Origin of the sequence: Pseudarthrobacter chlorophenolicus (assembly GCF_000962805.1) — a bacterium.
Taxonomy (GTDB): Bacteria; Actinomycetota; Actinomycetes; order Actinomycetales; family Micrococcaceae; genus Arthrobacter; species Arthrobacter chlorophenolicus_A.
In genome coordinates this window covers 56,835-114,119 of sequence record NZ_JZTW01000004.1, presented here as the reverse complement: position 1 = coordinate 114,119, position 57,285 = coordinate 56,835, and the positions used below count along the sequence as shown (strand labels likewise).

At 67.4% G+C, this 57,285-nt stretch carries 51 protein-coding genes and 1 pseudogene (1 of these 52 cut by a window edge); 31 read left to right on the top strand and 21 right to left on the bottom strand.

All coding sequences use genetic code 11. The features are described from left to right. On the top strand, positions 1-843 hold the 3' portion of the coding sequence (locus UC32_RS06210) for a benzoate/H(+) symporter BenE family transporter (protein WP_045730388.1). The gene continues 414 nt to the left of window position 1, outside the view; 843 of the gene's 1,257 nt are visible here — the last part of the coding sequence; the start codon falls outside the window, past its left edge; the stop codon is at positions 841-843. Positions 844-894: 51 nt separating this feature from the next. Here UC32_RS06210 and zapE read toward each other — a convergent pair whose 3' ends face one another. Then, positions 895-1,932 carry a cell division protein ZapE gene (zapE, locus tag UC32_RS06205; protein ID WP_045730483.1) on the bottom strand — a complete coding sequence of 346 codons (1,038 nt, stop codon included), beginning with the start codon at positions 1,930-1,932 and terminating at the stop codon, positions 895-897. 229 nt (positions 1,933-2,161) lie between these two features. Between zapE and UC32_RS06200 the strand changes: the two genes are divergently transcribed. Genes UC32_RS06200 through ybaK form a run of 3 tightly spaced genes read left to right on the top strand, consistent with a single transcriptional unit; the run spans position 2,162 to position 4,084 of the window. Continuing rightward, positions 2,162-3,085, top strand: a complete 924-nt coding sequence (locus UC32_RS06200) for a sulfurtransferase (protein ID WP_045730387.1) — start codon at positions 2,162-2,164, stop codon at positions 3,083-3,085. Positions 3,086-3,112: 27 nt separating this feature from the next. Continuing rightward, positions 3,113-3,577: a SufE family protein gene (locus UC32_RS06195; RefSeq protein ID WP_045730482.1), complete on the top strand. Its 465-nt coding sequence runs from the start codon at positions 3,113-3,115 to the stop codon at positions 3,575-3,577. Between the two features lie 12 nt (positions 3,578-3,589). Further along, positions 3,590-4,084 carry a Cys-tRNA(Pro) deacylase gene (ybaK, locus tag UC32_RS06190; protein WP_045730386.1) on the top strand — a complete coding sequence of 165 codons (495 nt, stop codon included), beginning with the start codon at positions 3,590-3,592 and terminating at the stop codon, positions 4,082-4,084. A 34-nt stretch (positions 4,085-4,118) separates the two neighbouring features. Here ybaK and UC32_RS06185 read toward each other — a convergent pair whose 3' ends face one another. Then, positions 4,119-5,396 carry an alpha/beta hydrolase family protein gene (locus UC32_RS06185; RefSeq protein ID WP_045730385.1) on the bottom strand — a complete coding sequence of 426 codons (1,278 nt, stop codon included), beginning with the start codon at positions 5,394-5,396 and terminating at the stop codon, positions 4,119-4,121. Positions 5,397-5,533: 137 nt separating this feature from the next. On the opposite strand from UC32_RS06185, the gene UC32_RS06180 reads away from it, so the two are divergent. The 9 genes from UC32_RS06180 to UC32_RS06140 all read left to right on the top strand — a co-directional run bounded on the left by UC32_RS06180 (position 5,534) and on the right by UC32_RS06140 (position 15,794). Further along, positions 5,534-6,025 (top strand): 3-phosphoshikimate 1-carboxyvinyltransferase, encoded by a 492-nt coding sequence (locus UC32_RS06180; protein ID WP_045730384.1) that lies wholly within the window; start codon positions 5,534-5,536, stop codon positions 6,023-6,025. A 14-nt stretch (positions 6,026-6,039) separates the two neighbouring features. Next, positions 6,040-6,576 (top strand): peptide-methionine (R)-S-oxide reductase MsrB, encoded by a 537-nt coding sequence (msrB, locus tag UC32_RS06175; protein ID WP_045730383.1) that lies wholly within the window; start codon positions 6,040-6,042, stop codon positions 6,574-6,576. A gap of 245 nt (positions 6,577-6,821) precedes the next feature. Beyond that, on the top strand, positions 6,822-8,186 hold the full coding sequence (locus tag UC32_RS06170; RefSeq protein ID WP_045730382.1) for a DUF6421 family protein: 1,365 nt from the start codon (positions 6,822-6,824) through the stop codon (positions 8,184-8,186). Continuing rightward, positions 8,183-8,917, top strand: coding sequence for an SDR family oxidoreductase (locus UC32_RS06165; protein WP_045730381.1), 735 nt, complete (start codon positions 8,183-8,185; stop codon positions 8,915-8,917). Before UC32_RS06170 ends, UC32_RS06165 begins: the two co-directional genes overlap by 4 nt. A 74-nt stretch (positions 8,918-8,991) precedes the next feature. Next, the gene (locus tag UC32_RS06160; protein ID WP_045730481.1) at positions 8,992-10,089 is read left to right on the top strand and encodes a threonine aldolase family protein; all 1,098 of its coding nucleotides are present in this window, start codon (positions 8,992-8,994) and stop codon (positions 10,087-10,089) included. Positions 10,090-10,144: 55 nt separating this feature from the next. Next, positions 10,145-10,795, top strand: a complete 651-nt coding sequence (locus UC32_RS06155; protein WP_045730380.1) for a DUF3000 domain-containing protein — start codon at positions 10,145-10,147, stop codon at positions 10,793-10,795. Positions 10,796-10,865: 70 nt separating this feature from the next. Then, a complete protein-coding gene (locus tag UC32_RS06150; RefSeq protein WP_045730379.1) occupies positions 10,866-12,197 on the top strand; it encodes an HRDC domain-containing protein in 1,332 nt (443 codons plus the stop codon). A gap of 127 nt (positions 12,198-12,324) precedes the next feature. Beyond that, positions 12,325-13,620, top strand: coding sequence for a thiolase family protein (locus UC32_RS06145; protein WP_045730378.1), 1,296 nt, complete (start codon positions 12,325-12,327; stop codon positions 13,618-13,620). After that, positions 13,617-15,794, top strand: coding sequence for a 3-hydroxyacyl-CoA dehydrogenase NAD-binding domain-containing protein (locus UC32_RS06140; protein ID WP_045730377.1), 2,178 nt, complete (start codon positions 13,617-13,619; stop codon positions 15,792-15,794). The genes UC32_RS06145 and UC32_RS06140 overlap by 4 nt, the downstream gene beginning before the upstream one ends. A gap of 22 nt (positions 15,795-15,816) precedes the next feature. Here the strand turns inward: UC32_RS06140 and UC32_RS06135 are convergent, their stop codons facing one another. From UC32_RS06135 to UC32_RS06125, 3 genes are read right to left on the bottom strand one after another with little or no spacing between them, the layout of a single operon-like run. Beyond that, on the bottom strand, positions 15,817-17,487 hold the full coding sequence (locus tag UC32_RS06135; protein ID WP_045730376.1) for an ABC transporter ATP-binding protein: 1,671 nt from the start codon (positions 17,485-17,487) through the stop codon (positions 15,817-15,819). 8 nt (positions 17,488-17,495) lie between these two features. Continuing rightward, on the bottom strand, positions 17,496-18,233 hold the full coding sequence (locus tag UC32_RS06130; protein WP_045730375.1) for an energy-coupling factor transporter transmembrane component T: 738 nt from the start codon (positions 18,231-18,233) through the stop codon (positions 17,496-17,498). 11 nt (positions 18,234-18,244) lie between these two features. Then, the gene (locus tag UC32_RS06125) at positions 18,245-19,087 is read right to left on the bottom strand and encodes a hypothetical protein (RefSeq protein ID WP_045730374.1); all 843 of its coding nucleotides are present in this window, start codon (positions 19,085-19,087) and stop codon (positions 18,245-18,247) included. Positions 19,088-19,329: 242 nt separating this feature from the next. Between UC32_RS06125 and UC32_RS06120 the strand changes: the two genes are divergently transcribed. After that, positions 19,330-20,754, top strand: coding sequence for a mycothione reductase (locus UC32_RS06120; protein WP_045730373.1), 1,425 nt, complete (start codon positions 19,330-19,332; stop codon positions 20,752-20,754). A gap of 15 nt (positions 20,755-20,769) precedes the next feature. Here UC32_RS06120 and UC32_RS06115 read toward each other — a convergent pair whose 3' ends face one another. From UC32_RS06115 to UC32_RS06080, 8 genes are all read right to left on the bottom strand, one after another. Then, a complete protein-coding gene (locus UC32_RS06115) occupies positions 20,770-21,795 on the bottom strand; it encodes a nucleoside hydrolase (protein WP_045730372.1) in 1,026 nt (341 codons plus the stop codon). A 56-nt stretch (positions 21,796-21,851) separates the two neighbouring features. Then, a complete protein-coding gene (locus tag UC32_RS06110; protein ID WP_045730371.1) occupies positions 21,852-22,829 on the bottom strand; it encodes an aldo/keto reductase in 978 nt (325 codons plus the stop codon). Between the two features lie 9 nt (positions 22,830-22,838). Further along, complete coding sequence (locus UC32_RS06105) at positions 22,839-23,399, bottom strand: hypothetical protein (RefSeq protein ID WP_045730370.1); 561 nt, start codon at positions 23,397-23,399, stop codon at positions 22,839-22,841. Next, a complete protein-coding gene (locus UC32_RS06100) occupies positions 23,396-23,980 on the bottom strand; it encodes a DUF402 domain-containing protein (protein WP_045730369.1) in 585 nt (194 codons plus the stop codon). The genes UC32_RS06105 and UC32_RS06100 overlap by 4 nt, the downstream gene beginning before the upstream one ends. 47 nt (positions 23,981-24,027) lie before the next feature. Then, on the bottom strand, positions 24,028-26,001 hold the full coding sequence (gene dxs / locus UC32_RS06095) for a 1-deoxy-D-xylulose-5-phosphate synthase (protein ID WP_045730368.1): 1,974 nt from the start codon (positions 25,999-26,001) through the stop codon (positions 24,028-24,030). Between the two features lie 142 nt (positions 26,002-26,143). Then, positions 26,144-28,969: an aconitate hydratase gene (locus UC32_RS06090; RefSeq protein WP_045730367.1), complete on the bottom strand. Its 2,826-nt coding sequence runs from the start codon at positions 28,967-28,969 to the stop codon at positions 26,144-26,146. A 180-nt stretch (positions 28,970-29,149) separates the two neighbouring features. Beyond that, positions 29,150-30,547: a class I SAM-dependent RNA methyltransferase gene (locus UC32_RS06085; RefSeq protein WP_045730366.1), complete on the bottom strand. Its 1,398-nt coding sequence runs from the start codon at positions 30,545-30,547 to the stop codon at positions 29,150-29,152. Further along, positions 30,544-32,520, bottom strand: a complete 1,977-nt coding sequence (locus UC32_RS06080) for an APC family permease (protein ID WP_045730365.1) — start codon at positions 32,518-32,520, stop codon at positions 30,544-30,546. The genes UC32_RS06085 and UC32_RS06080 overlap by 4 nt, the downstream gene beginning before the upstream one ends. 119 nt (positions 32,521-32,639) lie before the next feature. Here UC32_RS06080 and UC32_RS06075 point away from each other — a divergent pair, with 119 nt between their 5' ends. Both UC32_RS06075 and UC32_RS06070 read left to right on the top strand, forming a co-directional pair. Then, on the top strand, positions 32,640-33,314 hold the full coding sequence (locus tag UC32_RS06075; RefSeq protein WP_045730364.1) for a potassium channel family protein: 675 nt from the start codon (positions 32,640-32,642) through the stop codon (positions 33,312-33,314). Next, a pseudogene (locus tag UC32_RS06070) lies at positions 33,311-34,054 on the top strand (potassium channel family protein); the annotation flags it as partial. The gene UC32_RS06075 and the pseudogene UC32_RS06070, both read left to right, overlap by 4 nt. A gap of 239 nt (positions 34,055-34,293) precedes the next feature. Here the strand turns inward: UC32_RS06070 and UC32_RS06065 are convergent. From UC32_RS06065 to dut, 4 genes are all read right to left on the bottom strand, one after another. Then, complete coding sequence (locus UC32_RS06065) at positions 34,294-35,154, bottom strand: DUF3159 domain-containing protein (RefSeq protein WP_045730362.1); 861 nt, start codon at positions 35,152-35,154, stop codon at positions 34,294-34,296. Further along, complete coding sequence (locus tag UC32_RS06060) at positions 35,151-35,504, bottom strand: single stranded DNA-binding domain-containing protein (protein WP_045730480.1); 354 nt, start codon at positions 35,502-35,504, stop codon at positions 35,151-35,153. The genes UC32_RS06065 and UC32_RS06060 overlap by 4 nt, the downstream gene beginning before the upstream one ends. Before the next feature lie 4 nt (positions 35,505-35,508). Next, the gene (locus UC32_RS06055; protein ID WP_045730361.1) at positions 35,509-36,222 is read right to left on the bottom strand and encodes a DUF3710 domain-containing protein; all 714 of its coding nucleotides are present in this window, start codon (positions 36,220-36,222) and stop codon (positions 35,509-35,511) included. Positions 36,223-36,320: 98 nt separating this feature from the next. Continuing rightward, entirely contained in the window at positions 36,321-36,842 is a 522-nt protein-coding gene (dut, locus tag UC32_RS06050) for a dUTP diphosphatase (RefSeq protein WP_045730360.1), read from the bottom strand. 136 nt (positions 36,843-36,978) lie between these two features. Here dut and UC32_RS06045 point away from each other — a divergent pair, with 136 nt between their 5' ends. Continuing rightward, positions 36,979-37,464 (top strand): DUF3093 domain-containing protein, encoded by a 486-nt coding sequence (locus tag UC32_RS06045; RefSeq protein WP_045730359.1) that lies wholly within the window; start codon positions 36,979-36,981, stop codon positions 37,462-37,464. Between the two features lie 198 nt (positions 37,465-37,662). Continuing rightward, positions 37,663-39,054 (top strand): septation protein SepH, encoded by a 1,392-nt coding sequence (gene sepH, locus UC32_RS06040; RefSeq protein ID WP_045730358.1) that lies wholly within the window; start codon positions 37,663-37,665, stop codon positions 39,052-39,054. A gap of 116 nt (positions 39,055-39,170) precedes the next feature. On the opposite strand, the gene UC32_RS06035 is transcribed toward sepH, so the two are convergent. The 3 genes from UC32_RS06035 to moaA all read right to left on the bottom strand — a co-directional run bounded on the left by UC32_RS06035 (position 39,171) and on the right by moaA (position 42,664). Beyond that, positions 39,171-41,093, bottom strand: a complete 1,923-nt coding sequence (locus UC32_RS06035) for an HNH endonuclease signature motif containing protein (protein WP_045730479.1) — start codon at positions 41,091-41,093, stop codon at positions 39,171-39,173. Positions 41,094-41,249: 156 nt separating this feature from the next. Continuing rightward, a complete protein-coding gene (locus UC32_RS06030) occupies positions 41,250-41,516 on the bottom strand; it encodes a MoaD/ThiS family protein (RefSeq protein WP_045730357.1) in 267 nt (88 codons plus the stop codon). A 5-nt stretch (positions 41,517-41,521) separates the two neighbouring features. After that, positions 41,522-42,664 carry a GTP 3',8-cyclase MoaA gene (gene moaA, locus UC32_RS06025; RefSeq protein ID WP_200896329.1) on the bottom strand — a complete coding sequence of 381 codons (1,143 nt, stop codon included), beginning with the start codon at positions 42,662-42,664 and terminating at the stop codon, positions 41,522-41,524. Between the two features lie 119 nt (positions 42,665-42,783). Here moaA and UC32_RS06020 point away from each other — a divergent pair, with 119 nt between their 5' ends. From UC32_RS06020 to UC32_RS05990, 7 genes are all read left to right on the top strand, one after another. Then, positions 42,784-44,400 carry a molybdopterin-dependent oxidoreductase gene (locus UC32_RS06020; RefSeq protein WP_152642571.1) on the top strand — a complete coding sequence of 539 codons (1,617 nt, stop codon included), beginning with the start codon at positions 42,784-42,786 and terminating at the stop codon, positions 44,398-44,400. A gap of 23 nt (positions 44,401-44,423) precedes the next feature. Then, positions 44,424-45,671: a molybdopterin molybdotransferase MoeA gene (locus tag UC32_RS06015; RefSeq protein ID WP_045730355.1), complete on the top strand. Its 1,248-nt coding sequence runs from the start codon at positions 44,424-44,426 to the stop codon at positions 45,669-45,671. Beyond that, positions 45,659-46,153, top strand: a complete 495-nt coding sequence (gene moaC / locus UC32_RS06010) for a cyclic pyranopterin monophosphate synthase MoaC (RefSeq protein WP_045730354.1) — start codon at positions 45,659-45,661, stop codon at positions 46,151-46,153. The genes UC32_RS06015 and moaC overlap by 13 nt, the downstream gene beginning before the upstream one ends. After that, entirely contained in the window at positions 46,150-46,710 is a 561-nt protein-coding gene (locus UC32_RS06005) for a MogA/MoaB family molybdenum cofactor biosynthesis protein (RefSeq protein WP_045730353.1), read from the top strand. The genes moaC and UC32_RS06005 overlap by 4 nt, the downstream gene beginning before the upstream one ends. Beyond that, the gene (locus UC32_RS06000) at positions 46,700-47,170 is read left to right on the top strand and encodes a molybdenum cofactor biosynthesis protein MoaE (protein WP_045730352.1); all 471 of its coding nucleotides are present in this window, start codon (positions 46,700-46,702) and stop codon (positions 47,168-47,170) included. Before UC32_RS06005 ends, UC32_RS06000 begins: the two co-directional genes overlap by 11 nt. Positions 47,171-47,253: 83 nt before the next feature. Next, entirely contained in the window at positions 47,254-48,024 is a 771-nt protein-coding gene (gene dapB / locus UC32_RS05995) for a 4-hydroxy-tetrahydrodipicolinate reductase (protein WP_045730351.1), read from the top strand. Positions 48,025-48,027: 3 nt separating this feature from the next. Next, positions 48,028-48,507, top strand: coding sequence for a hypothetical protein (locus UC32_RS05990; protein WP_015936663.1), 480 nt, complete (start codon positions 48,028-48,030; stop codon positions 48,505-48,507). Between the two features lie 20 nt (positions 48,508-48,527). Here the strand turns inward: UC32_RS05990 and UC32_RS05985 are convergent, their stop codons facing one another. Continuing rightward, the gene (locus UC32_RS05985) at positions 48,528-49,763 is read right to left on the bottom strand and encodes a heparan-alpha-glucosaminide N-acetyltransferase domain-containing protein (protein WP_045730350.1); all 1,236 of its coding nucleotides are present in this window, start codon (positions 49,761-49,763) and stop codon (positions 48,528-48,530) included. A gap of 133 nt (positions 49,764-49,896) precedes the next feature. Here UC32_RS05985 and UC32_RS05980 point away from each other — a divergent pair, with 133 nt between their 5' ends. The 6 genes from UC32_RS05980 (at position 49,897) to UC32_RS05955 (ending at position 57,182) form a co-directional block, all read left to right on the top strand. Further along, a complete protein-coding gene (locus UC32_RS05980) occupies positions 49,897-50,274 on the top strand; it encodes a hypothetical protein (RefSeq protein ID WP_235423598.1) in 378 nt (125 codons plus the stop codon). Positions 50,275-50,353: 79 nt separating this feature from the next. Continuing rightward, positions 50,354-51,262: a 4-hydroxy-tetrahydrodipicolinate synthase gene (gene dapA, locus UC32_RS05975; RefSeq protein WP_045730349.1), complete on the top strand. Its 909-nt coding sequence runs from the start codon at positions 50,354-50,356 to the stop codon at positions 51,260-51,262. A gap of 41 nt (positions 51,263-51,303) precedes the next feature. Continuing rightward, on the top strand, positions 51,304-52,995 hold the full coding sequence (locus tag UC32_RS05970; protein WP_015936667.1) for a ribonuclease J: 1,692 nt from the start codon (positions 51,304-51,306) through the stop codon (positions 52,993-52,995). Between the two features lie 154 nt (positions 52,996-53,149). Then, a complete protein-coding gene (locus UC32_RS05965) occupies positions 53,150-56,038 on the top strand; it encodes an FtsK/SpoIIIE family DNA translocase (protein ID WP_045730348.1) in 2,889 nt (962 codons plus the stop codon). 23 nt (positions 56,039-56,061) lie between these two features. Then, positions 56,062-56,706, top strand: coding sequence for a CDP-diacylglycerol--glycerol-3-phosphate 3-phosphatidyltransferase (gene pgsA / locus UC32_RS05960; protein ID WP_045730347.1), 645 nt, complete (start codon positions 56,062-56,064; stop codon positions 56,704-56,706). Then, positions 56,703-57,182, top strand: a complete 480-nt coding sequence (locus tag UC32_RS05955; RefSeq protein ID WP_045730346.1) for a CinA family protein — start codon at positions 56,703-56,705, stop codon at positions 57,180-57,182. The genes pgsA and UC32_RS05955 overlap by 4 nt, the downstream gene beginning before the upstream one ends. Positions 57,183-57,285: the final 103 nt, after the last annotated feature.

Genomic DNA, 57,285 nt, shown 5'->3' with positions numbered 1-57,285 from the left:
GCCCAGGCAATGCTGGCCGGCGTCCTGCTGCAGTTATGCCTGGCACCGTTCACTGCACTGGGCACCGTTCCGCTCTTCGTGGCCCCCGTCATTGTTTGTTGGCTGCTCATGATGAAGTACGCCCCGCGCTGGGCTGTGCCTGCGGCACTGATCGTGGCGCTGGGAGTCATCGCCGTCTCTTTGGCTGCCACCGGCACGGGCCCCGGAACGGGCGGGGTGCTGCCGCACCTCGTGTGGACCACGCCGTCCTTCAGCCTGCAGGCCATGGTGGGCATCGCCCTGCCATTGTTCGTGGTGACCATGGCCTCCCAGAACGTTCCGGGTGTGGCAGTGCTGCGCTCGTTCGGCTTTGCCACGCCGTGGCGGGCATCGATGCTGGTGACCGGTGCAGGCACCGTACTGGGCGCGCCGTTTGGCGGCCATGCCATCAACCTTGCCGCGTTGAGCGCGGCGCTTGCTGCCGGTGAGGAAGCCGGTAGCAACCGCAGCAGGCGCTGGGTTGCAGGTCTTACCTCCGGAGCGGCCTACCTGGTCCTGGCTGCCTTCTCGGCCGCGCTGGTCACCCTGGTCAGTGCAGCACCGGCGGGCATGCTGGAAGCGGTGGCTGGGCTGGCGCTCCTGGGCACGCTGGCGGCGTCGGTCTCTTCGGCACTGGCAGATGCCGAGGACCGCATCGCCCCGGCAGTCACGTTCCTAACGGCCGCTTCGGGGCTTGCGTTTGCCGGGATAGGCTCGGCGTTCTGGGCACTCCTTGCCGGCCTGGTGGTCAGGACGCTGCTGGTCCCCCGGCGGGAGCGGGAACTGCTGGACGGTGGGCCCGCAGGCGCAGGGGACCGCGCTTAGGAGCCACCGGCGAGGGCCGCCGCGGGTGGCATTGAAGCCCCGCCGAACACACTAGGACGGTTCGTGGTTCTGGCCTTCGCGGGCCAGCGCGGTGAGCCTGGACACGGCGCGAAAGTACTTCTTCATGTAGCCGCCGGCCATCATTTCCTCTGTGAACAGCTTGTCGAACGGCACGCCGCTGGCAAGGATGGGGACGTCCTTGTCGTAGAGCCGGTCCGCCAGGACCACGAACCGCAGTGCCACTGACTGCTCGGTGATGGTTTCCACGTTGCGCCACACCACGCCGTCGATCCCGTCGATGAGCTGCCGGTACCGGCTGGGGTGTACGCCGGCGAGGTGGTGGATCAAGGTGCTGAACTCGTCCTGGGCTACCGTCTTGCCGTCGAACTCGGCCTTCATGTGGGAGGTCAGTTCGCTGTTCTTGAGCGGGGCCGGGGCCGCCGGCAAGCCGCGGTGGCGGAAGTCCTCGCCGTCGATGCGGATAACGTCGAACTGGTCCGCCAGGACCTGGATTTCGCGCTGGAAGTCCACAGCGGCGAAGCGGCCGTCCCCCAGAGAGCCGGGCAGGGTGTTGGAGGTGGCGGCCAGCTTCACGCCGGCGTCGGCCAGTTCCCGCATGAGCCGGGACATCAGGACGGTGTCGCCCGGGTCGTCGAGTTCGAATTCGTCGATGCACACCAGCTTGTAGCTGCTGAGTGCGTCAACCGTCTTGCGGAACGAGAGGGCGCCCACCAGGTTGGTGTATTCAACGAAGGTGCCGAAGGCCTTCGGTCCGGGGGCGGCGTGCCACAGCGAAGCGAGGAGGTGGGTCTTACCCACGCCGAATCCCCCGTCGAGATAGATGCCGGCACGCGAGCTGTCCTTCTTGCCGAACAGTTTCTTGAAGAGCCCGCCGCCGTCGGACGGTGCCACGTTGCCGGCAAACCCCTCCAGGGCCTGGACGGCAGCCGCCTGGCTGGGCTGCTTTGGGTCCGGACGGTAGCTGGCGAAGGACACCTGGCCAAACCGCGGCGACGGATAGAAACCCTTAAGGAGTTCGTTCACCGACACTGCAGGAGTGCGCGCCGCAAGCTGTTCGATCTGTACCAAGGTGGTCCGTTCTGCTGGTAGGTGGTCCCCAGAAAGGATACCGGCTTCGCGGTACCCGTCCGGGCGCAGCATCACCGGGACCACTAGGGGTGATGAAGCCAACATTTCGTCCTGTTAACGGAATACGGACAACGCATCTGCCGCTGGATAGTGTGGGGAAAGGTCCCCATGCAGGAGCCGCTTACCGCACTGCGCGGCCCTCCCGTGTCCTCGATGAAAGGCCAACACCATGCCCTACCCCGTTGAACAGAATGAAAAGTTCGCCGCCTACGCCCACCCGGAGCGGCTGGTTTCCACCGAGTGGCTTGCCGCCGCCCTGGAGAGCGGCGCCGTTGCCAACGGTGAACTGGTTGTCGTCGAATCGGACGAGGACGTGCTGCTGTACGAAACCGGCCACATCCCCGGCGCAGTGAAGATCGACTGGCACACCGACCTGAACGACGACGTCACCCGCGACTACGTCGACGGCGAAGCCTTCGCTGAACTGGCCGCCTCGAAGGGCATCTCCCGGGACAGCACCGTGGTGATCTACGGCGACAAGTCCAACTGGTGGGCCGCCTACGCATTGTGGGTCTTCACCCTGTTCGGCCACCAGGATGTGCGCCTGCTCGACGGCGGCCGGGACAAATGGGTCGCCGAAGGCCGGGACCTGACCAAGGACAAGCCCGCGCCCGCCCCGGGGAACTACCCCGTGGTGGAGCGCGACGACGCCCCCATCCGCGCCTTCAAGGACGACGTGCTGGCCCACCTGGGCAAGCCCCTGATCGACGTCCGCTCCGCCGAGGAGTACACCGGCCAGCGCACCCACATGCCGGCCTACCCGGAAGAGGGCGCACTGCGCGGCGGCCACATCCCCACTGCTGCCTCCGTGCCGTGGGCCCGTGCAGCGGCCGAAAACGGCACGTTCCGCAGCCGGGAAGACCTGGACGCCATCTACCTCGGCGAAGCCGGCCTTACGGCGGGCGACGATGTGGTGGCCTACTGCCGCATCGGCGAGCGATCCAGCCACACCTGGTTTGCACTGAAGTTCCTGCTGGGCTTCGAGTCCGTCCGTAACTATGACGGCTCCTGGACCGAATGGGGCAACGCCGTCCGCGTCCCCATCGTCAAGGGCGCCGAGCGCGGCTCCTTTCCCGTCGCCGTTGGAGTCTGACGAAAGCTCCCGCGTAAACTGGCCATGATGACTACTCAAGCCTTGCCTTCCGCCCTCGCGGCGATTGTGGACGACTTCCAGGCCCTGTCAGAGCCCGAGCGGCTGCAGCTGCTGCTCGAATTCTCGGAGGGGCTTCCGGAACTTCCCGAACGGCTCACCAACCACCCCGAGCTCCTGGAGCAGGTAGTGGAGTGCCAGTCGCCGCTGTTCCTGACCATCGAAACGGAAAAGGACGGCAGCACCGGTTCAGCCACCGCCTTCCGACTCTTCTTCAAGGCCCCCGCCGAAGCCCCCACCACGCGTGGCTTCGCCGGAGTGCTGCACGAAGGCTTGGATGGGCTTTCGGCGGAGGAAATCCTTTCCGTACCGGATGACATGCCCGAGCTGCTGGGCCTGACCAGGGCCATCACCCCTCTCCGGATGAGGGGCATGACGGCGATGCTGGGCAGGATCAAGCGCAAGGTAGCTGCAGCGTCCGGCGTCCGCGCCTGACCGCACAGACGCGTGGCACGCAAGAGCGCAGCACAGGGAACCCCGGCCACGGCGGCACTCGCCGCCGCCGGGGTTCCCTTCGTGCTGCACCCCTATTCCCATGATCCGGCCGCAGCCAGCTACGGGGCGGAAGCAGCCGCAGTCCTGGGAATCGATCCGGCACGGGTCTTCAAGACCCTGATGGTGGAGGTTGAAGGCAGGCTGGCCGTTGGCATCGTCCCCGTCAGCGGCACCCTGGACCTGAAAGCCTTCGCTGCGGCGATGGGGGCAAAGAAAGCCGCCATGGCAGATCCGGCCGCCGCGCAGCGCCGCACAGGCTACGTGCTGGGCGGCATCTCACCGCTGGGCCAACGGCTCCCCTCCCCCACAGTGCTCGATGCCTCTGCCCTGGAGCTGGACACCATGCTGGTGTCCGGCGGCCGGCGCGGCCTGGACATCGAACTGGCACCGCTGGACCTGGTCCGGCTGACCGACGCAGTCACCGCGCTGATCGGCAGCAACGCGTAGCTGGCTGATCAGACAGGCCAACCAGCCAGTCTGATTAGCCGGACTGCTCCCCCGGCCGGGCACCCGGGTTGAGGCGCGGGGCGAGCTGCTGCCGCAGCCACGCCTTCACCAGCCGCTCCCAGCGCTCCGGGTCCACGTTCCATTCCTTCGTGTGCCGCGCGTGGTTGAAGGCCTCGAAGGTCACCATTTCAGGGTTCCGCTCGGCCAGCAGCGCGGACGGCTTATAGGGCACGTATTCATCATCAACGCTGTGCAGGATCAGTGTGGGGGTCCGGAGCTCAACAGCGCGTGAGACCCAGTCCATGGCTTTGAGGTCCACAGGCGCGGACAAGCCCGTCAGCCTGCGTCCCAGCGGATGCCCCAGCATGAGCTGCCCGTACCGGCCCACCACCGAGGGAATCCGGTTCAGCTGCGCATGATGGGCCAGGACGTTGACCCAGTCGATCACCGGCGCGTCCAGGACCATGGCCCGGATCAGGTGGCGGTAGCGGGACAGGTCCGCTGCCTGCAGGCAGATGGCGCCGCCCATGGACCAACCGAAAAGCACAACTTCCTCGGCGCCGTTGTCCAGTGCATACCCGATGGCTGCCTCAATGTCCTGCCATTCCGTGGAGCCAAGGCCGTACCGCCCGTCATCCGCCGACGGCGCCAGGCCGTCATTGCGGTAGGACAGCAGCAGGCTGGTGAGCCCCAGCTCCAGCGCCGGACCCACCGCCCGCAGCGCCTCCTGCCGGCTGGCACCGCGGCCATGGACCATGAGCGCCCACGTCCGCGCCGTCCCCCCGGCGCGGACCAGCCAGGCAGGCGCCTCGCCCCGTTCCACGGGAATGGCCACTTCCTCGGCTGAATAGCCGACGGCGGCGGGGTCCGGGTAAAGGGCGCCGCTCCACCAGCCCCAGCGGGCGGCAGAGAGGTCTCCGGCGTAGACCGCTTCGACTTCGCGCAGTACCGTCCGCTCCGCCGGCGAATAGGAGATGATGCGGCCGATCCTGGCGTGCCCCTTGCCGCCGTCGAAATAGAATCCGTACCGGCCGTCCACCGTGGTGTCGTCCGTGGCGGCCAGGATCACCTGCTGGTTTTGCCCGTCGCGGATGACCGCAAGGACCTCCTGGTCCGACGTCCGCTGCCGTGCCGGCGTAATGACGCGGCGGGCGAAATACACGGCGAGCGCCGACGAACCAGCTGCCAGGAGCCCGGTCAGGGAACTGCCCGCGATGGCACCGGCGATGGCCCATCGGGTCCGCAGCGACATGCCCCCTGTTTCCGGGGTCTGGGCAGTGTGCTCCGGGCGCGTCCGCAGATAAGAAGCCATGCTTCTATTCTTACCGTCAGCGGAAGGATCACCGCATTCCGGGCCGGGCGGGTCCTGTGCGGACCGGTGCCCGCACACCGTGACAGGCCCGCGTACAGGTGAGTGCGGCGCCCCACGCACAGGGCTAGGCTAAGGCCATGAGTGAACCCATCGTCATCCTGACCGAAGAGCCATTGGGGGCGGACGACCGCCTGAACATCGAACGGCTGGTGGACGGAGCAGACTCCCGGCTGCTGGTCCTTGTGCCGGCCAATACCGAACGGCACCTGCTGGTGGATTTCCTCGAACACCTCTCCCTTCTGGAAATTGCCGCGGCCTTCCGTGAACTGACTTCCCGCGCACCGGACCCCGCCGAGGAACGCGCCCACGCCACGGAGACCCTGGCAGCCTCGCTTGCCGCCCTGGAAGGGCTGGGGGCCGGAGTCGACGGCGAGGTGGTGAACGGCGGTGCGGTTAACGGACTGGTGGCCAAGGTCCGGGATACCGGAGCCACTCAGGCAGTGGTCATCACGCGGCCGCATGCGGTGGCCGATACCTTCCACACCGACTGGGCGAACAAGGCCCAGGACCAGCTCGGTATCCCCGTTCTGCACCTGTATGCAGGATCGGGATTTATCGGCGACTCCTAGGCGTTGACCACTACATGAGTATCTTCGGAAACAACATTTTCGGAAACAAGGCCACCCACGCGGTGGCAGACCCGGCCGCGGAGGGCCGCAACGCCGGCGCTGAGGGGCAATCGGAGCAGCCCACCGTCAACAAGCCAGATGCCCAGTGGCGGGAGGAACTCACTCCGGAGGAGTACCGCGTCCTCCGGCAGGCCGGGACCGAGCGCCCCTACACCGGCGAGTACTGGGACACCCACACAGCCGGCGTATACCAGTGCCGGGCCTGCGGTACCGAGCTGTTCACCAGCAACGAGAAGTTCGATTCGCACTGCGGCTGGCCATCGTTCTGGGCCCCGCTGGCCGAGGGGACGGTCCGCTACATCCACGACCGGACCATGGGCATGGACCGCGTGGAGGTCCGCTGCGGCACCTGCGATTCACACCTGGGCCACGTGTTCGACGGCGAGGGCTACGGCACTCCCACGGACCAGCGCTACTGCATCAACTCCGTCTCGCTGCGGCTCGTCCCGAAGGACGGGGCAGAGGCGGCGGACGCCACAACGGCAGGCTGATCCAGCAGCCAGCTCCGGCGGCGGGCGCAACGGCAGGCTATACCGGGCCCGCCCGCCGGTACACCACATCCGGTGACTGGGCGGGTCCGGCACCGGCCATCCCCCAGCACCGGACGCGCTCAACAGGCTGGCCACCGAAGTAAGAAACAGTCTTTCTTAGCCTCAAACGCTTTTCAGATTAGTTCTGCTTGTTGCTTGCTACGCTCCAAAGAGAGAAGCAAGCAACGCCCAGAAAGGCAGCGACGATGACTGAAACCCTCACCGCCGTCCCCCGGATCTCCTCGGATAACCAGGACTGGATCCGCCTCCGTACCGCAGCGTCGGCCCTCCAGGGCCTGCAGGCTCCGGACGGCTCCGTGCCGGATGGAGCCAGCCACGCCACGGCAGCCCAGCACGTTGACAGCATCGTGGACGCCGTCCGGGCTTTGGCCCCCGCCTTCCCCCATGACGCCGCCTACCTGGACGCCGTCTGCGCAGACTTCGCGGCCTGGGTTGCCGGCGGATTCGCTGTTCCGGATTTCCTCTCCTCACTGTTGTCCTTCCAGCCCCAGGAACAGCGGCAGGACGGCCTCCAGCACCTGGTGGTCTTCCCCATGTACACCCAGAACGGCAGCAGCAGCAGGCTGGTGGAGGCCGTCCTGATCGAGGTCATCTGGCCCGAGTTCATCGCCGGCCTGGAGTCAGGCGACTACACCAATAAACTGTTTGTTCCCATCCGGTTCGTGGACTTCACCGCGGGCTACGACACCAACTCGGCAGTCCTTTTCCCCGAGACAGTGGCTGTCAGCACCACCCCCACTTTCACTTGGGGCGCCATCTTCGCGGACCGCGAGGCCGCACGCTTCCGGCGGGTGCTCAAAGCCGCTGCCGAAACCACCCGCCTGGAACTGCCCGCGGATGCAGCCGAGCTGCTCGCGGACCAGGAGCTCACCGAGGCCACGTTCGTCATGTGGGACCTGATCCACGACCGCACCCACATGCGCGGCGACCTGCCCTTTGATCCGTTCATGATCAAGCAGCGCATGCCCTTCTTCCTGTACTCGCTGGAAGAACTCCGCTGCGACCTCACAGCCTTCCGGGAATCCGTGCGCATCGAGAAGGACGACGACGCCGATCCAGAAGCCCGCCGGCACGCCAAACTGGTGCAGTACGCCGTGATCTTCGACCGGATCTTCCGCTTCGCCATCACCGGCAGCCGCGTCCGCAACTACGACGGCCTGGGCGGACAGCTGCTGTTCGCCTGGCTGCACCAGCAGCACGTGCTGCACTGGACCGATACCCGCCTCACCATCGACTGGGACGGGATTCCGGAGGCCGTCATGGCGCTTGGAGCCCGGATTGACGATCTCTACTGGCGCTCCATCGACCGCCCCAAGACCGCCCACTGGCTGGCAGCCTACGAGCTCATCTCGGGCACGGTTACGCCCAACCCCGCATCCGTGTGGGCAAAGGGTCCGGACGCCCTCCCTCTGTCCGGCGCCCCGCGCGGACTGACGGACCAGGTGCTGGACGACGAATTCCCGCTGTCCATGTTCTACGAGGCCTTGGAGAAGAAAATGCGCCCAGTCATCGAGTCCACCGCAGGCATCACCGGCAGCTCGGCACTGTGAGCGGAACCTCCGGGACACTTCCGGCGCTCACCGTCCTGGTCACGGGTGGGAGCGGAGCCTCCGGCGTCGCCGTCGCCGGCGCCCTCCGCGCGGCCGGGCACCGGGTCATTACGGTGGGTTCCGACCAGCAGCGGATCGAGTCAGCAGCACAGCAGGCGGGCGACGGCGTCACGCCCCGCGTGTGCGACCTCGCCGAACTCGACGGCGTCAGGCAGCTCCGCGACGACGTCGCGCGCCAGGCCGGTACCGTCGACGCCGTCATCCATCTGGTGGGCGGATGGCGGGGAGCGCAGGGCATCCCCGACCAGTCCGACGAGGACTGGGATTTCCTCGAGCGGGGTGCCGTCACGACGCTGCGCAACATCACCCGGGTATTTTTTGACGACATCGCCGCCTCCCCGCACGGCAGGTTCGCCATGGTTTCCTCCACCGCCGTGGAAAGCCCGGCGGCCGGAGTGGCCAGCTATGTTGCCGCCAAGGCTGCCGCCGAAGCGTGGACCCTCGCCGTAGCGGACGGTTTCCGCCGCGCGTCCGCAGCCGGCAGCGGCGGGCAGGCGGCCGCCGTCGTCCTCGTGGTGAAAGCCCTTATGGACGACGGGCTGCGCCGCAGCCACCCGGAGCGGACTTTCCCGGGAGCCACGGACGTGGCCGAACTCGCGGAAGCGGTGGTGGGGCTGTTCGACGTCCCGGCGGCCGATCTGAACGGTACCCGGGTCCGGCTGGCTCCGTGACCCTTCAGGACCCCGCCGTGCAGGGGCACCCCTCCACCGCAAGCCATACATAGACTGGGAATGTGAGCAAAGGCATGACAACCACAGCAGAGACCGGCGCGGCCCTTCGGTTGCACGACCCCAATGTGCGGGGCTTCGCCTCGGACAACTATTCCGGCGTCCATCCGGAAATCCTTGCGGCGCTTGCCGCAGCCAACGAAGGCCACCAGGTGTCCTACGGCGAGGACGATTACACCTCCCGGCTGCACGAGGTCATGGAGGAGCACTTCGGGCCCGGCATCGAATGCTTCCCCGTGTTCAACGGAACCGGGGCGAACGTCCTCTCGCTGCAGTCACTGCTGCCGCGCTGGGGAGCCGTGGTGTGCGCCTCGACCGCCCACATCAACATGGACGAGAACGGCGCCCCGGAGCGGATCGGCGGCATCAAGCTGCTGCAGGTCCCCACGCCGGACGGAAAGCTGACTCCGGAGCTGATCGACAGGGAGGCGTGGGGATGGGGCGACGAGCACCGCGCCCAGCCGCTGGCCGTCTCCATAACCCAGACCACCGAACTGGGCACCTGCTACACGCCCGATGAAGTCCGTGCCATCGCTGACCATGTCCATGCGAAGGGCATGAAACTGCACATGGACGGTGCCAGGCTGGCGAACGCCGCAGCCCACCTGCAGGTGCCGCTGCGGGCCTTCACCCGGGACGCCGGCGTCGACATCCTCTCCTTCGGCGGTACCAAGAACGGCCTACTGTTCGGCGAGGTGGTGGTGGCGCTGAACCCCGAAGCCGCCCACGGCCTGGTGTACCTGCGCAAGATGAACATGCAGCTGGCATCCAAAATGCGCTTCATGTCCGCCCAGTTCATCGCCCTCCTCGAAGGCGGCCTGTGGCTGCGCTCGGCCTCCCATGCCAACGCGATGGCTTCCAGGCTCCGCGCCGCGGTGGACTCCATCGACGGCGTGCGCCCCACCCAGAAGACGGAGTCCAACGGAGTCTTCGCCGTGCTGCCCGAAGGAGTGGCGGACCGGCTCCGGGCATCCTTCCGGTTCTACGACTGGGACGAAGCCGCCAGGGAAGTGCGCTGGATGTGTTCCTTCGACACCACCGAAGAGGACGTGGATGCGTTCATCGCCGCCATCCGCCACGAACTGCGGGACTACGACGGCGGGCAGGCCGGCTGAGGCGCACGCGACGGCGAGCCTCCCCGGACAGCCCTGAAGGGTTGCGTAATCTGCCATGGTGAACGCACTTGACCAGGTTCCCCCGGATTTCCTCCACGCCTTGGGAACCCTCAGGAAAGCCCGGTGCCGCAAGGAACTCCACCTCGCGGAAATCCCCGCGCCGGCCCGCCTGGCACCCTTCGCCGTCGCCCTGGGCGCGGAAGTCCTGGCCCAGGGCGCCGGAACCGCGGCGCCTCCCCTGCATGGACCGGCGGCAATGGCCCTGGCGGCCGCCGGGACCGGGGAAGACAGCGACACGGAGCTCGCCACCGGGCGCTTCATCCTGCTGCACGATCCCGAAGGCTCGGACGTGTGGGACGGGGAGTTCAGGATCGTCACCTATATCCGTGCGGAGCTTGAACCGGATATGGGCAACGACGAGATGCTCGGAACGGTGGCCTGGACCTGGCTGGTGGAGGCCCTGGAAAACCACAATGCGCCCTACCGGGCCGCGGGCGGTACCGCCACCCGGGTCCTGTCCGAAAGCTTCGGAACCCTCTCCGAACGGCCCGGGACCATCGACATTGAACTGCGGGCATCCTGGACCCCCGCAACGCCGGACGTCACCGCACACCTCGAAGCGTGGTCCGACATGGTGTGCACCTTCGCAGGCCTCCCGCCCCTGCCCGACGGCGTCACGCCCCTCCCGCAGCGGCGCCGGAACTGACGCCCGCCCAGCCCTGCCGGCATCCGGCCAGCGGACCGCCGGCGCGCCGGACCGGTAAACTGGGGGCATCATGACCCCTAACAACCCGGAAAACACCACGGCCGGCGCTCCGGCTGCTGATACCGCACCCCATATCACCGTGGAGGGCTTCGACAGCCCCATCCCCGAAATCATCGAACTCGACGCACCCCGTGAGGGCGTCCCCCTGGTCATCGAGACCCAGGCCGGACTCGAACGCTGCGCAGCCGCCATCGCCGCAGGAACCGGACCGGCAGGAGTGGATGCAGAGCGGGCCTCAGGATTCCGCTACGGCCAGCGCGCCTTCCTCGTCCAGATCCGCCGCGAAGGCGCCGGCACATGGCTGATCGATCCCGAGCCTTTTGACGACCTCGCCATCATTAACGATGCGCTCCGCGGCGTCGAGTGGATCCTGCACGCCGCAACCCAGGACCTTCCGTGCCTGTCGGAGCTGGGCATGTGGCCGGACAAGCTCTTCGACACCGAACTCGCTGCCCGGCTGGCAGGGCTTCCCCGCGTGGGCCTTGCGGCCGTCATCGAACAGCTTCTCGGTTTCGGCCTGGCCAAGGAGCACTCCGCCGCCGACTGGTCCACCCGGCCCCTCCCGGAACCGTGGCTGCGCTATGCAGCACTGGACGTCGAGGTCCTCAGTGAGCTGCGTGAAGAGCTGGTGGAACTGCTCCAGGCCGACGGCAAGCTGGAGTATGCCGAACAGGAGTTTGCCGCGATCCTGGCAGCGGGCATTGCTCCGCCGCGGCTGGACCCGTGGCGGAAGACCTCCGGCCTGCACCAGATCCGGGACCGGCGCCAACTGGCCGCCGTCAGGGAACTGTGGCTGGAACGCGACTCTTTGGCCCGCAAGCGCGACGTCGCACCGGGCCGGCTCATCCCGGACTCGGCATTGGTGTCCGCCGCCAAGGCCATGCCTGCCACCGTTCCCCAGCTCCTGGGGACCAAGGGCTTCCATGGCAGGGCGGCCCAGCGTGAAGCTCCCCGGTGGCTCCGTTGCATTGCCGCAGCCCAGGACCTGGACGATCTTCCGCCGCTGCACCTGGCCACCAACGCCCCGCCCCCGCCCAGGGTCTGGGCGGAACGCGACCCCGAGGCTGCCGCGAGGCTCGCCACCGCCAGGCCGCTGCTGCAGGAACGCGCCGACCAGCTGAACCTCCCGGTGGAAAACCTGCTGACGCCGGACTTCCTGCGCCGGGTTGCCTGGCGCCCGCCGGCGGCGATCAGCGAAGACTCGGTGGCCTCGGAGCTGCGCGGACTCGGTGCCCGCGAATGGCAGGTGGAGCTCACGGCCCCACTCATCACCCGCGCCTTCCTGGACCCGCAGCCGCTTCCGCCCAAGGAGCCGAAAGCCGCTGTCACCGCGGGCAGCTAGCCTTCCGACGCCCTATTACGCCGGCCTTGCAGCCTAAGTTACTCACGAGTAACATCGGACGTAATGCCGCACACCCTGCCGTCCTTCGGCATGTGCGCGGCGCCTACGTCTCGATGAGGAGTTATACGTGAGCCACACCGGAAGCGGCGCCTCCCGGCGCACTGTCCGCGACGTCGTCTTTGTTGACGGCCTCCGCACGCCCTTCGGCCGGGCCGGCGAGAAGGGGATCCATGCCGGTACCCGCGCCGACGACCTGATCGTTAAATGCATTCGCGAGCTGCTGCGCCGGAACCCCTCGCTGCCGCCCGGGCGGGTGGATGAGGTGGCCATTGCCGCCACCACCCAGACCGGCGACCAGGGCCTCACCCTGGGCAGGACCGCTGCGCTGCTGGCCGGACTGCCACGCACCGTTCCGGGCTTTGCCGTGGACCGCATGTGCGCCGGTGCCATGACCGCCGTAACGTCAACGGCCGGCGGCATCGGCTTCGGCGCGTACGACGTCGTCATCGCCGGCGGAGTGGAGCACATGGGCAACCACCCCATGGGCTCCGGCGCCGACCCGAACCCCCGGTTCATGTCCGAACGGCTGGTGGACCCCGCCGCCCTGAACATGGGCAACACCGCCGAGAACCTGCATGACCGCTTTCCCGCCATCACCAAGGAGCGCAGCGACGCCTACGCCGTCGCATCCCAGGACAAGCTGGCCGCAGCCTACCGCGAGGGCCGGATCCAGCCCGACCTGGTACCGGTGGCCGGCCGCAAACCGGGCCAGGGCTGGACCGTGCACAGCGTGGACGAACCGCCGCGTCCCGGGACCACAGTCACCGACCTCGCCGGACTCCGCACTCCTTTCCGCGCGCACGGCCGGGTTACCGCCGGCAACTCCGCGGGCCTCAATGACGGTGCCACCGCCGCCGTCCTGGCCTCGGGGGAAGCTGCGGCTGAGCTTGGCCTCCCGGTGAAGATGCGGCTGGTCAGCTACGCCTATGCCGGCGTGGAGCCGGACGTCATGGGCATCGGCCCGGTCCCGGCCACCGAGAAGGCGCTGCAGAACGCCGGCCTTACCATCGGCGACATCGGCCTCTTCGAGATCAACGAGGCGTTCGCCGTCCAGGTCCTGAGCTTCCTGGACCACTTCGGCATTCCCGACGACGACCCCCGCGTTAACCGCTATGGCGGCGCGATTGCCGTGGGCCACCCTCTCGCCTCCTCCGGCGTCCGGCTGATGACCCAGCTGGCGCGCCAGTTCGAAGAGGATCCGTCAGTGCGCTACGGCATCACCGCCATGTGCGTGGGTCTCGGCATGGGCGGAACCGTTATCTGGGAAAACCCGCACCACGCCGACTACAGTGGCGGCACCGGCACCACGGGAACAGCAACCACCGCCCCGGCAGCAGTCCAGACCGAAGGAGCCACAGCATGAGCGCCGCAGATTTCACCGACTTCGCCAGCCTGTTCCCCAATGAAACAGTCACCCATTCCTACGTGCAGGATATTCCGCTTCCCGCCGCCCCCGGCAAGGCAAGCCCCGGAACATTTGCCCTGGTCACGCTCGACAACGGACTGGACCACAGCAAACCCACCACACTGGGTCCCAATACGCTCGTGGAACTGGGCATGGTGCTGGAAGGCTTGCGGGACCGCGCCGCCCGCGGTGAGATCGCCGGCGTCGGGGTTACCGGTAAGCCGTACTACCTCGTGGCCGGAGCCGACCTCTCTGCCGTGAAATCTCTCGAAGAGCGCGAGCACGGCCTCCACATGGCCCAACTGGGCCACGATGTATATGCAACGCTGGCCAACCTGGGCGTACCCAGCTTCGCTTTCATTAACGGCACCGCCCTGGGCGGCGGACTGGAAATCGCACTGCAGTCCACCTACCGCACCGTGTCCGCCGGCGCCGGCGCCCTGGCCCTTCCCGAAGCCCTCCTGGGGCTGGTCCCGGGCTGGGGCGGCGTCTACCTGCTCCCCCGCCTGATAGGGCCGGAGAACGCCGTCAAGGTGATGATCGAGAACCCGCTCAGCAACAACCGGACCCTCAGCGGGCCGCAGGCCTTCGACCTTGGCGTCGCGGATGCCCTGTTCGAACCCGCAGACTTCCTGGAGCAGTCCGTGTCGTGGGCCGCGAAAGTCATCTCCGGCGAGCTGGTCCCGGAACGCGCCAACGCCGTCGACGCCTCCCACCCGGACGTCGCGGAACGCTGGGCGGCCGCGGTGGCGGCTGGCCGGAACTTCGTGGAGTCCAAAACCTCCAACGCGGCGCCTGCCCCGGGCAAGGTGCTGGACCTGATGGAAGCCAACCGCACCATGAGCCAGTCCGAATCGGCGGCGCTGGAATGCGAAACACTGGCCGGGCTGATGCAGACGGACGAGTTCCGGGCCACCGTGTACGCCTTCCTGGACCTCGTCCAGAAGCGGTCCAAACGTCCTGCCGGCGCACCCGACCGCAAACTTGCCCGCCCAGTCACCAAGGTCGGTGTGGTGGGAGCGGGCCTGATGGCGGGCCAACTGGCCCTGTTGTTTGCCCGCCAGCTCAAGGTGCCGGTGGTGCTGACCGACATTGACCAGGCCAGGGTGGACAAGGGCGTCAACTACGTCCACGGCGAGGTGGACAAACTGCTGGCGAAGAAGCGGATCAGCGCGGACGCCGCCAACCGCACCAAAGCCCTGGTGTCCGGTTCGGTGTCCAAGGACGCCTTCGCCGACGCTGACTTCGTGATCGAAGCGGTCTTCGAGGAACTCGGCGTCAAGAAGCAGGTGTTCGCCGAACTGGAGGCTGTCGTTTCGGCAGACTGCATCCTGGCCACCAACACGTCCTCGCTCTCGGTGACGGCCATGGCCGAGGACCTGCAGCACCCTGAACGGCTGGTGGGTTTCCACTTCTTCAACCCGGTGGCCGTGATGCCGCTGCTGGAGATCGTGCGCGCCCCGCGGACCGACGACGCCGTCTTGGCCACCGCCTTCGAACTCGCAAAGGCCCTGAAGAAGACCGGCGTGCTGGTCAAGGACGCTGCCGCCTTCGTGGTCAACCGAATCCTGCTGCGCCTGATGGGCGAGGTGACGGCCGCCTTCGATGAGGGCACCCCGGCCGACGTCGCGGACAGCGCCCTGAAGCCGATGGGCCTGCCGATGTCCCCCTTCACGCTGCTGGCCATGGTGGGCCTGCCCGTGGCCCAGCATGTCCAGGAATCGCTGAACGCTGCTTTCGGCGACCGGTTCCCGGTCTCCGCCAACCTCCACAAGCTGATCGACAACGGCGTGAAGGGCCTCTGGGAAACCGGGCCGGACGGTTCGGTGGCCATCCCGGACGCCACCCTGTCGCTGATGTCCTTTGGCACGAGCCCCTCCGCTGCCGATCAGGTGCTGCGGCGCACGCAGGACGCCTTGGCAGAAGAAATCGGCCTCATGCTGGACGAAGGTGTGGTGGCAGGACCGGAGGACATCGACCTCTGCATGATCCTGGGCGCCGGGTGGCCCATGTTCCTGGGCGGCATCACGCCGTACCTCGACCGGGTGGGCGCCTCGGAGCGGGTCAACGGCAAGCGGTTCCTCCCGCCGGGCGTGGCTTCTGGCGTGGCGCCGGGTCCCGGTTCCAACTAAGTCTGCCGCAGACGGCGGCCGGTCAGCAGTCCGTGAGCCGGCCGCCGTCGAACGCCACCAGGCGGTGGGCCGCCGTCTGTGCATAGTCCAGGTCGTGGGTGACCAGCACGACGGCGGCCCCTTCCGCGGCCGCGGAGCGGACCGCTGCGTCCAGCACGGCCAGGCCGTCGCCGTCCAGAGCCACTGTGGGCTCGTCCAGGGCAATGATCGAGGGTTTCCGGGCCAGGACGGTGGCCAGTGCCAGGAGCCGCTGGCCGGACGCTGACAGCTCGGCCGGGTGGCCGTGGGCGGCACCTTCGAGTCCTACCGCCGCCAGCGCGGCCGCAGCACGTTCGCCTGCCTGCGCGGGACCAACCATGCGGTCCAGGCCGAAGCGGACCTCGCGCAGGAGCGTCCGTTCGAACAGCTGGTCACGGGGATGCTGGAAGAGCAGGCCCACCCCGGCGGCGGTCTCCCCCACCGCACGCCCGGCGATGTCGCTGCCGTCCACCAGCACGGAGCCGGTTGCCGGCCGGAGCAGCCCGTTCAGGTGCCGCAGGAGGGTCGACTTGCCCGCTCCGTTGGGCCCCGTGACGGCGACAATCTCTCCAGGGTGTACCGCCAGGTTGATGCCCGCAAGGACCAGGGGTTGGCGGGGTGCCGCACCCGCCTTCCTGCTGCGGGCCAGCAACCGGCCTTTGTAGCGGGTCCGGCTGCCGTCCGAACTGTAGCTGAAGGAAACGTCACGCAGCTCCAGCGCAGCGCCAGCTCCCCCGCTGTCCCGTGAAGCGGCAGCGGTGTCCGTGGTGGCCGGAACTTCCGTATTGCCTGTGGAGGCTACCCGGGCGGCTGTGGCAGTTTGCCGGATGGCCAGGGCAGTTGGCTGGGCGGCCCGGGCTGCTTCGCCCACCCACCGGATGCCAGCAGGAACGAGGCCGGTATCCGGACCTAGGTCCGCGGGATCGCCGGCGGCCGCCACGGTCCCGGCATCGAGCACCAGCCATTGGTCCGCTGCCAGCAGGAGCCTGTCGATGACCTGGCTCAGGATTACGACGGCGGTTCCCGACGCCACGAGGTGCCGCACCAGGGCCGCGAGTTCCCTGGCCCCTGCCGCGTCCAGCGAGGCGAACGGCTCGTCCATGACCAGCACGGCGGGCCCGGAGATGACGGCGCAGCCAACGGCCAGGCGCCGCAGCTGCCCGCCGGAGAGCCGGGCAGGATGCCTGTCGAGCAGTCCCGTGAGCCCCAGGAGGTTTGCCGTGCGTTCCACCGCGGCAACCATGGCCGTGCGGGGTACTCCTGCGTTCTCCAGCCCGAAGGCCAGTTCCTCCGCCACCGTCGCCCGGACCGTTGAGAGGGCCGCTGCCGCGTCCTGGGGGACGAAGCCCACGCGCCGGCCCCACGCCGCGGGGTCGATGCGCGGTTCACCCCGGTGGTGAGCGGTTCCGTCGCCCTCGGCCCGTCCGCTTCCGAAGTCAAGGCGGATGCCGTCCAGCTCCAGGTAGCCATGCAGGGTCCCGCCGGCTCCCGGCGTCAGCCAACCTGCCAACAACCGTCCAAGGGTGGTTTTTCCGCTGCCGGACGCTCCCAGTACCGCGGTCAGGGTGCCGGGCGCGGCAGCGACCCCTATCCTCTCCAGGACCGGTCCGCCGCCGTCGTGGAACGTGAAGCTCTGGATGCCGGCCTTCAGGACCGGGCTGGACGGTAAGCGCATGCCTAACCTCACGCTGCCGCGGCCCACAGGCGCAGGACGACGGCCGCAGCCGCAGCGAGCAGCAACACGGCGCGCAGGAGGCGCTGGGCGGTGGAGTCCGGAACAGTGCGGTAGCTGGTCCGTGGCCCGCTGCTGCTGAACCCGCGTGCTTCCAGCGCGGCTGCGCGGGTACCGGCATCCTCCACCAGGGCAAGGACCAGCGGTACAGCCTGCAGGCGGAACGCGGCCGCCCGGTGGACCAGTCCCCTGCGAATCACGAGCCCCCTGGCTTCCTGTGCGGTGCGGATGCGCGCGGCCTGTGCCGCGATGGCGGGCAGGAGGGTGAGTGTGGAGGCGAGCACAAAGGCAAAGCGTCCGCGGACTCCCTTGGCATTCAGGGCAGCCACCAGGTCAGGGACGCTGACGCTGAAGGAGAAGGCCAGGAGCGCCAGGACGGCGGCCCACACCTGCACCCCCCGCTGCAGGGCGAAGCCCAGTCCTTCCGTTGTGACCCGGGCGGGGCCCCATTCGGCAAGGACAGCGCGGCCTTCTGGATACGCCAGCCCGTGCACCATCAGGAGGGACAGGCTCAGCGGGACCAGCACCGCCGCAGCCGCGGGCAGGAGCCGCCGGGCCGTGCCACCAACGGTGGACACGGCCAAGGCACCCGCAACGACGGCGAGGGACAGTGGCCAGCTGCCTGCCGCCGTCGTGATCACGGCTGTGCTGCCGGCAGCGGCGAGGCCGGTGAGCGGGTGGACGCGCATGGGAAGGGGATTCAGGACGCGGGCGTGGAGTCCTGTCCTGCGGCCTGTCCCGGAGCCTTACCGGCGAGGACGTGGTGCCGGCGGACAAACGGGAAGTGGTACCAGGTCCGGCGCGGCAGCGCGTACACCAGGATGGCTACAACTGTGAAGACGATGGCCTTGTCCATGGGGTCGGAGATGAGCGCCTGCTTGGTAATGGCAGCCAGCAGAGTGTCGCCCATGGACCGGAAGGCGCTGACGATGGCGCCGGTTGCCACGCCCGAGGTGCCGCCAAAGACGAAGGCGGCCACGGGTGCCGAGACAACGCCGCCGATGATGCCGGTGGCGAAGCCGGCAACGGGTGCCAGGTAGAACCGGCGGAACAGGCCGTACCGGGCAGCAAGGCCGGCCAGGCAGCCAATCAGGGCAGCGCCGGCGGCGAAGGGCAGGACCGTGGGATTGAAGAAGGACCAGACGATGCTGCTGAGTGCCCCCGTGGCCGCACCGGCCGCGGGACCGGCCAGGACGGCGATCAGGACAGTACCGATCGCGTCCAGGTAGAACGGCACCAGCGTGCTGCCGACGAACTGGCCCAGCACGATGTTCAGGACCAGGGCCACCGGAATCAGCACGACGGTAGACGCCGGCAGGCCGGGCAGCACGGCCACGATCAGCAGGATGGCACCCACCAGGAAACCGGACAGGGCAATCAGCGCCGACGCACTGCCCGGGCCGCCGGTGATGTCCGCGGGCTGGTTGAGGACCAGGTAGACGTAGGTGCCGGCAATGGCCAGGGCACCGAGGATTTCCAGGAGCCGGCGCCGGCGGGCAGCGGCGGGCGCCGGGGACGGCAGCGTCAGGGAGGGCGATGACATGAAGGTTTCCTTTGGGGTGCGGCACGGACGGCACGGAAAATCCGGGCCGTGCGGACGCCGCCTATGTCACCTCGGCGGCAGGCGCCGGAATGAACCGGCAAACGGGACCAGTCTACCGGTGCAACACCCGGCCGGCGGGTGTCCTCCCTTAGACTGCCGGGAGGGGCACCGGCAGTTGGGCTGCCGGTCCGCCCGAAAACACCGGACCTCCTGGCAGGGGTCCTCCACTGAAAGTCGGACCCATGCCCCACTACGAACTCGCCATCATTGGATCCGGATCAGGAAACTCGCTGATCACCCCGTACTGGGACGGCAAGCGCGTGGCCCTGATCGACGGCGGTGTGTTCGGCGGAACGTGCCTGAACGTTGGCTGCATCCCCACCAAGATGTTCGTCTATCCGGCCGGGCTGGCCGCTGCGCCGGCGGAGGCGCACCGGCTGGGCGTGGACCTGAGCCTGGACAAGGTGCACTGGAACGGGATCCGGGACCGGATCTTCGGCCGGATTGACGCCATCTCAGCGTCGGGCCGCCGGTACCGGGCGGACGAACTGGACAACGTTGACCTGTACGCGGAGCACGCGCGCTTCACCGGTCCGCGGTCCTTGCGGACGGACTCCGGGGTGGAGATCACGGCGGACCAGGTAGTGGTTGCCGCGGGTTCGCGGCCGGTGGTGCCGGACGTTGAGGGCATGGACCTGCCCCAGGTACACACCTCGGACACGGTGATGCGGGTGGACGGGCTGCCCCGGCGGGTAGTGGTGGTTGGCGGAGGCTACATCGCCGCAGAGTTCGCCGGCGTTTTTGCGGGCCTCGGCTCCGACGTGACGCAGGTGAACCGGTCCGGGCGCCTGCTCCGCGGCCATGATGCAGACATCGCGGAGCGATTCGCGGCCGCCGCCGCCGAACGCTGGACGCTCAGGACCGGTTACGCGCTCCAGTCCGTGGAGGACAACGGCGACGGCAGCGTCACAGCCGTCTTCACGGGGCCCGGCGGCGAGCAGCTGCGCGTTCCGGCGGACATCGTGCTGATGGCCACCGGCCGGGTCCCCAACACTGACAGGCTCGGCGCTGCGGCTGCGGGCTTTGACCTGCGCGACGACGGGATACTCGCCGTGGACTCCAAGCTCCGGATACTCTCCGGAGGCGAGCCCCTGCCGGGTGTGTACGCACTGGGTGACGCCGCCAACCCGTACCAGCTCAAGCACGTGGCCAACCGGGAAGCCCGCGTGGTGGCCCACAACCTTGAGCACGCGGACAGGCTCCGCAGCATCGACTACACCGCCGTCCCGTCCGCCGTATTCTCCAATCCGCAGATTGCTTCGGTGGGACTGACGGAAGAGGATGCACGGTCCCGCGCTGCGTCCGGATCCGATATTGTCACCGCCCTGCAGGAGTACGGCAGCACAGCGTACGGCTGGGCCATGGAGGATCAGGAAGGGGTGGTCAAGCTCATCGCCGAGCGCTCAACGGGACGCCTGCTGGGTGCCCACATCCTGGGCCACGAAGCGTCCAACCTGATCCAGCCGCTGGTGCAGGCCATGTACCAGGGAACACCCGTCCACGAGCTGGCCCGCGGACCGTACTGGATCCACCCGGCGCTGATGGAGGTGGTGGAGAACGCCTTGCTGGCCCTGGGCACCGACGTACCGGCGGACGCCCCGCTCTAGGAGTGCCGGCGGCCGTCAGCCCAGCCGGGCTGCCAGGCTCCCGACGGCCCTAATGAGTTCCCGGAACGCCTGCTCCGGGTTGTTGGCCGAAACGATCCGGGCGTTCGGTGCGCTCCCCCACAGTCCCCGGTAGTCCGCCACGGTTGTTCCCATCAGCAGCGGCGAGTCCGTCTCGACGTCGATGGTTGCCGGCCGCGCGCTGTATTCGAGGGTGCCCGCGGCAACCCCTGCGGCAAAGAAATCGTGGACGTGGGCCAGGTAGCCCTGGTCGTACAGCCGATGGAACTCGAAGTAGAACCGCAGCGCGTCCGAGAGGTGCCGGATGACGCGGTTGTCAGAGGTGCTGCGCCGGCCCTCAGGTTGGTCCGGAAGCACCAGTTCGGGAACGGCGGCACCGGCTGCCCCGGCGAGCTGCCGGACATGGCCAGGCCGCAGCTCCATCCGCTCGGTGGTGTCCAGGGAACAAACCACCGGCAGCTTCCCGGCGGGCCTGGCGCGGTAGGCGGCATACACCTCCTTGGCGGCGTGCGGATCCACGTGGGTGTTCCACTCGGCGGTGGGCGTGGTGTTTCCCTGGTGATAGAAACTTCCGCCCATGATCACGACGCCGGCCAGCAGCTCGGGCAGGTCCGGCTCTTCGCGGAGGGCCAGGGCGAAGTTGGTCAGCGGCGCAGTGATGAGCGCCGTGAGTTCGCCCGGCCGGGCGCGGGCATGCCCGATCCAGAGGTCGACGGCGTTCCGCGCCGAGACCTGCCCGTCCGGTTCGGGCAGGACGGCGTAGCCGATCCCCTGCGGCCCGTGCGTTTCCGGCGTGGTGACCAACGGGACGGACAGCGGTGCCCGGGCTCCGATGGCCACTTCCACGCCGGGTCGTCCGCACAGTTCCAGCAGCGCCAGGGTATTCCGTGCCACCTGGTCCGCGTCCACGTTTCCGGGGGTTGCCGTGACGGACACGAATTCGGTGTCCGGGAGGGCGGCCAGGTAGGCGAGGGCCAGGGCGTCGTCGATGCCGGTGTCGACGTCCAGGAGGAATGCGGTCATGGGTTCGGTGGTCTGGGTTTAGCTGCGGCCGTTGGTTGGTGCCGGTTTCCGGCCGCCTAGAAGAGGGCTACCTTGGGCACGGCCGGGAAGATGGTGTCCAATTCCGCGAGGTCGTCCGCCGAGGGCTGCCAGTGGGCCGCTGCCGCGTTCTGCCTGACCTGCTCCGGTTTGGTGGCACCGGCGATAACACTGGCCACGGACGGCTGGGCGGCGAGCCAGGAGAAGGCGACCTCAACTTCACCCAGGCCGCGTTCCTTGGCGAACAGGCTGAACTTGCCCAACTGGTCCCAGTCGGCGTCGTCCACCATGTTGGTGCGGGTGTGGCTGAGCCGGGAGCCGTCCGGCGCGTGGCCGGGCGCGTATTTGCCGGTGAGCAGGCCGTTGGCCAGGGGGAAGTACGGCAGGACGCCCAGGCCGAATTCCTCGGCTGCAGGGGTGACCTCCTGTTCAGCCCGGCGGTCCAGGAGGTTGTAGTGGTTTTGGGTGGAGACGAAGCGGGCACCGCCGAGTTCGCGCGCCACGTACTCGGCCTGGGCAATCTGCCAGCCGGCGCGGTTGGAGTGGCCGATGTACCGGACCTTTCCGCTGCGGACAAGGTCGTCCAGGGCCGAGAGGGTCTCGTCGATCGGAGTCTGCGGATCCGGGGTGTGGAACTGATAGAGGTCGATCCAGTCGGTGCCGAGGCGGCGGAGGGATGCTTCGACGGACTGGATGATGTACCGGCGGGAACCACGCGCGCCGAAGTCCGGGCCATTGATGCCCCGGGCATCCATTCCGAACTTCGTGGCCACCACGACGTCGTGCCGCCGGCTACCAAGCGCCTTGCCCAGCATGGTCTCGCTGAGTCCGGGCTCGCGGCCGTAGTTGTCCGCCACGTCGAACAGCGTGATGCCGGCGTCAAGGGCCGCGGAAACGACGGCGTCGGTGCCCTCCTGGGATTCGGTGGCGGTGTTGGCGCGGCCGAGGTTATTGCATCCGAGGCCTACCGTGGAGACGGTCAGGCCCGATTTTCCGACGCGGCGGTACGTTGTCACAGGGACCTCCTAGAGGCTGAAGCTGTTGGCGGGTTTGGCGGAGTGCTTGAGCTTGAAGTTTTCCGGGTCGGAGAACGGGGCAGCACCGATGCTGAGCTTGGTGAAATCCAGGTCCTCGCCGCGCGCGCATATCTTGATGGCGGCGACGGCCTTGTTCACGTCCGGGCAGAGGCAGAAGATGTTGAGCTTGAAGTCGGTGAACTCCGACCGTTCAACGGTGCCAAGTCCCCGCCACGCCAGGTGGCTGATGAGGGCGTCGGTAGCCTTGGCCTGCAGGCGCCTGTCGCGTTCGGTACCTTCCCTGGACTTGAGGGCGAACTGAGCCACCACCCAGGACTGATCCTCCTCGGGGACAGCGGCGTAGCCGTCCTCGGTGCACTGTGCGGCGAAGGCATCCATCAGCCCTTCTGCGGCGGCAGCATCCGAGACGTCTGTCTCCTGGGTCTTGCTCTGGTGCCCCACGGCGCCGAAGTTCATGACGAACTGGCCGTATTCCTCGTCGTACCAGGCCTCCCGGAACTGGAGGGCTCCCTCGTCGTCGCGTTTGTAGACCCGGATGTTGTCGCTCATATTCGTCCCTTGGTAAACCAGCCGACGTCCGTGCCGTCGAACGGTGCCTGCTGCGCCTTAACGGCCTGGAAAAGTTCTGCGGCTGAAGCCTCGAGGGACTCCGCCAGTGCTGTGGGGTAGTTCATGGCGGCGCGGTGGTCCTCGAACTCGTCCTCATCGTCGATGAAGACGCCACGGCCCGCTGTGCTCACCACGTCCAGGTCCATGTCTATGACGTGGAATTCGGTGACGTGCGGCCGGATGGGGTTCCATTCGTGGGCCACGGCGAGGTCGATGTAGATCCGGACGCCGCCGGGGTGGGCATCATCGTAGAACGTGGCCACCCAGTCGCCGTCCCGCGGAACCAGGAGGACGGCGTCGGACCTGGTGTAGAAGGCCGCGCCGGGACGGGAACAGAACTCGTTGGTGCCCTGGAAGATCCACCAGCCGTGCCTGTCCTCGCCGAGGTAGCGGCCCGGCACCACCCAGTGGGCCTTGCCGTTCCACTTGCGGTTGCGGGCCACCACCAGCTGCCCGGGTTCGAGTCCCTGCGGTGTCCGGGTTGCCCCGGGGTGGCCGGTTTCGTGCTGCTCCCCCAACATGCCGGGATACGTGGGCCCGGCCTGGTCCTCCAGCCTGTCTTCTCCCCTCACAGGATGGGAAGGCTGCCGGTGGTGGGGTGTTGCTGCCCCGGCAATGGACGCGCGAAGGGGACCTTGGTCCCCAAAACCTGGGCGACGACGTCGTGCGTGATCTGCTGGGCGGTGAGGCCAACGCGCTCCAGCACCTCGCTGCGGGTGCCGTGGTCCAGGAACTCGACCGGAAGGCCCACTTCGTTCAGGGCGGTGTCCACTCCTGCCGCCCGCATTTCCTGGCGGATGCGCGATCCCACTCCGCCGGCGCGGACGCCGTCCTCGATGCAGACCACCAACCGGTGGTGCGAGGCGAGGGCAATGATGGAACGGCGGACCGGAAGCACCCAGCGGGGGTCCACCACGGTGGTGCTGATCCCCTGGGCGCCAAGACGGTTGGCCACGTCCAGGGCGAGCTCGGACATGGCGCCGACACTGACGATGAGGACATCGTTGGCAGTGGAGCCCGCGGGCCGGCGGGCCAGGACGTCCACGCCGTCGCTGAGGCGTTCCAGCGCTTCGATTTCGGCGCCGACGGATCCCTTGGAGAAACGGACCACGGTGGGGGCGTCATCGATGGCCACGGCCTCGCGCAGTTCTTCGCGGAGGCGTGACGCGTCGCGGGGCGCCGCCAAGTGGAGGCCCGGGACGATCTGCACCATGGACATGTCCCACATGCCGTGGTGGCTGGCGCCGTCCGGGCCGGTGACGCCTGCCCTGTCCAGGACGATGGTGACGCCTGCCTTGTGCAGGGCCACATCCATGAGCAGCTGGTCGAAGGCACGGTTGAGGAAGGTGGCGTAGACGGCCACCACGGGGTGCAGTCCGCCGAACGCCATGCCGGCTGCGGACGTCAGGGCATGCTGTTCGGCAATTCCGACGTCGATGACCCGGTCCGGGTGCTTGGCGGCGAACTTATGCAGGCCCACCGGGATGAGCATGGCACCGGTGATGCCCACGACGTCCTTGCGCTCGTCCGCGATTGCGGCGATTTCGTCGGCAAAGACGGACGTCCAGGATTTGGCTCCGGCAGCGCCGGTGGGTTCGCCGGTTTCCGGATCAATGATGCCGACGGCATGGAACTGGTCTGCCTCATGGGCGCGGGCGGGCGCATAGCCGTGGCCCTTCTCGGTCATGGCGTGGACGATCACCGGTCCGTGGTAATTCCGTGCGGTGGCGAGGGCGTGCTCCAGGGCCTGGAGGTTGTGCCCGTCCACGGGGCCGATGTATTTCATGCCGAGGTCCTCGAACATGCCCTGCGGGGCCCACCAGTCCTTGACGCCCTTCTTCATGGCGTGGAGGCTCTTGTAGGTGAACTGGCCCGCCGGGCCGCCGTTCTGGAGCTTTTTCTTCCACCAGTCCAGCGCAACCTCGTAGGCGGGTGCTGCACGGAAGGAATCGATGGTGGGGCGCAGGGAGGCCAGGTAGTCGGCGAAACCACCCACGGTGGGTGCGTAGGAGCGGCCGTTGTCGTTGACGACGATGACCACGCGGCGTTTCTTGTCGGCTGCGATGTTGTTGATGGCCTCCCAGGCCATTCCGCCGGTCAGCGCGCCGTCCCCTACGACGGCAACGACGTGCCGGTCTCCTTCGCCGGTCAGTTGCCGGGCGCGGGAAATCCCGTCGGCCCAGGACAGCGACGAGGAAGCGTGCGAGCTTTCCACGATGTCGTGTTCCGACTCTGCCCGTGAGGGGTATCCGGAGAGGCCGCCCTGCTGGCGGAGGGTGCTGAAATCCTGCCGGCCGGTCAGCAGCTTGTGGACGTAGGACTGGTGTCCGGTGTCGAAGACGATGCTGTCACGCGGAGAGTCGAAGATGCGGTGCACGGCCAGCGTGAGTTCCACGACGCCGAGGTTGGGTCCGAGGTGGCCGCCCGTCTGGGAAACGTTAGTGATCAGGAATTCCCTGATTTCCGAGGCCAGCTGCTCCAGCTGCTCTTCGGATAAATCGTTTAGGTCCTGCGGATTCCGGATGGTGTCCAAGATTCCCAAATGACCCCTCCTTCGGGTGGTAGACGTGCCGTTTAACTCTAACGCCTTGCCCCGCGGACAAGGCTCAGCCGGACGGCCGAAGCCCCGGCTGGTCGGTGACCGGCCGGGGCTTCGGAGAGGTTCTGCCTGCTGGCAGGCTCCGCTAGTTCGCGGAGATCTGGCGCAGGACGTACTGCAGGATGCCGCCGTTGCGGTAGTAGTCCGCTTCACCCGGCGTATCGATGCGAAGCACGGCGTCGAAGGTCTTCGACGATCCGTCTTCGGCAGTTGCCGTGACCTTGAGGGTCTTGGGCGTGGTTCCTTCGTTCAGGGCGGTGACGCCCTCAACCGAGAAGGTTTCCGTGCCGGTGAGGCCCAGGCTGGCAGCGTTCTCGCCGGCCGGGAACTGCAGCGGCAGGACGCCCATGCCGATGAGGTTGGAGCGGTGGATGCGCTCGTAGCTCTCGGCGACGACGGCCTTGACGCCCAGCAGGGCGGTACCCTTGGCAGCCCAGTCACGCGACGAACCCGAACCGTATTCCTTGCCTGCCAGGACCACCAGCGGAGTGCCGGCTGCCTGGTAGTTCTGGGCGGCGTCGTAGACGTAGGCCTGCGGGCCGCCTTCCTGGGTGAAGTCGCGGGTGAAGCCGCCCTCCACGCCGTCGAGGATCTGGTTCTTGATGCGGATGTTCGCGAACGTACCGCGGATCATCACCTCGTGGTTGCCACGGCGGGAACCGTACGAGTTGAAGTCCTTGCGCTCCACACCGTTGGCCAGCAGGTACTGGCCGGCGGGGGTGTCGGACTTGAACGAACCGGCAGGCGAGATGTGGTCGGTGGTGACGGAGTCGCCGAGCTTAAGCAACACGCGTGCGCCGCTGATGTCCTTGACCGGCTCCGGCTGGGCCTGCATGCCCTCGAAGTACGGGGGCTTCCGGACGTACGTGGACTTGGCGTCCCAGGCGAAGGTGTCGCCTGCGGGGGTGTCCAGTGCCTGCCAGCGCTCGTCGCCGTCGAAGACGCCGTCGTAGCCCTTGGCGAACATGTCCTTGTCGATCGAGGAATCGATGACCTGCTGGACCTCGACCGGGTTGGGCCAGATGTCCTTCAGGAAGACGTCGTTGCCAGCCTCATCCTTGCCGAGGGCGTCGGTTTCGAAGTCGAAGTCCATGGAACCGGCCAGGGCGTAGGCGATGACCAGCGGCGGGGAGGCCAGGTAGTTCATCTTGACGTCCGGGTTGATGCGGCCTTCGAAGTTGCGGTTGCCCGAGAGCACTGCGGCGACTGCGAGGTCGTTGGCCTGGACGGCCTCGGAGATCTCGCTTTCCAGCGGGCCGGAGTTGCCGATGCAGGTGGCGCAGCCGTAGCCAACGATGTAGAAGCCGAGCTTCTCCAGGTACGGCGTGAGGCCGGACTTCTCGTAGTAGTCGGTGACTACCTTCGAGCCGGGAGCCACGGAGGTCTTGACCCACGGCTTGGCGGTCAGGCCCTTTTCGACGGCGTTCCGTGCCAGCACCGCGGCGGCCAGCATGACCGACGGGTTGGACGTGTTGGTGCAGGAGGTGATGGAAGCGATCGTGACTGCACCGTGGTCCAGTTCGAATTCGCGTCCGTCTGCCATCTTGACCGGGACGGGGCTGGTGATGCGCCCGGCGCCACCGTGGGCTGCCGAGTACTTCGCCGGCTCGCGGTCCGTGTCGGAGATGTGCGTGGCTCCCGCAGTGAACGACGGTGCGTCGGATGCCGGGAAGGTCTCCTCGAGGGACTCATCCAGGGTTCCGGCGTTGGCATCGTGGGAGACGTAGTTCTTGAGGTCGTGGCGGAACTCGTCCTTGGCCTCGGTCAGTTCGATGCGGTCCTGCGGGCGCTTGGGGCCGGCGATGGACGGAACAACTGTGGACAGATCCAGTTCCAGGTACTCGGAGAACTTGATGTCGCGTGATGGGTCGTGCCAGAGGCCCTGTTCCTTGGCGTAGGCCTCCACCAGGGCGACGTTCTGGTCCTCCCGGCCGGTGAGGCGCAGGTAGTCCAGGGTGACGTCGTCGATGGGGAACATGGCGGCAGTGGAGCCGAACTCCGGGCTCATGTTGCCGATGGTGGCGCGGTTGGCCAGCGGCACGGCTGCAACGCCTTCGCCGTAGAACTCCACGAACTTGCCCACAACGCCGTGCTTGCGGAGCATTTCTGTGATGGTGAGCACAACGTCGGTGGCGGTGGCGCCGGCCGGGATGCTGCCGCTGAGCTTGAAGCCGACAACACGCGGGATGAGCATGGAGACGGGCTGGCCGAGCATGGCAGCCTCGGCCTCGATGCCACCAACGCCCCAGCCGAGCACGCCCAGGCCGTTGACCATGGTGGTGTGGGAGTCGGTGCCCACGCAGGTGTCGGGGTAGGCACGCAGGGCGCCGTTGACTTCACGGGTCATGACGGTGCGCGCCAGGTACTCGATGTTGACCTGGTGCACGATGCCGGTTCCCGGGGGGACAACCTTGAAGTCATCAAACGCGGTCTGGCCCCAGCGCAGGAACTGGTAGCGCTCACCATTGCGCTGGTATTCGATCTCCATGTTGCGCTCCAGCGCGCCGGAGTTTCCGAAGGCATCGATCTGCACCGAGTGGTCGATGACCATTTCGGCCGGTGCCAGCGGGTTGACGCGCTTGGGGTCGCCACCAAGTTCCTTGACGGCTTCACGCATCGTCGCCAGGTCCACCACGCAGGGGACGCCGGTGAAGTCCTGCATGATCACGCGTGCCGGCGTGAACTGGATTTCTGTATCGGGTTCCGCGTTGGGATCCCAGCCTGCCAGGGCGCGGACGTGATCGGCAGTGATGTTCGCGCCGTCCTCGGTCCTCAGCAGGTTTTCAAGCAATACCTTGAGGCTGAACGGAAGGTTTTCTGCACCTTCAACGGAGTTCAACCGGAAAATTTCATACTCGGTTCCGGCTACATTAAGTTTGCCTTTTGAACCGAAGCTGTCCACAGTGCTCATCGCAGGACTCCTCTCGCAACAGTTTCATCTTTGTCGCGCGGTTGACCGCCTGCTAGTTAGGTGGTCCTAATTAGCTCAGGACCCGAAAATGGCACACAGCCGCCCGCGAATACGGGGCGCGACGTGGGACTACTACGGCCATCGTAGTCGAAAACGCCGTGGCCATGACGGAGGATGCGGTCAGGAAAGGGGCGTCAGCAGCGCCACCGTCTCCAAGTGGTGGGTGTGCGGGTAGATGTCGAAGGCCCGCAGGCCGGCGAGCTCCCAGCCCGCATCCCGGAAGTAGGACACGTCACGGGCGAACGACGCCGGATCGCAGGATACGTAGGCAATGGCCCGCGGGTGCGCATCCACCAGGTGCCGCACCACTGCCTTGCCGGCACCGGCGCGCGGCGGGTCGAGGACCAGGGCGTCGAAATCCCGCGGTTTCTGGCGGAGGACACGTTCCACCCGGCCCTGGACAATTTCCACCTGCGGAGCAGCGTGCAGGTTCTTGCGTGCATCCCTGCTGGTCCCCGGGGCGCCCTCAACGGACAGGACCGAGCCGGTCTCCCCCACTGCGTCGGCCAGCACTGCGGTGAACAGTCCGGCGCCGGCGTAAAGGTCCGCAACCACGGCACCGGGGTGCAGGAAGCCGCCCCCGTGCAGGAAATCTGTGACAGCCCCCACAAGTGTTCCGGGCGCGTCGCGGTGGATCTGCCAGAACCCGGCGCCGGTGACCCGGTAGTCGTGTCCGGCCGCGGATTCCTGCACCCACGAACGGCCCCGCAACCGGGTCACCTCACCCGAGACGGGGTCGAACCCGGCTGCCGACACGTCGTCCGGCAGGGCCGCGGCAACGGCCGCCAGGCGTTTAGGTTTCGTTCCCTCCGCCGGAGCCAGCAGCACCAGCGGGCGGGAACCATTGGCCGGGGCCGCCACTTCCACCCGTTCGATGCCTTGCAGGTCGATGTTCCACAGCTCCAGGGCATTGATGGCGTCCGTGGCCAGCGGCATCTCCCGAACCGGGAGGACCTGCGTGGAGCGGTGGGCGTGCATGCCCAGCTTCCCCGAGGGCGTCACCGAGAAACTGGCCCGCGTGCGCCACCCAAGGCCCGTCCCGCCGTCGGCCGCTTCTCCCACGGCCTCGACGGCGCCGCTCCAGCCGGCCGGCGGCTGTCCCGTTCCGCCCAGCCGCCTGAGCTGTTCGTCCAGCACCTCGGCCTTGAGCCGGCGCTGCCGGTCCAGGCTGATGTGGCCGAACTCCGCACCACCTACGGGCGGATGCCCGTGCGCCCAGGCCCGGGTGGAATCGGCCGCGTGCCAAAAGTGGTCCACCCGGTCCGGTGAGGCGTCCAGTACGTCGACGACGTCGGCACGCCAGAACTTCGCGTTGTCCCCGGCGTCTGTGAGCCGCACCCGGACCCTTTCCCCGGGAATGCCGTGCCGGACGAAGATGACGCGTCCTTCGTGACGGGCCACGCAGTGGCCGCCGTGGGCAACGGGTCCCACCTCGACAACGAGTTTCTCACCGGCGTGGGCGGCTGGTGTGCTGCCCGCTGGAGTGTTTTCGGTGGTCGCGGAAGTTCTGGGGGTCATTGCACGTCCTGGAGGTTCTTGGCTTCTTCGGATGATTTGAGCTGCCATGGCACGCTGGCCACCATGACTCCGGGTTCGAAGTGCAGCCTGGTTTTGATGCGCAGGGCCGTCTGGTTGTGCACCAGCTGCTCCCACCACTTGCCCACCACGTATTCGGGGATGTAGACCACCACCAGGTCCCGCGGTGAGTCGAGGCGCATCTGTTTGATGTATTCCATGATGGGCGTGACGGTTTCGCGGTAGGGGCTCGCCAGCACCGTCAGGGGAACGGGGATGTCAAGCTTCTCCCAGTCATTGACAGTGTGCGCGGTTTCGGCGGCGTCGATGTCCACGGTAATGGCATCCAGCCGTGACGGGCGCGACGCGCGGGCATAGGCGAGGGCACGGAGCACCGGCTTGCGCACGTGGGACACCAGGAGGACGGCGTGGACGCGGGTGGGCAGTGCGCGGGGAGAGGAGTCCTCGTCGACGGCCAGTTCCTTGGCCACGTTGTCGTAGTGTGCCCGGATGCTCCACATGATGAGGAACAGGATGAACATGGCGAGCAGCGCAATCCAGGCACCCTGTTCGAACTTGGTGATGAGCACGATCACCAGGACCAGCGCCGTCATGCCGAAGCCGATGGTGTTGATGGTGCGGGACTTCATCATCCTGCGCCGCACGGCCTTGTCCTTGGCGAGCTTCAGCTCCCGGCCCCAGTGCCGGATCATGCCGAGCTGGCTGGCCGTGAAGGAGATGAAGACGCCAACGATGTAGAGCTGGATGAGCTTGGTGACGTCGGCGTTGAACGCGATGATCAGCACCAGGGCTCCGGCGGCCAGTGCCAGGACGCCGTTGCTGAAGGCCAGCCGGTCACCCCTGGTGCGGAGCTGGCGCGGCAGGTACCCGTCCTGGGCGAGGATGGAACCCAGCACCGGAAACCCGTTGAACGCAGTGTTGGAGGCGAACACCAGGATGACGCCGGTGGCGGCCACCACGATGTAGAACGGGATTGAGCCCGGGCCGAAGATTGTCTGCGCAATCTGGCTGATGGCCGGGTTCTGGATGTAGCCCTCGGGCAGCGGGCTTCCGTTAAGCAGGAACTCCTTGGCCGGGTCCAGGACGATATGGACCTTGGTTGCCTGCGCCAGGAACATGATGCCGGCCAGCATCGAAGCGCCGATAATGCCCAGCAGGAGCAGCGTGGTGGCGGCGTTCTTGCTCTTGGGCGGGCGGAAATTCGGCACGCCATTGCTGATCGCCTCGACGCCGGTGAGGGCCGCCGCGCCGGATGAAAAAGCCCGCAACAGGAGAAAGGCGCCGGCAAGTCCCACGAGGCCCTCGTCGAAGCCTGCCGCCGGGACGATGGTGAAGGCGGCGGAGGGCGCTTCGCCCAGCTGTCCGGTGGCCACCTGGTAGACGCCCACCGCCGTCATGCCAAAGATGGCGGCCATGAAGATATACGTGGGGACGGCGAAAACGCTGCCGGCTTCCTTGATGCCCCGCAGGTTGACCAGTGCCAGGATGATCACGCCAATGGTGGCGATGGTGGCCTGCTGGCCGTGGAGCGAGGGCACCGCCGTGGTCAAATATGCCGCGGCGGAGGACATGGATACTGCCACGGTGAGGACGTAGTCCACCAGGAGTGCCGAGGCGACCGTGAGCCCGGCGTACTTGCCGAGGTTCTCGTTGGCGATCTCGTAGTCCCCGCCACCGGACGGGTAGGCGTGGACATTTTGCCGGTAGGAGGCCACCACGGTCAGCAGGACCACCATGACGGCCAGGCCCACCCACGGGGAAAACGCCACTGCGCTGACACCGGCCAGGGCCAGGGTGAGCAGGATTTCGTCCGGCGCGTAGGCGACGGAGGACAGTGCATCAGACGCGAAGATCGGAAGGGCGATCTTCTTCGGAAGCAGGGTATGGGCCATCCGGTCATTCCGGAACGGCCTGCCCACCAGAACGCGCTTAACCGCGTTGAATATTGTCAGCACTCCACAAAGCTAGTCTGATTCCCGGATGATGTCATGACGGCAGCCGGGCGGCGGGAAGCAGGGACGCTGCCGGTAGAGTTCTAGCTGCAGAAGCTGGACCGGAATACAGAGGAGATACGGTGGCGCATTTCGTGATCATGGGATGTGGCCGGGTGGGGGCGACACTGGCGCACACACTCGAAGATGCCGGGCACTCAGTGGCCATCATCGACCAGGACGACCGCGCGTTTCGCCGGCTGCGGCAGGGGTTCACCGGGCGGAAGGTCACCGGCGTCGGCTTCGACCGGGAAACCCTCAAACAGGCCGGCGTGGCAGAGGCCTACGCCTTCGCTGCGGTATCAAGCGGGGACAACTCGAACATCCTGGCCACCCGGGTGGCCCGCGAAACCTTCCACGTCCCGCATGTGGTGGCGAGGATCTACGATCCCGGTCGCGCGGAAATTTACCAGCGCCTGGGCATCCCCACGGTGGCGGCGGTCCGCTGGAGCGCCGATCAGGTGCTCCGCCGGATCCTTCCGGAGCAGCACCTTGCCGGCGACTACCGCGAACCGTCCGGACGCCTCGTGCTGGCGGAGCTGGACCTGGACGCCGGGTGGGTGGGCCACAGGATCAGCGCCATCGAGAAGGCTGCCGGCGTTCGTGTGGCGTTCCTCACCCGCTTCGGAGAAGGGCTGCTGCCGGACGCCGGCACGGCCTACCAGGACGGCGACACCGTCCACGCCATGCTCCAGGTGGACCGCACCTCACACGTTGCCCAGGTCCTGACCAAAGCCCCCGCTAAGGAGTTGCAGTGAAAGTCGTGATCGTTGGCGCGGGCAGCGTCGGATCTTCCATTGCCAGGGAATTGCTCTCCCATAAACACGAGATCCTCCTGATCGACCTCAAGCCCGAGGTCATCGGCCGCAGCGGCCTTCGGGGTGCGCATTGGCTGGTGGGCGATGCCTGCGAGCTCAGCACGCTCCAAGGTGCCAAGGTTGAGGAAGCCGACGTGGTGGTGTCCGCCACCGGCGATGACAAGGTCAACCTTGTGGTCTCGTTGCTGGCAAAGACCGAGTTCGGCGTGGGCCGTACGGTGGGCCGCGTCAACAACCCGAAAAACGACTGGATGTTCAACGATTCCTGGGGCGTGGATGTTGCCGTCAACACCCCGCAGCTGATGACCGCACTGGTGGAAGAGGCCGTGGAAATCGGCGACCTGGTCCGGCTCCTGACCCTCCAGACAGGTGTTGCCTCCCTGGTGGAGTTCACGGTTCCGCACGACTCCCATGTCATTGGCAGCACCGTGGGCGACATCGAGTGGCCGGATGATTCCACCCTGGTCGCAATCCTGCGGGACCATGCTCCCATCACGCCCAGCCGGGATGATGTCATCGACGGCGGTGACGAACTGTTCTTCGTGACCACCATCGCGGCAGAAGATGAACTGCGCGCCCTCCTTTCCCCCGACGCAGCCGAATCAGCGGCACAGCCGGAGGACGGGGAAACACCCGGCGGCCAGGCAACTTCAAGCAACGGAACAGCCTCTGGCGGCGGCGCTGATGGCCGCGCCGCGGGTGGCAGCGCGGAGCACGCTGATGCTGTCACTGGGGACGGCACCGCGGCATCGGCTGATGCTGCACCCCCCGCCACCACGCAGGATTCCCGGCAGGCCCGGCAATCGTCCCTGGAAGACGACGGGTTCGACGGATAGCCTGGCCAGCACCTGCGTCGTGTCCCGGCCGGGCCGGCGATGGCCGGGGCCGGGCCACGCCCCTGGGCGGAAATCCGGCGGAGCTAGCCCTTCGCTGCCGTTTCGCCGCCTGCTGCATCCGCGGAGGCCGCGGGACGGGTAACCAACCAGGCGATCCAGACGCCCAGGATGTACAGCGGGGCGCCCATGATCAGGCGCGTGGTCGCCAGGGCTGCGAGTCCCTCCGGTCCCATCAGGTAGAGCGGGACCTGCACCAGGAGCCGCAGTGCCAGGACGCCAACGATGATCCAGGTGCCAAGCTGGTAGGCACGAACGCGGGCCTGATCCTTGCGCCAGTCCAGCCCTTCATTGCGGATAAAGCCGAACAGCAGCCCCGCAACCGGCCATTTCACGAAGATCGAGATCACCATCGCAATGATGTACGCCCCGTTGGTGAAGAACCCGGGGAGGTAGAAATCCTCGGCTTTGCCTGTGGTGTTCGCCAGCCACGCGGAAATGCCGACGCCGACAACGCCGGCAAGTGTCTGGGTCAGCGGCCGCCGCTGCACGAGACGCACCACAGTGAACACCGCGGCGGAAGCCAGCGCCGCCACCAGCGACGGCGTGAGGTCCTGCGTCACTGTGAAGGCGATGAGGAAGACCAGGCCGGGCACGATGCTCTCGGCGATGCCCTGGACCCCGCCTGCGCTCTTCAGGACGTCGACACGCCCGTCGTGGGTCCTGTGCAGCCCTGCTTTGGCGGCGTAGTCGGCGGCGAGTCCGGCCATTGGCGAGGACTCCCCGCCGTCCCGTTGGGTGTTGTCCCTGGTGCCATCCGCCCGGAAGTTGCCGGCCTGGTCATTGGTGGGACGTGTTTGACCGTCGCGGGCGCCCCCGCTTGCGGAGTGCCCCGTGGCATCCGGGCTGGCCCCGCCGGGCGACGGATCGGGCTGGTGCGCGGTCATTCGTTCTCCTGGTGGGAAAGTATTTCGTAGCGCGGGTTAAAAATCGTGGGCATACCCTCGCTCCTGGACAGCATGCCTTCGAGCTTGAGTTCGGTTCCGGCTTCGATGCCGGGAACACGGCGCCGGCCGAGCCACACCACCCGGAGCCGCGCCCTTGCAGCGCCGGCCCGGCCGGACCCCGGACGGAGGGCGCCGGAATCGGAGACAATCGCGCTGAAGGCTGCCGTCCGGTCGGCCGGAACGTAGGTCACGGACTCGATGCGGCCCTGGCACAGAACGCGACCCTTGTCCGGCAGTTGGTCCAGGGGAACAGGAGCCCTTCCATGCGACGCCGGCGGTCCCCCACCCATGGCTTCAGCCAATCTGGGTGATTTCGGGGCCGCGCTCCGGCTCCTGGAGGTTCGGAGCGCCTGGAGGCGGTGTGGTGGTTGCGTCCTTGGGGAGGCGCAACTGGAGAAGGTCGCGTGGGGGCATGGGGCTGTCACCCCGGACCACCACAACCTTCCGGAAGAGTGCTTCGAGCGGTTCAGCCGCGTCACGTTCGAGCGCAGCAGGGCCGCCGAGCACGCCACGAAGGAACCAGCGGGGACCGTCGACGCCGATGAAGCGCGCCACGCGGAATCCCTGGCTGCCGTCCGGGAGCCCGGCAGGAAGCTTAGCCACGAGTTCTGTTCCGAAGGGGCCCTCGATGTCCTCCACCTGGCCGCCCTGCGCACCGACCGACTGGCCGATCTGGCTGCGGATCTCTTCCCAGAGCTCTTCGGTTTTGGGTGCGGCAAAGGCCTGCAGCTGGAGGCTGGACCCGTTGAGGTCCAGGGTGACAGCCACAACCCGCTGGGTGGCTTCCTCAACCTCGAGTCGGAGCTGGAGCCCCTCGCTCGGAGTAATCAGCAGGGCGCCGAGATCCACGTAACCGTCACGGTTGCTGATTTCAGACTCGTCCAAGGGGCCGTTGGCTCGCTGGTCCGCTACCTCCGCTTCGCCGCCTGCGGGCGCATCGTCAGCGAGCAACCCGTCCGGTGCGTCCGGTTGCTCCGTCTTGGCTTTCCTGCCGAACCCAAAGGCCATGAGGACGTTTCTCCTTTAGTGTGAATGTTCCGGTTCGGCCCCTGGGAGGTGCCGTCGCCGTACTGCGTAGGCCGTGGCACCAGCTGCCACGGGGCGAATCAGGCTCCGGGCAGGTTGAACCCGCCGGTGGAGCCGAAGCCCCCGGTGCCGCGCACGGATCCGCTCAATTCCGTGACTGGAACGAACTGTGCATACTCGACGCGTTGGATGACCATCTGGGCAATTCTATCGCCGCGCCGCAGCTCGATGGCCTGGCTCACATCAGTGTTCAGGAGCGTGACCGAAATCTCGCCGCGGTAGCCGGCGTCGACCGTTCCCGGAGCATTGACAATGGTGAGGCCGTGCTTGGTGGCGAGGCCGGAACGGGGGTGGATCAGGGCAACGAATCCCTCGGGAAGGGCGATGGCCACGCCGGTTGGGACGAGCCGGCGCTCTCCGGGCTGCAGGGTAACGTCCTCCCGCGCACGGAGGTCAGCGCCGGCGTCGCCCGGATGGGCGTAGGAAGGCGCTTCCAGTTCAGGATCCAGCATCTTCAGCTGGACCTGCAGGGTGGGAACGGAGGCCGGACGTTCCGGCGCGTCGTCGAAAACGGTATTTACTGTGGCGGGTTGATCAGTCACAGTCACTCACTCTAACCCGCCCCTCAGGATCAGGCCTAGGGTGGCCACCTGCAGTGCGGAGCCCGTGGCCGGCGCGGGCGGCATGCGGATTGCCCGCCAAGATGAAATAGCCCGGCAAAGGTGGAAAGCTTGGCCTATGCCCGAAACAAGCTCCCCTGCCCCCACGCCCAGCCCGTCTACAGGGTCATCGGCCACTTATAGGGAGAAGCTCTGGCCCAACGTGTGGATCTGGATCATTGCCGCTGGAATCTCCGCAGCCGGGATCCTGGTCTTTGCACCCATCAGCATGTTTGCCGGCATTACTGCGGCAGTGGTCCTCTTCGCCATCATGGCTGTACTCCTGATCCTGTCGACACCGACCCTCCTGGTCACGCCGGAAACCTTCAGCGTTGGGCGTGCCACCATCGAGCGCAAGTTCGTTGGCGGCGTCGAACACTTCAGCGGCGGTGAAGCAACAGCGGAGCGGGGCACCAGGCTCAACGGCCTGGCCTACCTCTGCATCCGCGGGTGGATCGACCCCGTAGTCAAGGTGGAGATCACCGATCCTGCCGACAGGACGCCCTATTGGCTGACCTCGACTCGGCACCCGGAAGAACTCGCGGCGGCCCTCACCCGCCACTGACACGTCGGTTACCCCGGCGCAGGCCGGAGTACCAAACGGCTAATAACGGCTAATAATGCCTGGACCGACGCACTGGCGTAAAGAAGTTGCATCACCGGAAACGCCGGAATATCGCGGCGCGCCCTGCCCCTTGAGGCAAATACCGCCCACCGGGTGGCAGAGTTTCGATTGATAGTGATGCCAGGGTGGAGGATTTGTATGCAGGATCTACGGCTTGTAGGCGTGCACGACGACGGGACTCACCTCCTGTTGAGCGGGGCCGGCGGCGAGATGTTCCGGCTGCCGATCGATGAAGCGCTCCGGACAGCGGGCCGGTCGGCGCCGAAGCCGACGCCGGAAAGGCCCGCCATTCCGATGTCCCCCCGGGACATCCAGGCACGGATCCGCGCCGGCGCCACGGCCGCAGACGTCGCGGAACTGTCCGGGCTGCCGCTGGCCAAAGTCGAGCGCTACGAGGGCCCGGTCCTTGCCGAACGTGAATATATTGCGCAGCAAGCCCGCAAGGTCGAAGTAGCCACGCCCTCCCCTGGCCATGACGGCTACCGATCAGCTTTTGGCGATATCCCCGCCACCCTGGACGACATGGTGTCGCACCGCCTGACGGCCCACGGCATCGACCCCTCAGCTGTGGAATGGGATTCGTGGCGCAGGCAGGATGGAACCTGGACCGTCACCGCAAGTTTCCAGGCAAAGACTGACGGCACTGCAGGTATCGGTGAGGAGCCGCCGGCCACGTGGACTTTCAACCCCGTCCGGAAGGCACTGCAGAACACCAACCGCTGGGCACAGCAGCTCAGTGAGCTGGAGCCCCTGGATGGACCCGTTCCTGCGCGCCGCCTTGCAGCAGTCTCTGACCGGCCGTTTGATTTCGAAACGGATGCCGATGCCGTGCGGACTGGCCCGCAGGGCGTCGTTACGGGACCCGGCAAAGAAGCTGATGGCCTGCTGGACATGCTCCGTTCCCGACGCGGCCAGCGCCTGGGTGTCGACGAGGACTCCGACGATGCCCTCGCCATGCTCCTGACCCACGGCGTGCCGGCGGCTCACCCGAGGCCGTCAGAGGTTGTCCCCGAGCCTGAGGCTGACGTTGAAGCCAATGTCGAAGAAGCGGACAACGGGCAGCAGGACGACGAACCGGATGCACCCGCAGCAAAGGGCGATTCCTTCATCCGCCGCCGCGACGCCAGGCCCTCAATGCTGTCCCGCCTGAGCCTGATCCCGCCTCACCGCGACGCTGAGGACGACGTCCTCAAATTGCACGACGGCGTCAGCACGGAAACGCGCGAAGTCACCATCGTCGCGTCCCCGCAGAACAGCGATTCCCAGCGGAGCAGCCACCCGGCGCCGGAACGCCCCGCCGAGGCAACCTCCAACGATGCTCCCTCCGGGCGCGATGGCAGCACCAATGCAGGTTTGGACGAGCTGCTGGGCGGCGGCCAGCGCCGGTTCGCGTCGAGGAACGACGACGGCCAGTCCAGCGTGAAGGGACAGTCTCCGGAAGCTGAGGCGCCCGAGCGTCAGCCTTCCCGCCCGAAGCGCTCCAGTGTCCCGTCCTGGGACGAGATTGTTTTCGGCACCCGCAGCGAATAGAAGTCTGTCGCAGCATCTCCGCTGTCGCGGCATTTCCGGGTTTCCGCGCCGGGGACTTTCGACGTGGCCAGGACAGAGCACCGCTTAAACGCTGCCTTCCCGGGTTGCGGCGGCCGCTAGGCGTGAAGCAACCAGTCCGTGCGCCCTCCCCATGGATCAGCGGGCAGCACGAAGGGTGTCGCGTAGAAGGCTTCCCACAGCGGATCGTCCGGGGAGAGATCGCATTGTTCGATCAGGTCATCTCCGAACAGTTCACTGTTCAATGGCTCGTCGTCCGGCGGGTCCGTCAGCAGGTGTTCCGGACAGACCGCAATTCCGGCCAGGATCTGCGCCTCCAACGACCACCGCACTTCATCTGTTCCGTTGAAAGTCTCTTCCTCCGGCAGTTCCCCGGGACGTATTTGCCCCCACGGCTCCTCCGTTGTGACTATTCTTCCGGCCGGGCCAGTCGCGCCCGTCGCAAGGTCACCTTTCTCTGCAGAGACGTCAACCGCGCCAACGTCACCGATCAGTGCCCGCTCCTGTTCGAGTTCGAGGAGTCCGGGTGGCCAGTGTGGTGGTTGTGGGTCGGGGTGTTGGCTTGGGTAGTGGCGGCCTGTGGGTGAGGTCCAGTCGGGTGGTTTGGTTGTGGTGGCGGGTGTGGGGGTCCAGCGGCTGTTGTGTTTGAGGCGGTGGTGTTTAGGGCAGAGTTGTGCCAGGTTGCTCACCCCGGTTGTCCCGTGGTGCTGCCAGGCGGTGAGGTGGTCGGTGTCGTTGTCGGTGCTGGGGTTGCTGCAGCCGGGAAAGGTGCAGTGTCCGTCGCGCATCCTGATCCAGCGCTTCATCGCTTCCGACAACCGGTAGCCGGTCCGGCCGATCTCGAGCGGTGCCCCGGTACGGGGGTCGACGAGGACCCGGTAAAACGAGGTCGCCCCGTCGGCGACGAGTTTCCGGGCCATGGCCGCGGGGATGGGCCCGTACCCGTCGAGGTCAGCAGGTTCGTCAGTGCTGCCCAACAGGGTGAAAAGTGGGATGGTGACCAGGACGTCGGCTTTCGGTGCGGGGATCTTGCTGAGATCAACCGCGTAAGGGTCGCTCCGGGTGCCACTGTCACCATCGTTGCCGCCGGGAACTCCGTGGACGCCAGCCACATCACCGGCTTGTTGGCCATCGACAGCTCGGCCCGGGGCTGCGGCCCCGGTGTGGGCGCCGAGGAGGAGTGCGGCTACGGTGTCGGGGCGGAGTTGGGTGAGGGTGCGGGTCTCGCCGGGTCCTTGGAGGCCGCGGGCGATGGCGGTGGTCTTGTTCCAGATGGCGCAGGCGGTGTCCCCGGGCAGGACCAGGGTAATTGAAGCCATCCCGTCGGCGGCCGGGCGGTATTCCATCCGCCGGTCCGCCACACATTGGACGTGCCGTTCCTGGACGGAGGCGGGGTGGGTGCGTTCGCGCCAGGACCGTACTTTCCGGCGGAACAGGTGCGCCACGAGGTCACCCGGCGCCGACCCGCGGGCCCGGTTCGGGGCGTCCGGGTCGAAGAAATGCGACACCAGCGCCGCCGCGTTCTCGGGGGCGAGGCAGTCTGTTTCGTCGGCGACGATCACCGCGTGCCGCCACGACATTGATCCAGCAGCCAGCGCACCCAGCACCAGTGGCATGGCGCAGACTTTCCGGGACTGGCTGATGAACGCCGCCGCCGCACCCGGACTAAGCGTCAGGACCCCGGCGATCTCCGCCGTCGTGGACATCTCCACGAACGCCCGCTCCGACCCCGTGGCCTCAGGCGGTGTCATCGCCTCCTGGAACTCCGCGAAATCCGCCGCGTCGCGGGCCTTACCCGCCGCGATCTGCGCTTCCAGCTGTTTCCACAACGCCAGCCGCTGCAGCAGAAACTCGGACTTCCGCTGCAGAACATCAATGCCGGAGCCAGCCACGTCCGAGCCAGCGGCGGCACCGGCATCGTCACGGCCAACCACGACAGCAGAGTCATCAACCAGGCCCAGCTCCGCGTCCTTCAGGAACAGTGCGTCGAGCCCGTCAACAGAGGCCCGAACAGCCTCCATCACCATCGCCTCAACCGCTGTGTTTCCCATACACAAATCATCCCGGCAGGGTCTGACATTGAAACCACTACCCTCAACCTGACGCCGTCCCGGAGCAGGCGCTCAGCCCCGGGCAAAACCGCCCCGAGCAAACAGCCCAAGCGAAAAACCTCGGCCTTACCCTCCGGCGAACGGCGGCAGGACGTCAACCACGTCATCGGCGCCCACGACAGTGGCACGGTCCCGCACCGCGACCTCGTTCAACAGGAAGCTGCTGCGCGAAAGGATGCGTTCCAGCGGCGGGGTCCCGGCTGGGGGCTCTTCCCGCGGCACGGCGAGGACGGCGTCCAGGAGGTCAGCCACGGTTGCTCCGGCCGGGAGGTCGAACTTTTCTTCATCGAAGCCGGCAGCGGCGCGTGCGGCAGCGAAGTAACGTACATGCATTCCGGTCAGCCCCCGATGGCGCTCATGCTGCGGTCCGGCTGGACGAAGTCCGGAGCGTCGAGTCCCACGTGGTCCATTCCGTGGGCTTTTGGCTTAATCCACATCGCGTCCTGCCACCGGCGCGCCAGGGCTTCGTCGTCGGCGCCGGAGCGCAGCAGGCCCAGGAGATCGTACTCTTCCCGTGAGAAGAGGCAGCTCATGATCTTGCCCTCGGCAGTGATCCGGGTCCGGCGGCAATCCGAGCAGAACGGTTCGGTGACGGAGGCGATGATTCCCACCGTTCCCAGGACGGGGCCGTGCGCAGACGGGTCGCCGCCGGCATCCAGCCCGGCCACCCGGCGTCGTACTTCAAACCTCTCGGCGGGCGCCCCGTCGCGTTCCCGGGGATCGGCGCTCAGGACGTACTCGGCGGACAGGATTTCGCGGATTTCGGCGGCCGTGATCATGTTGCGGCGCGTCCACCCGTGATCGGCGTCGAGCGGCATCTGTTCAATGAATCGAAGTTCATAACCCCGGTCCAAAGCCCACCCCAGCAGGGCAGGGGACTCGGCGTCGTTGATTCCGCGCATCAGGACAGCATTCAGCTTGACCGGTCCCAGCCCCGCAGCCCAGGCCGCGTCCACGCCCGCGAGTACCTGGTCCAGGAACGGCCGGCGGGTGAGCTTCGTAAACGTCTCTTCGTGCAGGGAATCAAGGGAGACATTGATCCGTGTCAGCCCTGCGGCCTTGAGCGGGGCGGCCTTCTTCGCCAGCCCCACGGCGTTGGTGGTCATCGAGATGGGCAGGTCCGGATGGTTGCTGCGCAGCGCTGAAATGATGTCCACCAGGTCGTGCCGGACCAGGGGTTCGCCGCCGGTGAGCCGCAGCTCGCGAACGCCGAGCCGCTCCACCCCGATCCGGACGATCCTGACAATCTCCTCGGCCGTCATGACGGCCTGCTTTGCCAGCCATTCCAGGCCTTCGGCGGGCATGCAGTAGGTGCAGCGGAGGTTGCATTTATCGGTCAGGGACAGCCGCATGTCGCTGGCGCGGCGCCCGTACCGGTCCACCAGGCCCGCAGGCGCGTCAGCCGGACGGGCGGCCGGGACGGACGGTTGCGCCGGGCCCGCTTCTTCGCGGGGCTGGGGCATGCCTAGCTGGACACTCATAAATTCAGGCTACGCCACGATGGGCTCCACATCACACCCGTGACGGCTGCAGCCCGGGGCAGGGAGGAATCCGCGGTGGGCCGCCGCCGGAAAGGGCGCGCCGAACCTATGCTTGAAGGGTGAACAGCGCCCGGCCGCAGGCCACGCACGACGACGGCACCCGCCACAGCGGTTCAGCCAAACCCAGCGCAGGTGAACAGGCTGAACGGCACCCCCTGGGCGGGCACGCTGCGGCCGCCGGCGTGGTGTCCGTGGCCGGAGGGGTGGTCCTCGGAGAGTTGCTGGCCGGCGTGTGGAGCCCGTCGGTGTCGCCGCTGACGGCGGTGGGCGGAGCGGTCATTGATGCCGTGCCGCCGGCCGTCAAGGACTGGGCCGTCTCGCTCTTTGGCACGGCGGACAAGGCGGCCCTCCTGGTCAGCATGGCCTTGGTCATCGTTGTCCTCGCGGCCTTGGCAGGGGTGGTGGAACGGCGCCGGCGCTTTGCGGGGCTGGCCGTGATTGCCCTGTTCGGCCTTGCCGGAGTGGCCGCCGTGGCGGGCCGCGCGCAGGTCACGCCCGTGGCCCTGGCCCTTCCGTTGGCTGCTTCGGCCGCGGCTGCCCTGATCCTCCGCCTGGTGATGGGGAAGCTGAAGGCCTGGGAAGGGGCGCCGGAAGACGGCCAGGGCGCTGCCCGCCGTACTTTCCTGCGGACCCTTGCTGCCGGTGGCGCCGTCGCCGTGCTTGGCGGCGTCCTGGCGGGAACCTGGCGCGGGACCGTCATAAAGATTAACGATGCACGGGCCCGCGTGGCGATACCCCCGCCGGCGAATCCGGCGCCGCCCATCCCGGCCGGGGCAGAGGCAGGAGTGGAGGGCATGCCGCCGTTCGTCACCCCCGTCAACGACTTCTACCGCATCGACACCGCGCTGGTGGTACCCGCCGTCGACCCCGATACCTGGGTCCTCAAGGTCTCCGGCATGGTGCAGCGCGAGGTGGAACTGACCCTCGCCGAACTCCTTGCCAAGCCGCTGACCGAACGCCACATCACCATCGCCTGCGTTTCCAACCCGGTAGGCGGGGACCTGATCGGCAACGCGCGGTGGCTCGGCTGGCCGGTCCGCGAACTCCTGGCGCTGGCCGGGCCGGTCCGGGGCGCGGACATGGTGCTGTCCCGGAGCGCCGACGGATGGACTGCCGGCACGCCGCTGGAAGTGCTCACGGACAACCGGGACGCCCTGCTGGCCGTGGGAATGAACGGCGGGCCGCTGCCGCTCGAACACGGATTCCCCGCCCGGCTGGTGGTGCCGGGCCTGTACGGCTACGTTTCCGCCACGAAATGGGTTACTGAGCTGAAAGTCACCACCTACGCGGCGGACACCGCCTACTGGACCACCAGGGGCTGGTCCGACCATGGCCCCATCAAGCTGCAGTCCCGCATCGACGTCCCCCGCAGCGGCAGGCCCGTCAACTCCGGAGCGGTCACGTTTGGCGGCGTTGCCTGGGCCCAGCACACCGGCATCAGCGCCGTAGAACTCAGGGTCAACCGGGGTTCCTGGCAGCCGGCGGAGCTGTTACCCGGGATCTCCACGGACACCTGGTACCAGTGGAAGCTCAGCCTGGACCTGACCCCCGGGCAGTACGAGATCCAGGTGCGGGCCACCGACCTTAAGGGCACCGTCCAGGACGAGGCGTCCCGTCCTGTGGTCCCGGACGGCGCCACCGGATTCCACACGGTTAGAGTGGACGTGAAATCCTGACGGCCCACACTGAAGGCGCATCCATGACCAGCCCGCACCGCCACGCCCCTGCGGGCACGCCCCACCAGGCCCGCTCCGTTGCCCGCCATGTCGCCGCCGTTGCGGACCTGCTGGCACCTTTGCGGTCGGTATCCCGCACCGAAACCATCCCACTTGCCGGTTGCCTCGGCAGGGCGCTGGTGCACGGATTCCCGGCACCCGTCAGCCTGCCGCCCTTCGCCAACTCCCAGATGGACGGGTACGCGGTAAATTCCGCAGACATGCACGACGACGTCACGGAGTTCGCCGTCGCGGCACCGGTTCCCGCCGGGATGCGTCCGCCCCTGCTGGCCCGCGGGACCGCGGCGCCCATCATGACAGGCGCCATGCTCCCGGACGGTGCTGACGCCGTCGTACCCATTGAACGCGCGGTGCCGGACAGCTTTCCCGCTCCGGGCACCAATGCGCGGGTCACGCTGCCTGCAACGGCGGCGGGGACCTACGTCCGACCGGTGGGCAGCGACATCGCCGCGGGGGAGCGCGCCCTGGCCGGCGGCACCTGCCTTGGCCCAGCCCAGTTGGGGCTGCTTGCCGCCCTGGGGATCCCGGATGTGGAGGTCTACCGCGCCGTCCGGATCCTGCTGGTCACCACCGGCGACGAAGTGGTTGAACCGGGCCAGGACCTGCCCGCCGGCAAGATCTACGACGCAAACGGCACCCTCCTCGAAGCCGCCATGGCGCAGGCAGGCCTGGATGTACGGCGGGCCGGTATCTCCACCGACGATCCCGCGGAACTGCAGCAGCTGCTCCGGAGCCACCGCGCGGATACCGATCTCATTGTGACCACCGGAGGCGTCAGCAAGGGTGCCTACGAGGTTGTCCGGCAGGCCATGGAAGGCCAGCCGGTGGAATTCCTGCACGTGGCCATGCAACCGGGCGGGCCGCAGGGGATCGGCATGTTCGACGGCGTCCCCTTCCTGGGATTCCCGGGGAACCCCGTCAGCTGCCTGGTGTCCTTCGAAATGTTCCTCCGGCCCGCCCTCGCAGCAGTCCTGGGGGCTCCGGCCCTCCGCCTGCCTGTCCGCGCCAGGCTCAGCCACCCGCTGACGTCCCCGGAGCACAAACACCAGGTGCGGCGCGGCAACCTGCAGCCCGACGGGACCGTACGGCTGGAAGGCGGCGAGAGCTCCCACCTGGTCCGTGCGCTGGCCGGTTCCAACGCACTGGTCCACGTCCCCGCCGGCGTAACGGAACTCGCGGCCGGGGACGAGGTGGAAGTATGGATGCTGTGAATGCAGAACAGACCCCCGCCGCCCTGACGCACCTGCGCCGGGACGGCAGCGCACAGATGGTGGACGTGTCCACCAAGGCCGAAACCACCCGTGAAGCCACAGCAACAGCCACGGTCCGCACCACGGCGGAGGTGATGGGCCTGCTCGGTTCCGGCGGCCTGCCCAAAGGCGACGCGCTGGCCGTTGCCCGGGTGGCAGGCATCATGGCCGCCAAGAAAACGCCCGAGCTGATTCCGCTGTGCCACCCCTTGCCTCTGTCCAAGGTCACCGTTGACTTTGGGCTCGACGCAGAGTCCGTTGAGGTGGTGGCCACCGTCAAGACCCGTGGCGTCACCGGCGTCGAAATGGAGGCCCTCACCGCGGCGTCCGTGGCCGCGCTGAGCGTCTACGACATGATCAAGGCCGTGGACAAGCACGCCGTGCTGACCGACATCAAGGTGCTGGCCAAGAGCGGCGGCAAGAGCGGGGACTGGACCCTGTGACACACCACGACATCTCTGGCGACACCCATTCCCACGGAGTCCCTTCCCACGCCGCCGAGCCGCACCGGCACGGCGACGTCCTGGGCCGGAAGGCCGGAGTAGTGATCGCCTCCACGCGCGCAGCAGCAGGCATCTACGACGACGAAACCGGTCCGGTGATCACGGACTGGCTCACCGAGCACGGCTTTGAGGTCTTCCCGGCGATGGTGGTCCCCGACGGCGAGCCCGTCGGCGCGGCGATCCGGGCCCTGCTGACCCAGCACCCCGCCGTCGTGATCACCAGCGGCGGCACCGGCCTGAACCCTGACGACCGGACCCCCGACGTCACCCGGCCCCTGCTGGACCGCGAAATCCCCGGCATCATGGAGGCGATCCGGCGTGCCGGGGCCGCCAAAACGCCGCTTGCGGCCCTCAGCCGCGGCTACGCGGGTGCGGCAGGGAAGTCCTTCATTGTTAATCTGCCCGGCTCACCGAAGGGCGTCATGGACGGACTCACTGTCCTTGACCCGCTGATCGGGCACCTCTGCGACCAGTTGGAAGGCAACCATGGGCACTGAAGCATTCGAGGTGGTATCGGCGGTCCTCAGCGCCGAGCCGATCTCCGTTGACCAGGCCATTGCGGCCGTGGAAGGGGACACCGCTGGCGCGGTGGTCAGCTTCAGCGGCGTGGTGCGCAACCACGACGGCGGCAAGGCAGTTGACCGCCTCAGCTACAGCGCGCACCCCACGGCGCACCAGGTGATGGCCGACGTCGTCGCCCGGCTGGTTGCCGAACAAAACGCCGGCGGAGGCGCGGGGGAGGACAGCGAAAAGCCGGTCCGCATCTGGGCGGCCCACCGGATCGGCATGCTGCAGATCGGCGACCCCGCGCTGGTATGCGCCGTGTCCGCTGCCCACCGGGGACAAGCCTTCGCCGTGTGTTCCGAGCTGGTGGACCGGATCAAGGAGCAGGTGCCCATCTGGAAGGAACAGTTCTTCTCGGACGGCACTGTTGAATGGGTGGGCGCCGGCGGCTGATGCTGGCCTGCTGACGCTTCCTGCGAGGTAACGCACACCGTCCGGTTCCGGGCGGCCCCGGGCCCGACGGTAGGCTTAACGGCATGACCGAACAACACTCCGAAGCCAAGCGCGTCGCCATCCTGGGCGCCAACGGGCGCATGGGCGCCGAAGCCGTCAAAGCCGTTGAAGCCGCACCCGATATGGAGCTCGTCGCGGCGCTGGGACGGGGCGACTCCCTGGACCAGGTGACTGCCGCCGGAGCGCAGTACCTTGTGGACCTGACAGTTCCCGAAAGCACCGAAGCCAACGTCCGCTTCGCCGTCGAAAACAACATCCACGCCGTTGTGGGGACCACCGGCTGGGATGCCGGACGCCTGTCCGCGCTCGAAGCCCTGCTGGCGGCACACCCGGCCACCGGCGTGCTGATCGCACCCAACTTCGCCGTGGGATCGGTACTGGCTTCGGCCTTCGCCGCCAAGGCTTCCAAGTACTTCGAGTCGGTGGAGATCATTGAGCTGCACCACCCCGACAAGGTGGACGCCCCTTCCGGAACGGCCGTCCGCACCGCCCAGCTCATCGCAGCAGAGCGCGAGGCCGCCGGCGTGCCGGCAAGCCCGGACGCCACCACCAGTGAACTGGCTGGCGCCCGCGGCTGCGACGTTGACGGCGTCCGCGTCCACAGCGTCAGGCTCCGCGGCCTGGTGGCCCACCAGGAAGTCCTCCTCGGCAGCGCCGGTGAGCAGCTGACGCTGCGCCACGACTCGTTCGACCGCGCGTCCTTCATGCCGGGCGTCCTGCTGGGAGTCCGCAACGTGGCCGCCCACCCCGGTCTTACCGTGGGGCTGGACGGCTATTTGGACCTGGGTTTCTAGGAGATGGACGGCTTCCTGGCAGGCTTCCGCAAGAACCGCACCAAGATCTGGGTGGGGCTTGTCACGCTGCTCCTGGTGTTCTACCTGGTGGTTTCCCTCCAGCGTTCCATCCTGCTCCTGACGGACGGCAACCTCACGGCGCAGGCCATCGGGGCCGCCTACCTGGTCCTGCCGATCGTCGGTGCCTGGGCGCTGATCCGCGAGTTGATGTTCGGTGCCCGGACGGAGCAGATGGCCAAGGTCCTCGAAGCCGAGGGCGGCCTCCCCGTGGATGAACTGCCACGGACACCGGCCGGGCGCATCGTCCGGGAGGCGGCCGACGCAGAGTTCGAAAAGTACAAGGCTGAAGCGGAAGCCGCACCCGACGACTGGAGGTCCTGGTTCCGGCTCAGCTGCGCCTACGATGCCGCCGGCGACAGGAAAAGGGCCCGCGCATCCATGCGCGACGCCGTCCGGCTCTTCCGCGGCAAGGTCCCGGCCTAGCTCCTACCGTGGCCTGGCTCCTACCGCGGGATTTTGAGCTGGCCGCGGCCCAGCTGGCTGGCCGCATGGCCCACCCATTCCAGCGGACCCCGCCACTTCAGCAGCACGAAGGCCATGCCCACCACCACCGCTGAGGCTGCCTGCGCAAAGTACATGCCGTCCTCGGTCCAGCCGGCGGGCAGCGGCTTGAGGTAGAACCCTGACACCACCCAGACATGGGCCGTGTACAGGGTCAATGTCATGGCACCGGCGCCGCGCAGGGGGAGCAGCAGGTCCAGGTCTATCCACTCCGCCAACCGGCCAAGGAGCAAGCAGGCTCCGATGACCGCCGCCGCCACTGCCGAGGTGTGCACCAGGTCCAGGGTGGTACCGGAATGCGGGGCTGCGGACGCCAGCCACCACCACGACCCTTCCTGCCTGATTCCGGTCAGGTTCACCTGCAGGACGCTGTCCAGCGGATACCCCGGCGCGTTGAGGACCTTCTCCAGAGCGGCACGCCCGCCCCAGTCCTCCATAGCCGTCACGCCAAGCACCTTCGCGGCGACCGCAATAACGGTCCCGCCGGACAGCAGCGCCACCGGAACCAGGGCCTTGCTGAGCACCAGCCGGCCGATTGCGAGCCCCACCAGCAGGTACGACATCCACTGGAACACCGGGTAGTAGCCGGTGAGGAATACATCGGCGACCAGCCGTGCGGGCGTTGCCAGGTCCTCCCAGCCGGGATTGTGGCCAAGCTGCAGGGGTGGCTCCGCGGCCAGCAGCCACGGGCGCAGGAGGTAGGCCAGAATTGGGGAACCGACGATCCAGCCGGCAGCCCAGGCGCAGAGCCGTTTCAGGCCCATGCCCAGGAACGGCAGGATGCACAGGAACAGGACTGCGTAGTGGACCAGGATGACGGCCAGGTTGACTTCGAGGCCACCCAGGCTGAGCCCGACGGCGGCGATCACCAGCGCGCGGAGGGCTACTCCGCGCCGCGCGGCCGAGAGTTCACCGGCCGCCAGCGGCCTGTTTTTACCGGTGGACAGGGCCAGCCCGACGCCGGCCAGCACGGCGAACAGTGCCGCCGCCCGCCCGGAAAATGCCAGCCCAATCCAGGTGGGGGTGAGGCCGGCGTTGGATTCAAAGGTGGGGAGCAGATGGGTGGCCATCATGCCCAGCAGGGCAATCCCGCGCGCGGCGTCGATCCCGTAGAGCCGTCCCGGTACCTGGCCGGCTGCCGTTTTCCGGGATGCCCTGGCCGGGTTGCGGGAAGTCATGAACCGAATCGTCTCATAGGAGCGACTGAGCCCGCTGTCACGCCGGGGGACTCCTCGTGTGAGCAGCTGGTAAGCCGCGCGGACGCCGCGGAAACTCTTGTATTCGAATATATGTTCGAATACGATGGAGCGCATGCAGACGCCAACGCCGGAGATTCCCGCCTACGGACCGGGCCGCCACGAGTCCCTTGATCGGTCCGCCGGCGGCAGGCCAGCAGGCTCCGAACCGGGAACGGGGCCACTGAAGGCCATGAGCCCAGGAGTAGTGGACTTCCTCTTCCGCCAGCTCGTGGCCGGAAGGCCTGCGGAGGATGTCCAGTGGGAGCGGGAGGGCGTCAGCCTCGCGGCCCAGCCCGAAGGCGCCGAGCTTGCCCGCCGCCTGGCTGAAACGGACCTGGATGCCCTGACGCCGCTGGAACTGTTCCACTATGTCCGGGCCGCGCAGCGCCTTTCGGACTGGGCCGAGGACCTTCGCCGTGCCGCCGTCGGCCGGTACTGCGGCACACCGTGACTCCGGGAACCCCCAATTTGACGTTCATCACGCTCCCGGCATTGTCCTAACCAGCGGGGGACAGGGTAACGTTTTTCCCATGGCTGACTCTTCCGCGCACATCCCTGCCCTCGGTACGCTCCTGACCGCCATGGTCACGCCGTTCACCAAGGACGGCGCCGTGGATTACGACCAGGCAGCTGCCCTGGCCAGCAAGCTCGTGGACGACGGCTGCGACGGCCTTGTGGTCACCGGCACCACCGGCGAAACGTCCACCCTGACGGATGAAGAGAACCTCGGCATGTTCCGCGCGGTCAAGGACGCCGTGGGCGGCCGCGCCGCCATCATCGCCGGCACCGGAACCAACGACACCGCGCACTCAGTCCACCTTTCCCAGCAGGCTGCAGCCCTCGGCGTCGACGGCCTCCTGCTGGTGACGCCCTACTACAACAAGCCCAGCCAGGCGGGCGTCCAGGCGCATTTCGAGACCATCGCCTCGGCAGTGGACGTCCCCGTCATGCTCTACGACATTCCCGGCCGGTCCTCCATAGCCATCGAACCGGACACCATGATCCGGCTGGCGCAGCACCCCAACATCGTTGCCGTCAAGGATGCGAAGGCGGACATGGTTGCCGCGGCCCGCGTCATGGCCGAGACGGACCTCCTCTTCTACTCCGGTGACGACGGACTGACCCTGCCCTGGATGGCGCTGGGCGCTGTCGGCCTCGTGGGCGTCACCACCCATGTGGCCACCCGCCGGTTCCGTGAGCTCATTGACGCCGTTAACGCCAACGATCTCGGCACCGCCCGCAAGATCAACTTCGAACTCCTGCCCGTGGTGCGCGCCACCATGACCAGGGTCCAGGGCGCAGTGGCCGCCAAGCAGATTCTTAAATGGCAGGGAGTCCTGCCCAACTCGATCGTCCGTTTGCCCCTCGTGGAGCCGGACGAAGCCGAGATCGAAACCATCCGCGGGGATTTGGCGGAAGCGGGGCTGGTCTACTCCTGAGGACGAAGACCGGCACCCTTCCGCCTGGAAAGTAGTGCAATATGACCCAAACCGCCCTTACCGGCCTTGTCACACCTCCGCGCCTGCCGCAGGACACGCTGCGCATCGTCCCGCTCGGCGGGCTGGGGGAGATCGGCCGGAACATGACCGTGTTCGAAATCGGCGGCAAGCTGCTGATTGTCGACTGCGGCGTCCTCTTCCCGGAGGAAACACAGCCCGGCGTTGACCTGATCCTGCCCGATTTCTCGTACATCGAGAACCGGCTGGCGGACATCGTGGCCGTTGTCCTGACCCACGGCCACGAGGACCACATCGGCGCTGTCCCGTACCTGCTGCGGCTCCGCAACGACATTCCGCTGGTCGGTTCACAGCTGACCCTCGCACTGATCGAAGCAAAGCTGCAGGAACACCGCATCCGGCCGTACACGCTGACGGTCGAAGAGGGCCAGGTGGAGAAGTTCGGCCCGTTCGAGTGCGAGTTCGTTGCCGTGAACCACTCCATCCCGGATGCCCTGGCCGTGTTTTTGCGCACCGCCGGCGGAACCGTGCTGCACACAGGCGACTTCAAGATGGACCAGCTGCCCCTGGACGGACGCATCACGGACCTGCGGCACTTCGCCAAGCTCGGCGAAGAGGGCGTGGACCTGTTCATGTCCGACTCCACGAACGCCGACGTCCCCGGCTTCACCACCGCCGAAAAGGAAATCGGTCCCACGCTGGAACGCCTGTTCGGCCAGGCCACCAAGCGCATCATCGTGGCGTCCTTCTCCTCGCACGTCCACCGCGTGCAGCAGGTCCTGGACGCTGCTGCCAAGCACAACCGCAAGGTGGCGTTCGTTGGCCGCTCCATGGTGCGCAACATGGCCATTGCTGAAAAGCTCGGCTACCTCGATGTGCCGGCCGGGCTCATCGTGGACATCAAGAACATTGACAACCTTCCGGACAACCGCGTGGTCCTGATGTCCACCGGTTCCCAGGGTGAGCCCATGGCAGCGCTCTCGCGCATGGCCAACGGCGACCACCGCGTGGTGGTGGGGGACGGCGATACCGTCATCCTGGCCTCAAGCCTCATCCCCGGCAACGAGAACGCCGTGTTCCGGATCATCAACGGCCTGCTCAAGCTGGGCGCCGACGTGATCCACAAGGGCAACGCCAAGGTCCACGTCTCCGGCCACGCCGCCGCCGGTGAACTGCTGTACTGCTACAACATCCTCGAGCCGCTCAACGCCATGCCCGTGCACGGCGAGACCCGCCACCTGCTGGCCAACGGCAAGATCGCCATCGAGTCCGGCGTCCCGGAGGCAAGCGTGATCCTCTCGGACAACGGCACCGTCATTGACCTGCGCGACCACCGCGCGGACGTGGTGGGCCAGGTGGAAGTGGGCTTTGTCTACGTGGACGGCTCCAGCGTTGGCGAGATCACCGACGCCGACCTCAAGGACCGGCGCATCCTGGGTGACGAAGGCTTCATCTCGATCATCACCGTCATCCACCGCGCCACCGGCAAGGTGGTGTCCGGGCCTGAGATCCACGCCCGTGGCGTAGCCGAGGACGACTCCGTCTTCGACGACATCATCCCCAAGATCAACGCTGCGCTGGAGGAAGCGGTCCTCAACAACAAGGACCACACCAGCCACCAGCTCCAGCAGGTGGTCCGCCGGGTCGTGGGCACCTGGGTCAACCGCAAGCTGCGCCGCAAGCCCATGATCATCCCCGTGGTGCTCGAGGCCTGACCGCCACAGCAGTTCCAACCCCAGCGGGTGAAAGCAAAGGGCCCGGTTCCGGCGGAACCGGGCCCTTTGCCCATCCGGCGCCCACCTATATTGCGAGGGGCCGGACGGTCCGATATCCCCGGATTCAGGGCTTGGTTCCGGTAGCGTGAACAGCATGGCCACACGTACTACTTCCGCGCCCAAAGGTACCGGCAGGGGCGGCTCCGGCAGCAAAGCCGGCAGCTCCACAGGCCGCGGAACCGGCTCATCAGCAGGAAAGACCCCCCGCGGCGGCTCGTCCAGCACCGCGCGCACCCGCCAGCTCCCCGCCGTCGAACACCACCAGCCGTGGCTGGCAAGGGTGGTTGGCGGCGCCTGGCTGGGGCTGGGACACATGGTTGGCGGTGGAGTCCGGCGCATCGGCCACGACGTCAGCGACATCCCAGCCGAGGAACGCCGCGACGGCGCCGCCCTCTTCAACCTCGCCCTGGGCATCTTCATTGCCACGTTTGCCTGGTGGGGCCTGACCGGGTGGTTCCCGGACGCCGTCTACGCGGTGGTGAACGGCACCTTCGGCTGGATCTCCCTGCTGCTGCCCCTCATGCTCTTTGTGTGTGCCTTCCGGCTTTTCCGGGTGCCCTCGGACGGCCGCGGCAACAACCGGGTAGGCATCGGATTCCTGGTCATGACGTTCGCCGGCTCCGGCCTGGCGCATATCCTGGGCGGCCAGCCCACTGTGGCCGACGGCTTCGACGGCCTCCGCCAGGCAGGCGGCATGCTGGGCTTCCTTGTGGCGACACCCCTGGCTGCCATCCACCCAGCCGTGCCGACGGTGCTCTACGGAGTCCTGGCGTTCGTCTCCCTGCTCATCATCACCGCCACGCCGTTCACGGCCATTCCGCGCCGCCTGCGTGGAGCCTACGAACACCTCATGGGCATCGACCTGATGGACCAGGAGCAGGCCGACGTCCACGACCGCAGCTATCTGGACCGGCCAAAGCCGGCCGCACCCAAAAAGAAGAAGCGGAGCCTCTTCAGTAAGGACGAAGATCCGGACGCCGGCCTTGAGGGCTACGTGGGCGACGAAGCCTTTGAACACGCGGTCATTGACGACGACGAGCCACAGCCTCCGCGGCCCGCTCCCGGCGTCCGCCGGCCCACCCAGGCGGAGATCGCCGTCGAAAAGATCAAGGCGGCACAGGGCCTTGGCGCCGGCGCCCAGGCAGCGCCGCCGGAGAACGCCACCGAAGCCATTCCGCTGGTCATTCCCGGCGCGGCCGCACCCGGGAAACCGGCCGCTGCGCCCACGGTGCCCGCCAACCCGGTGGCGCCCGCGCCGCCGCCCGTGCCCATCCCACAGCGGACCGAGCAGCTCTCCCTTGCCGGGGACGTGACGTACACGCTTCCGGCCTCGGACTTCCTCACCCCGGGCTCCATCCCGAAGGAGCGCACCGAGGCCAACGACGCCGTCGTCGCCGCCCTGACCGACACCCTGACGCAGTTCAACGTCGACGCCACCGTCACGGGCTTCAGCCGCGGCCCCACCGTGACCCGCTACGAGATCGAACTCTCACCCGGCACCAAGGTGGAGCGCGTTACGGCGCTGTCCAAGAACATCTCCTACGCCGTTGCCTCAAGCGACGTCCGCATCCTCAGCCCCATCCCGGGCAAGTCGGCCATCGGCATCGAGATCCCCAACACCGACCGTGAGACCGTCTCCCTGGGAGACGTGCTGCGCAGCCAGAACGCCCGCAGGACGGACCACCCCATGGTGATGGGCGTGGGCAAGGACGTCGAGGGCGGCTACGTGGTAGCCAACCTCGCCAAGATGCCCCACCTCCTGGTGGCCGGTGCCACTGGTGCCGGTAAGTCATCGTTTGTGAACTCGATGATCACTTCCATCCTCATGCGTTCCACCCCCGACGAGGTGCGCATGGTGATGGTGGACCCCAAACGCGTGGAGCTGACCGCCTACGAAGGCGTTCCGCACCTCATCACGCCCATCATCACCAACCCGAAGAAGGCCGCCGAAGCCCTCCAATGGGTGGTCCGTGAGATGGACGCCCGCTACGACGACCTCGCCAACTACGGCTTTAAGCACATCGACGACTTCAACAAGGCCGTGCGGGCGGGCAAGGTCCAGCCGCCGGTGGACTCCAAGCGCGTCATTCGGCCCTACCCGTACCTGCTGGTGATCGTGGACGAGCTCGCCGACCTCATGATGGTGGCCCCGCGCGACGTCGAAGACTCGATCGTCCGCATCACCCAGCTGGCCCGTGCGGCCGGCATCCACCTGGTGCTGGCCACCCAGCGGCCCTCCGTGGACGTGGTGACCGGCCTGATCAAAGCCAACGTGCCCTCGCGCATGGCCTTTGCCACCTCCTCCGTCACGGATTCCCGTGTTGTCCTGGACCAGCCCGGTGCGGAGAAGCTGATCGGCCAGGGTGACGCGCTCTTCCTGCCTATGGGCGCCTCGAAAGCCATGCGCGTCCAGGGTGCCTGGGTCACCGAGTCCGAAATCCACAAGGTGGTGGAACACGTCAAGGGGCAGCTGCAGGCGGTCTACCGCGACGACGTCGCCCCCGAAGCGGAAAAGAAGCAGATCGACGACGACATCGGGGACGACCTCGAGGTGCTGCTGCAGGCCACCGAGCTGGTAGTCACCACCCAGTTCGGCTCCACCTCCATGCTGCAGCGCAAGCTGCGGGTGGGCTTCGCCAAGGCCGGCCGCCTGATGGATCTCCTCGAGTCCAGGGGAGTGGTGGGACCGTCCGAAGGCTCGAAGGCCCGCGACGTCCTGGTCAAGCCTGACGACCTGGCGCCCGTCCTGGCAGCCATGAAGGGCCAGGACGCGCCGGCGGCGCCGGATGCGCAGACTGCTGCCCTGAGCGATAACGCCAACGCCAACATCGCCCAGGGGGGATACGCCGAGGACCTGGTGGCGGCCGACCTGGATCAGCGGAAGCAAAACGTCGAATATTACGACGGCTCCGATTCCGCGCCAGGCGGCTACGGGGACGACGACGAAGGGTCCGAGGACGCCTGGTCACTGACCGGTCGCTAGCCCGGGGACTGTAGCCTAGAAACGTGACTAGCACTGATGCAACCGCCGCCGGCAAGGGCCGTGCCGGGGTCTGGAACCTACCCAACGTCCTGACCATGATCCGCATCGCGCTGGTGCCCTTCTTTGTCTGGTTCCTGATCGCCGACGCCCCCGGGCTGCACAGCGAATCGGGAATCTGGCGCTGGGCGGCCGTGGTGGCCTTCGCCGTCGCCATCTACACGGACAAGCTCGACGGGGACATCGCCAGGAGCCGGAACCTCGTCACGGACTTCGGCAAGATCGCCGATCCCATTGCCGACAAGCTGCTCACCGGCTCCGCCTTGGTGATGCTGTCCGTCCTGGGCGAACTGCCCTGGTGGATGACGCTGGTAATCCTGGTCCGCGAATGGGGAATCACCGGCCTGCGGTTCTTCGTTATCCGCTACGGCGTGATCCCGGCCTCGCGGGGCGGCAAGCTCAAAACCGTGGTCCAGACTGCCGCGATCTTCCTCTATCTCCTGCCCCTGGGGGCCGTGGCGCCCTGGCTCACCTGGGTGGCGTTCGCGGTGATGCTCGCCGCGGTGCTGATTACCGTCTGGACCGGGGTCGAGTACGTCGTCGAGGCGTTGCGGCTCAGGGCCAAGGGCAAGCTGCAGGCGCGCGCCAACCAGGGCCGGGAGCAGCCATGACCAACCTCCACCATTTAGCCGGCGAGGCAGTCCGGCAGGCGCTGGAGGCCGGCCGGACGGTGGCCACAGCAGAATCACTGACCGCGGGAATGGTTTCAGCCGTCCTGGCCGATACCCCGGGAGCATCGGGCATGCTTCAAGGCGGTGTGGTGGCCTACCAGAATTCGGTCAAGGAAGCCGTGCTGAACGTCGCCGGTGATCTCCTCGACCGGGTGGGATCCGTGGACGGGGGCGTGGCAGGCGCCATGGCCTCCGGCGCCCGGACCTCCCTGGGCGCCGACATCGGCGTCAGTACCACCGGCGTCGCCGGCCCCGAGCCACATGACGGCAAACCCGTTGGCACTGTCTACATCGGCATTGCCACCGCCAGCGGAGCGGCAGCCTACGAATACCACTTCGAGGGAACCCGTCCCGAAATCAGGGGACAGGCCTGCGGAGCGGCCCTGGAACGGCTCCTCGAAGCACTTTCGGCCTGATCAGGGCCGGGAGGCGCCGGGCTGGCGGCACCTGCTTGTTACCGGGAGTAAAGTTGCCGGGAACAAAAGCCGGTACCGATTAGTTATTACATTGTGTCGCTTC

Bases quoted from the DNA above. Each gene is read 5' to 3' on its own strand.
- UC32_RS06200 (WP_045730387.1), top strand. From the start codon at position 2,162: ATGCCCTACCCCGTTGAACAGAATGAAAAGTTCGCCGCCTACGCCCAC.
- UC32_RS06195 (WP_045730482.1), top strand. From the start codon at position 3,113: ATGACTACTCAAGCCTTGCCTTCCGCCCTCGCGGCGATTGTGGACGAC.
- UC32_RS06185 (WP_045730385.1), bottom strand. From the start codon at position 5,396: ATGGCTTCTTATCTGCGGACGCGCCCGGAGCACACTGCCCAGACCCCG.
- UC32_RS06180 (WP_045730384.1), top strand. From the start codon at position 5,534: ATGAGTGAACCCATCGTCATCCTGACCGAAGAGCCATTGGGGGCGGAC.
- msrB (WP_045730383.1), top strand. From the start codon at position 6,040: ATGAGTATCTTCGGAAACAACATTTTCGGAAACAAGGCCACCCACGCG.
- UC32_RS06170 (WP_045730382.1), top strand. From the start codon at position 6,822: ATGACTGAAACCCTCACCGCCGTCCCCCGGATCTCCTCGGATAACCAG.
- UC32_RS06160 (WP_045730481.1), top strand. From the start codon at position 8,992: ATGACAACCACAGCAGAGACCGGCGCGGCCCTTCGGTTGCACGACCCC.
- UC32_RS06155 (WP_045730380.1), top strand. From the start codon at position 10,145: ATGGTGAACGCACTTGACCAGGTTCCCCCGGATTTCCTCCACGCCTTG.
- UC32_RS06150 (WP_045730379.1), top strand. From the start codon at position 10,866: ATGACCCCTAACAACCCGGAAAACACCACGGCCGGCGCTCCGGCTGCT.
- UC32_RS06140 (WP_045730377.1), top strand. From the start codon at position 13,617: ATGAGCGCCGCAGATTTCACCGACTTCGCCAGCCTGTTCCCCAATGAA.
- UC32_RS06135 (WP_045730376.1), bottom strand. From the start codon at position 17,487: ATGCGCTTACCGTCCAGCCCGGTCCTGAAGGCCGGCATCCAGAGCTTC.
- UC32_RS06130 (WP_045730375.1), bottom strand. From the start codon at position 18,233: ATGCGCGTCCACCCGCTCACCGGCCTCGCCGCTGCCGGCAGCACAGCC.
- UC32_RS06125 (WP_045730374.1), bottom strand. From the start codon at position 19,087: ATGTCATCGCCCTCCCTGACGCTGCCGTCCCCGGCGCCCGCCGCTGCC.
- UC32_RS06120 (WP_045730373.1), top strand. From the start codon at position 19,330: ATGCCCCACTACGAACTCGCCATCATTGGATCCGGATCAGGAAACTCG.
- UC32_RS06115 (WP_045730372.1), bottom strand. From the start codon at position 21,795: ATGACCGCATTCCTCCTGGACGTCGACACCGGCATCGACGACGCCCTG.
- UC32_RS06105 (WP_045730370.1), bottom strand. From the start codon at position 23,399: ATGAGCGACAACATCCGGGTCTACAAACGCGACGACGAGGGAGCCCTC.
- UC32_RS06100 (WP_045730369.1), bottom strand. From the start codon at position 23,980: ATGTTGGGGGAGCAGCACGAAACCGGCCACCCCGGGGCAACCCGGACA.
- UC32_RS06090 (WP_045730367.1), bottom strand. From the start codon at position 28,969: ATGAGCACTGTGGACAGCTTCGGTTCAAAAGGCAAACTTAATGTAGCC.
- UC32_RS06085 (WP_045730366.1), bottom strand. From the start codon at position 30,547: ATGACCCCCAGAACTTCCGCGACCACCGAAAACACTCCAGCGGGCAGC.
- UC32_RS06065 (WP_045730362.1), bottom strand. From the start codon at position 35,154: ATGACCGCGCACCAGCCCGATCCGTCGCCCGGCGGGGCCAGCCCGGAT.
- UC32_RS06060 (WP_045730480.1), bottom strand. From the start codon at position 35,504: ATGGGTGGGGGACCGCCGGCGTCGCATGGAAGGGCTCCTGTTCCCCTG.
- UC32_RS06055 (WP_045730361.1), bottom strand. From the start codon at position 36,222: ATGGCCTTTGGGTTCGGCAGGAAAGCCAAGACGGAGCAACCGGACGCA.
- UC32_RS06045 (WP_045730359.1), top strand. From the start codon at position 36,979: ATGCCCGAAACAAGCTCCCCTGCCCCCACGCCCAGCCCGTCTACAGGG.
- sepH (WP_045730358.1), top strand. From the start codon at position 37,663: ATGCAGGATCTACGGCTTGTAGGCGTGCACGACGACGGGACTCACCTC.
- UC32_RS06035 (WP_045730479.1), bottom strand. From the start codon at position 41,093: ATGGAGGCTGTTCGGGCCTCTGTTGACGGGCTCGACGCACTGTTCCTG.
- UC32_RS06030 (WP_045730357.1), bottom strand. From the start codon at position 41,516: ATGCATGTACGTTACTTCGCTGCCGCACGCGCCGCTGCCGGCTTCGAT.
- moaA (WP_200896329.1), bottom strand. From the start codon at position 42,664: ATGAGTGTCCAGCTAGGCATGCCCCAGCCCCGCGAAGAAGCGGGCCCG.
- UC32_RS06015 (WP_045730355.1), top strand. From the start codon at position 44,424: ATGACCAGCCCGCACCGCCACGCCCCTGCGGGCACGCCCCACCAGGCC.
- moaC (WP_045730354.1), top strand. From the start codon at position 45,659: ATGGATGCTGTGAATGCAGAACAGACCCCCGCCGCCCTGACGCACCTG.
- UC32_RS06000 (WP_045730352.1), top strand. From the start codon at position 46,700: ATGGGCACTGAAGCATTCGAGGTGGTATCGGCGGTCCTCAGCGCCGAG.
- dapB (WP_045730351.1), top strand. From the start codon at position 47,254: ATGACCGAACAACACTCCGAAGCCAAGCGCGTCGCCATCCTGGGCGCC.
- UC32_RS05990 (WP_015936663.1), top strand. From the start codon at position 48,028: ATGGACGGCTTCCTGGCAGGCTTCCGCAAGAACCGCACCAAGATCTGG.
- UC32_RS05985 (WP_045730350.1), bottom strand. From the start codon at position 49,763: ATGACTTCCCGCAACCCGGCCAGGGCATCCCGGAAAACGGCAGCCGGC.
- UC32_RS05980 (WP_235423598.1), top strand. From the start codon at position 49,897: ATGCAGACGCCAACGCCGGAGATTCCCGCCTACGGACCGGGCCGCCAC.
- dapA (WP_045730349.1), top strand. From the start codon at position 50,354: ATGGCTGACTCTTCCGCGCACATCCCTGCCCTCGGTACGCTCCTGACC.
- UC32_RS05970 (WP_015936667.1), top strand. From the start codon at position 51,304: ATGACCCAAACCGCCCTTACCGGCCTTGTCACACCTCCGCGCCTGCCG.
- UC32_RS05965 (WP_045730348.1), top strand. From the start codon at position 53,150: ATGGCCACACGTACTACTTCCGCGCCCAAAGGTACCGGCAGGGGCGGC.
- UC32_RS05955 (WP_045730346.1), top strand. From the start codon at position 56,703: ATGACCAACCTCCACCATTTAGCCGGCGAGGCAGTCCGGCAGGCGCTG.